Genomic DNA, 56151 nt, shown 5'->3' on the forward strand with positions numbered 1-56151 from the left:
GGGCGGCCGATGCCCTCGATGCGGGAGCCGCAGTCGCAGGTGACGTCCGGGTCGCCGGTCGTCCAGCCCTCGAAGAAGCAGGAGTTGTCCGGGTCGGCGACGCAGACGCGCGTGTCGAACTGCATGTAGTGGACGTAGCGCGCGATCGTCGCGGAGGTGCCGCCGGTGCCGGCCGTGGCGACGATCCACGCGGGCTCCGGGAACCGCTCCAACTCCAGCTGACGGAAGATGGATTCGGCGATGTTGTTGTTGCCGCGCCAGTCCGTGGCCCGTTCCGCGTAGGTGAACTGGTCCATGTAGTGGCCGCCGGTCTCGGCCGCGAGGCGGGCCGACTCCTCGTACATCTTGCGGGAGTCGTCCACGAAGTGGCAGCGGCCGCCGTGGAATTCGATCAGACGGCACTTCTCGGCACTCGTCGTGCGGGGCATCACCGCGATGAAGGGGACGCCGATCAGCTTCGCGAAGTACGCCTCGGAGACGGCCGTCGAACCGCTGGACGCCTCGATCACCGGACGGTCCGGACGGATCCAGCCGTTGCACAGGCCGTAGAGGAACAGCGAGCGGGCGAGGCGGTGCTTGAGGCTGCCGGTGGGGTGGGTCGACTCGTCCTTGAGGTAGAGGTCGATGCCCCAGTGCTCCGGCAGCGGGAAGCGCAGGAGGTGCGTGTCGGCCGAGCGGTTGGCGTCGGCCTGGACCTTGCGCACGGCGTCCTTGAGCCAGACGCGATAGGCGGAGTCGGTGCGGTCGACGTCGAGGGTGGCGCCGGTCCGGGTCTGCTGGGGGATGGTCACGGCGGGGCTCCTTAGGGGCTGCACGCCGACGGCGGTTCACGCGGCCGACACACCGATCATAAGCAGCTTGCGCACGCTTCTCACCTGCATAAACGCATCTTTGGGGCGCTCAAAGGGGGGTGATGGGGGCGGGGTGGGGTACCGGTGCGCCGCGGACCCCGCGGCCGGGCACCTCACCGCGGGGCGGCGCGCTCCTCGGGGGCGCATTCACGTGAGTGCACCGGGTGGCCTATGCCTCGGTGACGTGCGCACTGGTGCGCGACTGCGGGGCCGTGCAGACTGCACCGGGTGCGACGGACACCCGGAAGAGGACCCGCAGGCGACGAGGGGGCGGGAGGGCATGGCGGAGTCGGAGTTCACGGCCTTGGGCGTGCGCATCGGACAGGGACTGCGCTCACTCACCCGGGCCGGGCAGGTCCGGATCAGCGGCGGCCGGGTCGAGCTGCTCACGAGCTACGGCAGCGAGATCGACAGCGCCCCGGTGCAGGCCGTGCGGGCGTCGCGGCCGTGGTTCGCGGCCGGGGACCGGGCACTGGCCGACCTCAACGGCAAGCGGTACGTGCTGACCCTGGGCGAAGGGGACCCCGCCCCGGGCGAGCCGGGGCCGCCCGCGGCACGCCGGTTCATCGAGGCCGTCCGCAGGGCGGCGGGGCGCGGCACCTGAGCGGGACCCGACACCGCGGGCCGCACAGGGCCGGCCTCGGACCGGTGCCGACGGACACCGCCGTCCGACCCGCACGCGCACGGCCAGGCCCGGACAGCGGGCGTTCGCCGGGGCGTGCGGCCTCCGGTGGGCGGGGCGACCCGCAGCGCACCGGCGCCGACAGGAAGCGCGTACGCGTACGGACAGGCCCGGACAGCGGGCGTTCGCCGGGGCGTGCGGCCTCCGGTGGGCGGGGCGACCCGCAGCGCACCGGCGCCGACAGGAGGCACGTACGCGCAGGGACGGCCAAGGACCAGCGCCGCGAGCCGATGCACGGGCGCGAGCCGAGGTGGCGCGGCCCCGCCGGACGGCGCGACCCGCGGGGAGCCGGACCCGGCAGACGGCACATGCCCGCACGGGCAGGCACGAACCGGCGGCACAAGCCGACGCACGCCGCCATCGCCGAACGGCACCAACCGACCCACACCGCCATCGCCGGACGGCACCAACCGACCCACGCCGCCATCGCCGGACGGCACCAGCCGCGACGGCCCGCCTCCGTCGGACGGCGCGCACCGAAGTGGGGCGGCACGGACCGACACCGCGAGCCGCGGTCGGGCGGTTCCGGTGGACGGCGCCGGCGGCGCCGGCCGATGCGCACCCGCGCCGGCAGGGGGCGGCCAGCGATGTGGCCGAGACGCGACGGCCCCACCCCCCGTACGGAACACCGCGAGTTGCGGCCTCACACCCCTTGCGCCACTCTGGTCTCACGTCACTCTGGGTTTACCGGCGATAACGCTGCGAACCAGCCCGCCGGACACGACAGCAGGCGGCCGTTTTCACGCAGGCGCTGCTGGATCCGAACTCCGTGTTCTTCCGGACCTCACGTCGGGGAGTCGCAGCCGTGATCAGTCACCCAAGCAGGCACTGCACGGTGGAGCTCCAAGCCCTGCCGTCGCGGATCGGCCAGGTCCGCAGAATCGTATCTGCGCAGTTGCGCTACTGGCATCTGGATCCCCTGATAGACCGAGCGGCGCTCGGTGTGACCGAGTTGCTCTCGAACGTCCACCGGCACGCCCAGCCCGACAAGACCTGCACCGTCGAGATCGAGCTCCTGCTCGACCGCCTCACCGTCTCCGTGCACGACCGTGACCCCCGCCTGCCCGTCGTGGCCGACGCGGACCCGCTGGCCACCTGCGGACGCGGACTCGCCATGGTGGCGGCGATGAGCGAGAGCTGGGGCGTGCGGCCGGACGGCGACAACGGGAAGATCGTGTGGTTCACGCTGCCCACGACGACGCCCGCCGTGAAGGCACCCCCGCACCCCGCCCGCCGCACGCTCACGGAACCGGTGCGCCGCTTCGCGGAGGTCGAACCGGTCGGCCGGGCGCCCGAACACACTCCCGCCCGGTCGGCCGTTGCCGGCTGACCGGGCGGTGAGCGCACCACGCGCCGCGCGCTGAGCGGCGGCACCGCGCGGCACCGGCGGGCGTCGGGTCGAGTCCGGCGGGGCGTCAGACCTCCTCGCGCCCGGCGCCGCGGCCGAACTGCTCGTCGAGGACGGACAGTCGGCGCCAGTACTCGTCCTCGTCGATCTCACCGGCGGCGAAGCGCCGGCCGAGGACGGCGAGGGGCGAGTCGCCGGCCGGGCGGGCGACGTGGGCCGGGTGCCAGGGCGCGCGGCGGCCGCGCCATACGGTGCGGCGTGCCAGGGTCACGGCCCCGAGGATCACGGCGGCCCAGATCAGCGGGAAGAACAGGATCCACGGGCCGGGGCCGCCGTATCCGTGGGCGAGTGTCTGCATGGCGGGTCGTCTCCAGTCGTCTCGGTCGGGGGCGTACGTCGATGCCTTCGAGCCTCCCGCCGCGGGCGGCCCGGGTCGTCGTCCCCCCGAGGGCAGTGGGGGTACCTCGCGGGGAGTGGATGAGCATCCGGCGGCTGCTCCAGGACCCGGGGCGGCACCGGCCTGGATCTCTGTAACTACCAGTATGTACAGTGACCTCATGAGCACCTCGGAGCGACTGATCGAGTCCACCCGTGAGCTGTTGTGGGAACGCGGCTACGTGGGCACCAGCCCCAAGGCGATCCTGGAGCGCGCGGGCGCCGGCCAGGGCAGCATGTACCACCACTTCCAGGGCAAGCCCGACCTCGCCCTGGCCGCGATCCGGCGGACCGCGGACGAGATGTGGGCCACCGCCGAGGCGGTGCTCGGCGGGCCGGGCACGCCCTACGAGCGCATCGCGGCGTATCTGCGGCGCGAGCGCGACGTGCTGCGCGGCTGCCCGGTCGGCCGGCTGACGATGGACCCGGACGTGATCGCCAGCGACGCGCTGCGCGCACCTGTCGACGAGACGCTGGGCAGGCTCCGCACACGGCTGGCCGAACTGGTCGAGGAGGGCCGGGAACAGGGCCAGTTCCCCCCGCATCTGGACGGTGCGGAGATCGCCGCGACGATCGTCTCGACCGTGCAGGGCGGGTACGTCCTGGCGCGCGCGTCCGGTTCCCCGGCCGCCTTCGACGCGGGGGTGCGGGGCCTGCTCGCCCTGCTCGCCCCGGCGGGCCGGGAGGACTGAACCGGTGCACGCCATGCAGTACGAGGCCACCCTGCCCGCCGACTACGACATGGACATCGTCCGCGCGCGTGTGGCACGTCTCGGCCATCTGCTGGACGACTGGGAGGGCCTGGGACTCAAGGCGTATCTGCTCCGCGAGCGCGGGGTGCACGGATCTCCCGTGAACCAGTACGCGCCGTTCTACCTCTGGCGCACCATGGAGGGCATGAACTCCTTCCTGTGGGGAGGCGGATTCCAGCGCCTCAGCGACGACTTCGGGCGGCCCGCCGTGCGGCAGTGGACGGGGCTGGCGTACGAGGAGGGCGTGGATGCCGACGCACCCGCGCGCGTGGCGGTGCGCAGCAGCGTGCCCGTGCCGCAGGGCGCGGTGCTGTCGGAGGCGGTCGGGGACGCGGTGCGCGAGGCGGGGCGGCTGGCCGCCGGGGACGGGGCGGTGTGCGCGGCGGCTGCCGTCGACACCGCGCGCTGGGAGCTGGTCCACTTCTCGCTCTGGGCGGACGTCCCGGCCGAGGCGGTGGGCGAGGTGTTCGAGGTGCTGCACCTGTCCGCGCCGCAGCGGCGGTCGCTGCCCCGGGGGCGTCAGTGGTGAGCACGGTCCGTACCGTGCTGGGGGACGTCCTTCCCGAGCGGCTGGGCGTGTGCGACGCCCATGATCACCTGTTCCTCTCGACTCCCCTGCTGCCCGGCAACGAGCTGCGGGACGCCGCGGCGGCGCGGGCCGAGCTGGCCGCTTTCCGCGCGCAGGGCGGGGGCTGCGTCATGCAGTGGACGCCGTACGGGCTGGGGCGCCGGGCCGCCGATCTGCCCTCGCTCGCCCGGGACAGCGGGGTGCACGTCGTGGCCGCCACGGGGCTGCACCAGGCCGGTCACTACGGCGAGGGGACGCTGGAGCGGCTGCGCGGGCGGCTCGCGGAGGTCTTCGTCGCCGAACTGACGGCGGGCATCGGCACGTCGGGCGTCCGTGCGGGCTTCGTCAAGGTCGCGGGCGGTTTCCACGCGCTGGACGCGCACGCCCGCTGGACCATGGCCGCCGCGGCCGAGGCCCAGCACGCAACCGGGGCGCCCGTCGCCGTCCACCTGGAGCTGGGCACGGGCGCACTGGACGTACTGGACCTGCTGTGCGGGGAGTTGGGCGTGCCGCCGCACCGGGTGATCCTCGGGCACCTCAACCGCTCCCCCGACCTCGTGGTGCACCGCCAGGTCGCCGAGGCGGGCGCCTACCTCGCCTTCGACGGCCCCTCACGGGCCCACCACGCCACCGACTGGCGCATGCCCGACGCCGTACGGGAGCTCGCGGAGGCCGGATTCGGGGACCGGCTGCTCCTCGGCGGCGACACCACCACGGCGGGGGCGCGCTCGGTGAGCGGCGGCCCGGGGATGCCGTATCTGCTGCGCCGGGTGCGGCCGAGGCTCGCACCGGAGGTGGGCGCGAAGGTGGTGGAGCGGATGCTGACGGAGAACGCGTGGCGCGCCTTCTCCGCGGAGTGGGCCTGAGAGGCGACGCCCCTGCGCCACGGCCGACAGGTCTCAGACCTCCGCGAGCGCTCCCAGGGGATCGTCCAGCACCGGCTGCCAGGCCAGCTCCGCCGCTCCCACCAGGCTGTTGTGGTCCAGGGAGCAGGCGAGGATCGGCACTCCCCCGCTCTGGCCCCACAGGCTGCGGTCGGCGACCACCGCCCGCAGCCGCTCGGGGTCGGCGCCGAGCAGGCTGCGGTGCAGGCCGCCAAGGATGATGCGGTCGGGGTTGAGGATGTTGACCAGACCCGCGAGGCCCAGTCCCAGCCGGTCGATGAGGGCCTCGGTGGCCATGCGGACGGCGGGGTCGGCGTACTCGTGCCGGATGAGGTCGTCGGCCTGCTTCAGCAGGGACACCTCGGGGCCCGGTTCGAGGCCGGCCGTGGTGAGGAAGGCGAGCGGGTCGGCCTCGACGTCGAGGCATCCGCGGCTGCCGCAGTGACAGGGGCGGCCCTCGGGGTTGACCGTGAGGTGCCCGACCTCCAGCGCCAGGCCCGAACTGCCGGTGTGCAGCCGCCCGTCGAGCACCAGCGCGCCGCCCACGCCGCGGTGCCCCGTGGCCACGCACAGCAGGTCGCGCGAGCCCCGTCCGGCGCCGTGCCGGTGCTCGGCGAGCGCGGCGAGGTTGACGTCGTTGGCCGCGAACGCGGGGCCGGTGATCCCGGCCGCGCGCACGCACTCGGCGAAGATCTGCCGCACCGGCGCCCCCGCCGGCCATGCCAGGTGCAGCGGGTTCAGTGCCAGCCCCGCCGGTTCGGCGACCGCCGACGGCACGGCGAGCCCGGCGCCCACGCACCGCCGTCCGGTCTCGCGCAGCAGCTCGGCGCCCGCCTCCACCACTGAACCCAGCACCTTGGCCGGGTCGGCGTCGACCGTCTCGCAGCCGGGCGCGGTGGCGACGATCCGCCCGCCGAGACCGACCAGCGCCGCCCGGAAGCCGTCGGCGTGCACCTGCGCGGCGAGTGCCACGGGGCCGTCCTCGGCGAGTTCCAGCCGGTGCGAGGGGCGGCCCTGGGATCCGGCGGCGGCACCGGGCCGGGCGTCGACGCGGATCAGTCCGAGCGCCTCCAGTTCCGCGGCGACCGCGCCGGCGGTGGCGCGGGTGACGCCGAGTTCGGCGGTGAGGACGGCGCGGGTCGGGGCGCGCCCGGTGTGCACGAGCTCCAGCGCGGGTCCGAGCGCGCCACGCCCCCGGTCCAGCCGCGTCCTCGAGGTCCCTTCCCCCGCTGTCCGGGGGTCCGCCTTGCCGCTCATGAGGGCGAGTCTCCCATGATCCGTTGGTTCGGCGGCGGCCGCCGGACGCTCCGCGGCAGGTGCGGCAGCGCACGGCCGGCCGGCCGCCCTGCCGTCGTGACCGGCCGGGCGGTTCCCCGCCGCCCTCTCGGGGCGCCGTACGTCACTTGGCGGGCTCTGCCGTAAAGCCGCTCACCCGCAGGGTGACGTTCAGCCGGCCGGTCAGCCCGAGCCCGTCGGGGGCGGTGCCGGGACGCACCCGGGGGACGCCGTGGTAGGCGAGCCGGGACGGTCCGCCGAACACGAACAGGTCGCCGCTGCGCAGCTCGACGTCGGTGTACGGGCGTGAGCGGCTCTCGGTGTTGCCGAACCGGAAGACGCAGGTGTCGCCGAGGCTCAGGGACACCACCGGCGCGTCGGACGTCTCGTCGCCGTCGCGGTGCATGCCCATGCGGGCTTCGGCGTCGTAGAAGTTGATCAGCGCGATGTCGTAGGCGGCTCCGGTCGCCGCCCGCGCGCCGAGCGTCTCGGACACCGCACGCCGGCCCAGGTCTCCGAGCCAGGCCGGGAAGGGCTTCACCGGGGCGCCGTCGCCGTCGACGACCGTGCGGGCGTAGGCGTACGGGTACCAGTGCCAGCCCAGGCAGACCTGCCGGGCGGTCATGACGCCGCCGCCCGGGGTGCGGACCGTGCGCAACCCGGCGGGCTCTCGCGCCCAGTCCCGGCAGGCACGCAGCAGCGCGCGCTGGGCCTCCCCGTCCAGCCAGTCCGGCACGTGCACCGCGCCGGGCGCGACCTCGGCGCGCTGCCTGGGGAAGAGTTCGGCGTCCATGTCCTCCATCCTCGCGCACCGGCCGTGAGCTGCGGCGGCTAGCCTGGACGGCACGATGAACGACCGTATGACGACGCCCTGGGGCGAGCTCGCGCTGGCCCGCTTCCCCGAGGACCCGCGCGACCGCCTGCGCGCCTGGGACGCCTCCGACGAGTATCTGCTCAGGCATCTCGCGGCCGAGGAGGTCCCGCTGTCGGGGACGGTCGTGGTCGTGGGGGACCGCTGGGGCGCGCTGGTGACGGCGCTCGCGCGGCACGCGCCGCTGCAGATCACCGACTCGTACCTCACCCAGGAGGCGACCCGGGCCAACCTCGCGCGGTCCGGGGTGGCACCGGGCACGGTGTCGCTGCGCACCACGCAGGACCCGCCGCCCGAGCGGATCGACGTGCTCCTCGTCCGTGTCCCGAAGAGCCTGGCGCTGCTGGAGGACCAGTTGCTGCGGCTGGCGCCCGCCGTGCACGAGGGCACGGTCGTCGTCGGCACCGGCATGGTGAAGGAGATCCACACCTCGACGCTGGACCTGTTCGAGCGGATCCTCGGCCCCACCCGCACCTCGCTCGCGGAGAAGAAGGCGCGGCTGATCCTCTGCTCTCCGGATCCGTCGCGGCGGCGCCCCGTGAACCCCTGGCCGTACCGCTACACGCTGCCCGCGGACGTCGGAGCGGTCTCCGGGCGCACGGTCGTCAATCACGCGGGGGTCTTCTGCGCGGACCGGCTCGACATCGGCACGCGCTTCTTCCTCGCCCATCTGCCGCGGACCGGTGGCGCCGGCCGGGTGGTGGACCTGGGGTGCGGGAACGGCGTGGTCGGTACGGCCGTGGCGGTGGCCGACCCGGCCGCCGAGCTGCTGTTCGTGGACGAGTCCTTCCAGGCCGTGGCGTCGGCGGAGGCAACGTACGAGGCGAACGGGGCGCCCGGGCACGCCGAGTTCCGGGTCGGCGACGGGCTGGCCGGGGTGGCGTCCGGCAGCGTCGACCTGGTGCTGAACAACCCGCCGTTCCACTCGCACCAGGCGACCACCGACGCGACGGCCTGGCGGATGTTCACGGGCGCGCGGCGGGCGTTGCGGCCGGGTGGTGAGCTGTGGGTGATCGGCAACCGGCATCTCGGGTACCACCTGAAGCTGCGGCGGCTGTTCGGCAACAGCGCTCTGGTGGCGAGCGACCCGAAGTTCGTGGTGCTGAGGGCCGTGAAGCGGTAGGCCCCTTCGCGGGGCCCCGGGTTCGCGCGTCAGGCCGGGCCGCGGTCGCGGGGCGCCGTACGTCAGGGCCGGGGCGCGGCCGCCGGGGCGCCGAGCCGTCAAGGACCGGAGCGCCGCCGCCGGGGCGCCAAGCGTCAGAGCCGAGGCGCGGCCGCCGGGGCGCCGAGCCGTCAAGGACCGGAGCGCCGCCGCCGGGGCGCCGCACGTCAGAGCCGAGGTGCAGCCGCCGGGGCGCCGAGCGTCAGAGCCGAGGTGCAGCCGCCGGGGCGCCAAGCGTCAGAGCCGAGGCGCGGCCGCCGGGGCGCCGAGCCGTCAAGGACCGGAGCGCGGCCGCCGGGGCGCCGTGTGTCAGGGCCGGGGCGCGCCGAGCGTCCGCAGGAGCGCCGCGACCGTCCGCACCATCGCCTCCCGCCCCACGCTGAGGTACTTGCGCGAGTCGACGGCCTCCGGATGCGCGGCGAGGAACTCCCTGATGGCGCCGGTCATGGCGAGGTTGAGGGCGGTGCCGACGTTGACCTTGGTGACACCGCCCGCGACGGCCGCCGTCAGTTCGCCGTCCGGCACTCCGGACGAGCCGTGCAGGACGAGAGGGACGTCCAATGTGCCGGAGAGCCGCTTGAGGAGGGTGTGGTCGAGGGTCGCGGTGCGGGTGGTCATGGCGTGGCTGCTGCCGATGGCGACGGCCAGCGCGTCCACGCCCGTGTCGGCGACGAAGGCGCGGGCCTGGGCGGGGTCGGTGCGGGCGCCGGGCGCGTGGGCGTCCAGCGGCGGCCGGCCGTCCTTGCCGCCGACCTGGCCCAGTTCGGCCTCGATCCACAGTCCCTGGGCGTGCGCCCAGTCGGAGGCGGCGCGGGTCGCGGCGAGGTTCTCGGCGTAGGGCAGGCGCGCGGCGTCGTACATGACGGAACTGAAGCCCGCGTCCGGTGCCTGGCGCAGCAGGCTGTCGCTCTGGATGTGGTCGAGGTGCAAGGCGACGGGGACCGCGGCGCGTTCGGCGGCGGTGACGGCGGCGCGGGCCAGCGGGAGCAGCCGGCCGTAGCGGAAGGTGACGGCGTTCTCGCTGACCTGGAGCACGACCGGGTCGCCGGTGCTCTCGGCGCCGGCGACGACGGCCTCGATGTGTTCCAGCGTGATGATGTTGAAGGCGGCGACGGCGGAGCGGGCCTCGGCGGCGCGCGTCACGAGCTCGCCGGTGGTCACCAGGGGCACGGCTTCTCCTTGCTGGTAATGCGCGGAGGATCACGCGGGCAGGGGCGCGTCGGCCCGTCCTCGCGGGCGGGTGTCAGAGGATCACCGAGCGGGTGAGGTGGCGGGGCCGGTCGGGGTCGAGGCCGCGGGCCGTCGCCACGGCCACGGCGAGGCGCTGGGCGAGGACGAGTTCGGCGAGCGGGTCGAGGCCGCCCGCCACCCACTGCCCGCCGGTGGCCCTCACCTGCTCGGCGAGCCCTTCGGGGGCGGGTCCGAGCATCCAGGTCGCGGTGCCCTCGGTGGTGATGCTGAGGGGGCCGTGCCGGTACTCCATCGCCGGGTACGACTCGGTCCACGCCTGGGCCGCCTCGCGCATCTTCAGGGCGGCCTCGTGGGCGAGTCCCACGGTCCAGCCGGTGCCGAGGAAGGTGAACTGGCCGCGCTCCACGAGCCCTTCGGGCAGCTCGGCGTCGAGTGCGGTGCGGGCGTCGGTGACGGCGGCGTCGGTGTGCCGGCCGAGGTGGGCGCGGAGCAGGGTGAGGGCGGTGGTGGCGAAGCGGGTCTGCACGACCGAGCGCTCGTCGGCGAAGTCGAGGACGACGACGTCGTCGGCGGCGGCCATGACGGGCGTGTGCGGGTCGGCGGTGATCGCGGAGGTGCGGGTGCGTCCGTGCACCGTGCGGAGCAGGTCGAGCACCTCGGTGGTGGTGCCCGAGCGACTCAGGGCGAGGATCCGGTCGTAGCCGCGGCCACGGGGGAACTCCGAGGCGGCGAAGGCGTCCGTCTCGCCCTGGCCCGCCTCCTCGCGCAGCGCCGCGACGGACTGCGCCATGAAGTACGAGGTGCCGCATCCGACGATCGCGACCCGCTCCCCCGGGGCGGGCAGCGCCTCGCGGTGCTCCGGCGCGAGCGCGGCGGCCCGGGTCCAGCACTCGGGCTGGCTGCGCAGCTCGTCCTCGACATGCGTCATGCCGTACCCCTCCCTGCGTTTGATTGTTCCTGCAAGATACAGCGCCGTTTCGAGCAGAATCAAGCATTCTGCCGATCAAGGGCTGCGCTAGGGTCACCGGTACCGAGGAACGTGCAGGGAGGTGCGGATGTCGCGGGACGCCCGCTGGAAGGCGCTGCTGGAACTGCTCGTCGAGCGCGGCCGGCTGGACGTGGAGGAGGCGGCGGCGGAACTGGAGGTGTCGACCGCGACGATCCGCCGGGACTTCGACGGGCTCGCCGAGCAGCAGATGCTGGTCCGCACCCGGGGTGGCGCGGTCGTGCACGGAGTCTCGTACGAACTGCCGCTGCGCTACAAGACCGCCCGCCGCGCCTCCGAGAAGCAGCGCATCGCCCAGGCGGTCGCCGATCTGGTCGCGCCCGGCGAGGCGGTGGGGCTGACCGGCGGCACGACCACCACCGAGGTGGCGCGGGCCCTGGCCGTGCGCGGCGACCTCGCCAGCGGGGCGCCCGCGCTGACCGTCGTCACCAACGCGCTGAACATCGCCAACGAGCTGGCGGTGCGTCCGCAGTTCAAGATCGTGGTCACGGGCGGGGTCGCGCGGGCGCAGTCCTACGAGCTGATCGGGCCGCTGGCGGACGGGGTGCTGAGCCAGATCACGCTGGACGTGGCGGTGCTCGGGGTCGTCGGACTGCACGTCACGGACGGGGCGGCGGCGCACGACGAGGCGGAGGCCGCGATCAACCGGCTGCTGTGCGAGCGCGCCGAGCGGGTGGTCGTCGCGGCCGACTCCAGCAAGCTGGGGCGGCGCGCCTTCGCCCGGATCTGCGGCACCGAACTGGTGGACACGCTTGTCACGGACTCGGCGGCGGACGAGGAGACGGTGCGGCGCTTCGAGGAGGCGGGCGTGACGGTGGTGGCGGTCTGACCCCCGGCGGGCCCTTGTCGTCCCGCCGCCTCGACCGATCGCGCCTAAGCTTAAGAGACGCAGTGCGGGCCGGTTGCGGGAGGCTGCGATGGACGGGACACCGCGCGGGACGGCGCCCGGGCGCTCCGGGTATCTGCCGATCTCCGAGCACGGGCTGATCGGCGATCTGCGCAGCGTCGCCCTGGTCGGCTCCAACGGCACGATCGACTGGTACTGCTGTTCCGCGTTCGACGCGCCGAGCGTCTTCGCGTCGATCCTGGACGCGGAGCGGGGCGGCTGCTTCGAGCTGGCGGCCTCCGTGCCCGCGCGTACCAAGCAGTTCTACTTCCCCGACACCAACGTCCTGATCACCCGCTTCTTCACCGAGGACGGCGTCGGCGAGGTGCAGGACTTCATGCCGATCACCGGGGCCGCCGAGGCGGAGCGGCACCGGCTGATCCGGCGGGTGCTGTGCGTGCGCGGCGCGATCCCGTTCCGCGCCCGGGTGGCACCGCGCTTCGACTACGGCACCCAGCCGCACACCCTGCGCATGGTGAACGACGTGGCGGTCTTCGAGTCCGCCGACCTGTCCCTCGGCCTCACCTCCACGGTGCCCCTGGACGCCGCCGGTCTCGACGCCCGCGCCGACTTCAAGCTCTCCGAGGGCGAGTCGGCGGTGTTCGCGCTGGACCAGGTCGGCGAGGACGTGGCTCCGCGCTGCTGCCCGAGCCGGGAGGCGGAGGCGCAGTTCTCGGCGACGGTGGCGTACTGGCGGCGCTGGCTGTCGGCCTCCAAGTACCGCGGCCGGTGGCGGGAGATGGTGCACCGCTCGGCGCTCACCCTGAAGCTGCTCACCTACGCGCCCACCGGTGCGATCGTGGCCGCGCCGACCACCAGCCTGCCCGAGCAGCTGGGCGGCGAACGCAACTGGGACTACCGGTACGTGTGGGTACGCGACGCCGCCTTCTGCGTGTACGCGCTGCTGCGGCTGGGCTTCACCGGCGAGGCCGACGCGTTCATGAAGTTCGTGACCCGGCACATCACCCCGGGCGACGGCAAGCCGTCGGGCCCGCTGCAGATCATGTACGGCATCGACGGCCGCACCGACCTGCCCGAGCGGGAACTCGGCCATCTGGAGGGGCATGAGGGCGCGACCCCGGTACGGATCGGCAACGCCGCCGCCGACCAGCTCCAGCTCGACATCTACGGTGCGCTGATCGACTCCATCTATCTGTACGACAAGTGGGCGCAGCCGATCTCCAGCGCCCAGTGGGACGACGTGTGCGCCCTGGTCGACTGGGTGTGCGAGAACTGGGACCAGCCCGACGAGGGGGTCTGGGAGACCCGCGGCGGCCGCAAGAACTTCCTCTACTCGCGCCTGATGTGCTGGGTGGCCATCGAGCGGGCCATCCGGATGGCCACCCGGCGCGGGCTGCCCGCGGACATCGTGCGGTGGCGGGGCGTACGGGACACCATCTACCGGCGGATCATGAGCCATGGCTGGTCCGAGCGGCGTCAGGCGTTCGTCCAGCACGAGGACGACGAGGTGCTGGACGCGGCGGTCCTGATGATGCCGCTGTCGAAGTTCATCGCGCCCACCGACCCCAAGTGGCTGTCCACGCTGGACGTCCTCACCGAGGACCTGGTGTCCGACTCGCTGGTCTACCGCTACGACCCGCGGGCCAGCCCCGACGGGCTGCGCGGCGACGAGGGCACGTTCTCGATCTGCTCGTTCTGGTACGTCGAGGCGATGGTGCACGCCGGGCGGGTGGAGGAGGCACGGCTGGCGTTCGAGAAGATGCTCACCTACGCCAACCATCTCGGCCTGTACGCCGAGGAGATCAGCCACACCGGCCAGCAGCAGGGCAACTTCCCGCAGGCGTTCACCCATCTCGCGCTGATCAGCGCGGCGTTCAACCTGGACAAGGCCCTCGGCTGACCGGCCGGGCGCACGGGCGCCGGCCGGTCAGCGGGAGGGACGGCGGGGTCAGTCGCGCAGGATCAGGGCGTCGCCGACGAGCCGCTCGGTGGTGCCGCTCGGCCGGTTCACCAGTTCGCCCCGGACGGACATGGCGGTGGAGCCGCCGCCGTCGAGGTTGACCGCGTCGTGCATGCCGAGCGCCTGGGCGACGGCGGCGGTCTCGTCCATGGTGGTACCGACGCTGCTGGTCATCCGGCCGTCGATGGTCGCGAGGACGATCCGGCCGTCCTTCGTGGTGCCGCCGACGGTGCGGGGGTTGCGGTCGAAGAAGCTGCCCGTGCCGTCCGGGACGACGATCTCGCCCTCGGCGGTCAGCCGGTAGCGGCCGTTGACGCCGGTGAGGCCGCTGTGCAGCGCGACCCGCCGGCCCTGCTCGTCGACCAGGTCGGAACGGGTCCGCAGGCAGTCCTCGCCCGCCACCTGTAGCAGCGAGGCCGTCTCACGGCCGGTCGCCTGGAGCGACGTCTGACCGGTGGTCAGCTGCGTGCCCCGGGTGGTGGAGCTACGGACGACACAGCCGCGCCGGTCGAGGACGACCTCGGCGCCGGCGCCGGACGGGGTGGCCGCGGCGAACTCGGGCGTGAAGCGGACGACGTCACCGGGCTGGGTGCACTGGGTCTGGTCCGGGAGCGTGGTGCACCCGGCGGGGACGACCGGCGGGTGGTTGAGGAACTCCAGCGGCAGGCTCGCCCCGGTGGCCCGGTTGTGCACGCTGCCCGACCAGCTCAGCTTGCCCATGACGACCCGGTCGGTGCGGGAGTCCACGACGAAGTTGACCTCGGCGGGGTCGCTGGACGGCTCGCTGAGCAGCTTGCCGCCGTACAGACCGAGCCCGACCGGGTCACCCGGGTACTGCGGGTTGGCGGTGAAGGTGAAGAAGGAGGCGTTGACGCCCACGAGCGCCCCGGAGGCGCGGACGAGGTCGGTGGTCTTCTCGGTGCGGGCGAGGTCGGGGCCGTAGGTGGCCTCCAGGTGGCCGCGCGCCTTGCGGGGGTCGATGGTCAGGACGTTGACGACCCAGGGACCGCGGGTCGTGGTGTTGATCTCGTCGGCCGGTGCGGGCTCGGTGCCCCGGACGATACGGGTGAGGGTGACACCGCGGGCCAGGGTCTGGCTGGTGCGGGTCTCCACCAGGTCGGCGTCGCCGAGAGGCAGGGTCCGGGCCACGGGGGCGGCCTGAGCGGCGGTTGCGGCCTGAGCAGGAGGGGCGGCCTCGGCGGAGGGGGCGGCCAGGAGGGCGAAGGCCGCGGCGGTGGCCGCGGCGACACGGGACAGTCCGGCTCTGGTCGTTGTCATGCTCGCGAGGGTCCGAGCCACAGGCAACAGCCACCGCTTCGCCAGTTGGCCCCATACCACCGCGTGGGTTAACAACCACTCCCACAGCGGGGCAAGTTGGCCGGGAGGTGACGGCCACGGGTAACGACGCGTTGCCTGCCGGTGAAGAGCCTCGGCCCGGTCGGGCATCGGGCGACGGGCCGTCAACTCCGTGCCGCCAGGCGCTCTGTGTTCGTCATGAGGGACAGGGTAGGGATGTGCCGAGGCGCGTCCAGTACCTGATCGGCCAAGCCGATGTCGACCAGTTCGCCCGCTTCCAGGACGGCGACGCGCCGTGCGAGACGGGCGGTGGCCAGGTCGTGGGTGATCAGGACGAGGGAGAGGTCGTGGCCGTGGCGTCCGCCTTCTCGTCCGCGGTGGCCGCCGCCGTCACCGCGGTCGTCGCCGTCGCCGGATCCGTCGTGGAGGAGTCCCGCGAGGACGTCGAGGATGCCGCGGCGGGTGACCGGGTCCAGCCCGGAGGTGATCTCGTCGCAGATCAGGACCCGGGGGCGGGCGAGGAGGGCACGGGCCAGGGCGGCACGCTGGAGTTCCCCACCGGAGAGCTGCCCGGGCCGGCGGCCGGCCAGTCGCTCCGGGAGGCCGAGGCGCGCGAGCGTGGCGAGCGCCTCCGTCCGGGCGGTCGGCTCGTCGGCGCCGCGCAGGCGCACGGCCGTACGAGCGACCTGGGAGACGACGGGCCGGAACTCGTCGAAGGCGGCCCGCGCGTCCTGGAAGACGTATTGCACCGCCGCCAGTTGGGCGCGATCACGCTCGCGCAGACTGCGGGGCAGCGCGCGGCCGTCCAGCAGGATCTCCCCGACGTGGTCACGGTGCAGCCCGGCCAGGCAGCGCGCCAGGGTGGTCTTGCCGCTGCCGGAGCGACCGACGACGGCCAGGCACTCGCTCGCGCCGAGGGTGAGAGCGGGGACCCGCACCGCCGTGTGCGTACCCCGGCGACCGTCTCGGTGACGCGCGGTGAGGTCCCGCACGGTCAGTACCCCGGCAGCGCCGGGCGGCGCGGTCCCGTCCCCGGCGGCCGGCGTCCCCGCCCGCAGGAGCCGCCGGGTCCATGCGTGGCGCGGCGCGCTCCACAGCCGCGCGGGCGGACCCGACTCCACGACCCGGCCGGCGCGCATGACCAGGACGTCGTCGGCGAGGGCCCGTACGACGTCGAGGTCGTGGCTGAGCAGCAGCACTGCGATGCCCTGCGCGGCCACCGCCGCCAGGTGGTCGACGATCCGGCTCTTGGTGAGGGCGTCCTGTCCGGTGGTGGGTTCGTCCGCGACGACGATCCGGGCGCCGGACAGCAGCGCCTGGGCGAGGACCACGCGCTGTTGCTGACCACCGGAGAGCTGGTGCGGGTAGCGGTCCAGCAGGGCTTCGCCCTCGGTGAGCTGTGCGTCGGCGAGCGCGCGCAGGACCCGTTCGCGGGCCGCCGCCCGCCGCGCGCGACGGGGCAGGTCCCGGACCCGGACGTGGGCGATGTCGTCGAGGAGCGCCGACACGCGCCGGGCGGGGTTGAGCACGGCGGACGGATGCTGGGGGACATGGCCGACAGCCGCCGCAGCGCGGACGTCGCCGGTGACACGGGCGCCCGGCGGGTATTCCCCGAGCAGCGCGAGACCGGTCGTGGTCTTGCCGCTGCCGGAGGCACCGACGAGCGCGGTCACCCTGCCGGGCAGGAGCCGCAGGTCGACGCCGTCGACGACGGCCCTGCCGTCGATCTCGACGCGCAGTCCGGTGATCTCCGCGACGGGATCCGGCTGATCCGGTACGTCGTTCACGGCTGTCGTCCCCTTTCTGTGCCGCGCTTGTCGAGCGCGGCGTCGAACAGCAGGTTGCTGCCCGTCGTCAGGGCGACGATCAGCAGGGCGGGCACCACGACGGCCCAGGCCTGCACGGCGAGGCCGGTGCGGTTGCGGTCCACCATGACCGCCCAGTCGGCGGCGTCCGGCGCGACCCCGACGCCGAGGAACGCGGCGGTCGCCACCAGATGGAGCACGCCGGTGAGGCGGACGCCCGCGTCGGCGGCGAGGGTGCCCAGCGTGGAACGGGCCACGTGCCCGACGGCCATGCGCCACCAGGACTCGCCCTGCATGCGCAGCGCCTCGACGGCGGGCCGTGCGGCGGCCTGCGCCGCCGCGGCGCGGACGATCCTGGCCGCGTCCGGGATGTTGACCACCGCCACGAGCAGGGCCAGTCCGCCCGCGCCCGGCTCGAACACCGCGGCCACCAGCAGGATCAGCAGCAGCGACGGCACCGCGAGCAGCACGTCCAGGGGCCGCATCAGCAGTTCCTCCAGGGTGCGCCGGTGGGTCAGCGCGGCCAGCAGGCCGAGGGGCAGGGCGACGGCGTAGGCCAGCGCGGTCGCCGCGAGCGCGGTCACCACCACCGGCCGGCCGCCGTGGAGCACCTGGTGCCAGACGTCCCGGCCGACGAAGTCGGTGCCGAGCAGGTGGCCGTCCCCCGGTGCGAAGGACATGCCGCGCGGGCCCGGTTCGCCCGCGAACAGCGGTCCCAGCAGGGCCAGTGCGAGCGGTACGGCGACGACGACCGCGCCGAGCAGGAACCGGGGCCTCACGCGGCCACCCCCGCCCGTGGCGCGAACCGGTGGGCGACCAGGTCGGCACCGAGGTTCAGTACGACGGCAAGGACGCCGAAGACGACGGCCAGGCCCTGCACGACCGGCACGTCGCGTTCGGCGACGGCGTCGAGCAGGACGGTGCCCAGTCCGGGGACGACGTAGAGGGCCTCCACGACGACGACGCCGCACAGCAGCCAGTCGATCGTGCGCGCGAGTTGCTGGGCGGCCGGTCCGAGGGCGTTGGGCAGGGCGTGCGCGTAGCGGACCCGGGCGCCGGCGACGCCGTAGCGGCGGGCGTGCACCGCGTACGGCGCCGCCAGGGCGTCGACCATGCCGGCCCGCACCAGGCGGGCCAGCGAGCAGACGGGCCGCGCGACCAGGACGAGCACCGGCAGGACCAGCGCGGCCGGATGCGCGAGCAGATCGGTGCCGTAGCCGAGGGCGGTCGGCGGCAGCCAGCCCAGCTGGAGCGCCAGGACGCCGACGAGCAGCACGCCCAGCGCGAACTCCGGGACGGCGTACACGGCGAGCGTCACCGAGCTGACCAGGCGGTCGACCGGCCGCCCCGCGTGCCGTGCGGCCAGCACGCCGAGGCCGAAGCCGAGCGGCACGAGCAGGGCGACGGTGAGCGCGGCCAGCAGCAGGGTGGGGCCGAGACCGCCGCTGATGTACTGGGCGACCGGGCGGCCGGAGGCGAGCGAGGTCCCGAAGTCGCCGTGCGTGAGGCCCGCGGCCCAGTCGGCCAGCCGTTCGTGGGCGGGCCGGTCGAGCTGCATGGCCTCCCTGATCGCGGCGACGCGTGCCGGGTCGGGCTGGTCCCCGGCAAGCGCGACCGCCGCGTCGCCCGGCAGCGCCTCGGTGAGCGCGAAGACCAGCAGCACCACGGCCGCGGTCTGCACGACACCGAGGAGCAGCCGCCGGGCGACGAAGGAGCGCAGTCCGCTCACCCCAGCCACACCTTGTCGAACCGTGCCCAGTCGAGGGTGTTGGCGGGCGCGTCCTTCGCGACGCCTCGGACGTTGCGCGCCGTGCCGAGGATCCAGTCGGCGAAGCCCCACACGAGGAAGCCGCCCTCGGTGTACAGGCGGCGCTGCATCCGCCCGTACACGGCGGCCCGTTCGGTCCTGTCCCTGGTGGACTGGGCCTGCCGGTAGAGCGCGTCGAAGTCCTTGTGCCGCCATTTGGTGGCGTTGGTGGCGGAGTCGGTGAGCAGTCGCTGGGAGATGTGCGCCTCGATGGGCATGGCGCCGGAGCGGTAGCAGGACAGGGTGCCGCTGTCGAGGATGTCGCTCCAGTAGGAGTCCTTGCTGCCCATCCGCACCTCGACGGTGACACCCGCCTTCCTCGCCTGGTCGCGGAAGATGCTCGCGGCCTCGGCGAATCCGGCGGCGACGGCCGAGGTGTCCAGGGTGACCCGGAGGTCCTCGGCGCCGGCCCGCTTGAGCAGGGCCCGTGCCCGGTCGAGGTCCTGCTCCCGCTGCGGGAGACCGTCGGCGTAGTACTCGTAGCCCTTGCCGAACAGGTCGTTGCCCACCTCGCCCGCCCCGGACAGGGCGCCGTCGACGAGTTCCGCCCGGTCGGCGATGAGGAAGAAGGCCTGGCGGACCCGCGCGTCGTGGAAGGGCGGCCGGTCCGTCTTCATCGCGAAGGCCTGCATGGCGCTGTTCCGCAGGCGGACGATCGCGATCCGCCCCTGCTTCTCGTGGGCGCGCGCGGTGGTCGGGTTGAGTTCGTGGGCGTACTCGACCTGCCCGCCGAGCAGGGCGTTGACGCGCGCGGACTCCTCGTTCGCGACGACGAACTCCAGCTCGTCGAGGTACGGGGCGCCGTCCCAGTAGCCGTCGTACCGGCGGACCACGGCCGAGCGGCCGGGGGCGAAGGAGACGAACCGGAAGGGCCCCGAGCCGATCGGCTGCCGCCCTGCCCCGGGCGACGCGTGGCGGGGCACGATGTACGCGCCGAACGCGGCCAGCACGTTGGGGAATTCGGCGGTGGGACGCTTCAGCACGAACTCGATGCCGCGCTCGCCGGTGGCGCGGCTGGCGTCGAGGTCGATCGGCTCCAGGGAGGCCCTGGCGCGGAACGCCTGCTTCGGGTCGGCGATCCGCCGGTAGCTGTGCAGGACGTCGGCGGCGGTGACCGGCCTGCCGTCGTGGAAGGTGGCCTCGCGCAGTGTGACCTGCCAGCGGTCCAGCGTCCTGTTGGGCTCCCAACGGGCGGCGAGGCGGGGGCGTGCGGCGAGGTCGGGGCCGTGGTCGGCGAGCTTGTCGTACAGCGCCTTGGCGCGGGCCACGTCGACGAAGAGGTTGGCCAGGTGCGGGTCGAGGGTCTCGCTCGCGCCGCCCCCGGCGAACGCGGCGCGCAGCCGTCCGCCGCGCCGTGGCTTTCCGTCGCCCGCGCCGGTCCCGGTGTCGCCGGAGGAGTCGCAGCCGGGGAGCGCGAGGGCGCCGAGGGAGGCGGCTCCGGTGGCGGCGAGGAAGCCGCGCCGGCGCAGGCCTGGGAGGCGTTCGTGGTGCATGAGGGTTCCTTGGGGTGGGAGGGACAGGTCAGTGGGGGGTGGTGAGGCGCGCGACCAGGTGCAGCCGGTCGGCGTCCGTCGTGGTGCCCGGGGCCATGCCCTCGCTCCACCGCGGCTCGGTGCGCGGCCCCGGTCCGTCGTGCAGGTCGAGGACCTCGAAGCCGTGCGCGGCCAGCACGAACCGCAGCTCCTGCGGGAGAAGCAGCCGCCAGGCGGAACGCTGGGTGACGGGAGCCGATCCGTCGTCGGCGCTCCAGGTCCTGACGCGGCGCAGGAGCCCGGCGGTGCGGTCCACGGTGAGGGTCGTGGTGGACCGGTACTCCGTGCCCCGCCAGGTGAAGGAGTCGGCCTTCGGCGTGTCGAGCAGGTCGGTACGGCCGAGGAAGTAGGCGCCGTTGCGCATCTCGGCGACCAGCAGGCCACCCCGCGTGAGGGTCAGTCGGCAGGACCTCAGGAAGCCGTCGAGCTGTTCGTTGGTGTGGCAGTACAGCAGCGCGCTGTCCAGGCACACCACCGCGTCGAATGCGCCCCGGCCGAGGTCGAAGCCGTGCAGATCGGCGCGGACGTAGTCGGGTCCGCGATGGTGGGCACGGGCGTGCGCCAGCATCGTCTCGGAGACGTCGGCGCCGGTCACCCGGCGCCCGGCGCCGTGCAGATGGGCGGCGTCGCGCCCGGTGCCGCACCCCATGTCGAGGACGCGGGGGCCGGCGCCGTACCGCCGCAGGCGGTCCTCGGCCCAGCGGCCGGCGAGACGGCCGGGATCGGGGAAGCGGGCCTCGTACAGCTCCGGGTGGTCGCAGAGGAGGTTGTGCGCGGGTGTCGTCGGGGACATGGCTCTCCTCAGACCGTGGCCGGTACGGGCGTCGGTCGCGGGGACGGCAGCGCGTCACGCCGGTGCAGCAGGGCGACGCCGAGGGCGGAGCCGACCCCGAACAGGGCGCAGCACGCCCAGGGCAGCCATGGCGCGCGGTGCTCCCCGGTGTCCATGGCCCAGCCGACGGCGGTGTTGCCGAGGGCGGCGGCGACGCCGGAGACGACGTAGAAGATCCCGTAGTAGGTGCCGGTCAGTCCGGGGCGGCCGAAGCCGGGGATCAGCTCCATGACGAACGGGGAGGCCGTCATGATGCCGACGTAAAGCAGGAGGGTGCCGAGCAGGAGCGCCACGGCCGCAGGCGCCCCGGCGGAGCCGGTGCCCGCCACGGTGGCGGGCGGCACGAAGGCCAGGCCCATCAGCAGCAGTCCGGCGGCTATCCAGCGGGCCCGGTGACCGCGCCGCTTCAGGGCCCGGGTGAGGCGCAGTTGCAGGGTGAGGTTGACCAGGGTGCCGACGAGGAAGACCAGGCCTGCGGCGCCGTCCCAGCCGGTGGCCTCGCGGGCGCCGGACGGCAGCAGCAGGTAGAGCTGGTTCTCCAGGGTGAACATGCCGACCATGGCGAGCGCGAACGCCAGGAACGCACGGTTGCCGACGACTTCGCGCCAGTCGGCGAGGACCCCGCCCTCGCTGGGCTCGGCTCGGCGCGCGGGCAGGACCAGGGCCTGCGCGAGCGTCAGGAGCCCGAAGATCGCGGCGGCGGTGAGGGCAGAGGTACGGAATCCGACGAGCAGGAGCATGCTGCCGAGCAGCGGGCCGATCAGCGCCCCGGCCGTGGCGAACACGTTGAACAGCGCGAAGGCCTCGGCCCTGCGCTCCCCCGACTCCTGCGCCAGATAGGCCCGTACGGCGGGGTTGAACAGGGCCCCGGCGAGGCCGCTCAGCGCGGACGCGGCCAGCAGCACGGCCGGACCGTCGCCGAGCGCGAACAGCGCGAACCCGACGGTCCGCAGCGCGCACCCGGCGATGATCACGCCGCGCGCCCCGAGACGGTCGGCGGCGGATCCGCCTATGACGAACAGTCCCTGCTGGCTGAGGTTGCGTATCCCGAGGACGACGCCGACGAGCGCCGCCGACATGCCGAGGTTCTCGGTGAGATGGGTGGCCAGGTAGGGGATGAGCAGGTAGAAGCCGACGTTGACGCCGAACTGGTTGACCAGCAGCAGGCGTACGGCGAGGGGGAACCGTCGTATCTCGTGCCACGTCCTCATGCCGCCACCTCCTCGACGCCGAGCCCCGGACGGTCGGGCGCGCGGACGAAGCCGTCGGCGCCGCCGATCCCTGTCCACGGGTCGTGCGCGAGCAGCAGATGTCCGTCGAGGTCGGCCCAGCGGGCGCGGTCGGCGAGGTGCACGGCGGGCGCGAGGCCGAGGGTGCTGGCGGTGAGACAGCCGAGCATCAGCGCGGTCCCGCTGCCCTCGACGGCCTCGGCGATGCGCAGCGCCGCGTGGACGCCGCCGCACTTGGCGAGTTTGACGTTGACACCGTGCACCCGGCCGGCGAGGCGGCGGACGTCGTCGAGGCCCACGGCGTCCTCGTCGGCGACGACCGGCAGCGGGGAGCGTTCGGCGAGGGCCGCCAATGCCTCCGGGTCGCCCGGGGCGAGGGGCTGTTCGACGGCTTCGACGCCAAGGTCCGCGAACCGGGCGAGCAGTTCGGGTGCCCGCGCCGGTGTCCAGGCCCCGTTGGGGTCGAGGAGCAGCCGGGTGCCGGGCGCGGCGTCGCGGATGACGCGGACGCGCTCGATGTCCTCCTCCGGGTCGGGGGTGCCCGCCTTGACCTTCAGGACCTCGAATCCGGCGGCGGCCAGGCGCCGTGCCTGGGCGGCCGCGTGCAGCGGTGCGCAGATGCCGAGGGTGCGGGCGGTGGCGGCGACGGGCGGGGCGGCGGCACCGAGGAGCCGGTGGACGGGGCTGCCCGCGCGCTTGCCGACGAGGTCGAGGAGCGCGGCCTCGACGGCGGCGGTGACGGCGGGCGGCGCGTCCCCGGCGAGCCGCCCGGCCCGCAGTGCCTCCAGCGCGCTCTCGGGGTCGGCGTACCGGGCCAGAGGGACGTCGGCGAGGAGCCGCTCCAAGGTCTCGGTGCCGAGGCCGTAGTACACGCTGGTGACGGCTTCGCCGTGGCCGTGCAGCCCGTCGTGTTCGACGGTCAGCCACACGGCGTCGCGGGCGGACATGGTGGAGCGGGAGATGCGCAGCGGCTCGGCGAGTTCGAGGCGCACGGTGCGCCGGGTGGCCTTCACAGGGGGTCTTCCGGGGAGTCGAGGGGGTCGGTGACACGGGTGCAGCGCACCCATCCGGTCGCCTCGGTGGCGCGCGGGTGCGGGATTTCGACGGGGCGCCGGGCCGCGGTGGCGGGGTCGATGCCGTGCGCGGTGGTGAAGTCGTCGTCGAAGACGGTGCCGAGGTAGCGGTGCGGCCCGTCCGGGAAGACGGTGGCGACGACCGCCCCCGGATGGACGCGGGCCGCCCAGGCGGAGACGAGCGCGACCGCGCCGGTGCTCCAGCCGCCGGTGACGAAACTGCCGCGGGCCAGGCGGCGGCAGCTGTCCACCGCCTCGGCGGGACCGACCCAGTGCACCTCGTCGAAGGCGTCGTGGGCGACGTTGCGGGGGTGGATGCTGCTGCCGAGGCCGCGCATCACCCGGGGCCGGGCCGGCTGGCCGAAGATCGTCGACCCGGTCGCGTCGACCCCGATGAGCCGCAGGGCCGGCCAGTGCCGGCGCAGCGGGGCGACGATGCCGGCGCTGTGGCCACCGGTGCCGACGCTGCACACCAGGCCGTCCAGGTGGTCGAGCTGGACGGCCAGTTCGGCGGCGAGCGAGGCGTATCCGGCCGTGTTGTCGGGGTTGTTGTACTGGTCGGGCCAGTAGGCGCCGGGCAGGCCGGCGAGCAGTTCCCGCAGGCGTGCGAGCCGCGCCGCCTGCCAGCCGCCGCGCGGGGCGGGCCGGTCGACGATCTCCAGCCGTACGCCGTGGGCGCGCAGCAACTGCCGCATGGACGGTTCCAGTTCGCGGTCACCGACCAGCACCACGGGATGGCCGAGGGCCGCTCCCGCGAAGGCCAGCCCGAGGCCGAGCGTCCCGGACGTCGACTCCAGGACGGGTGCGCCGGGCAGCAGCTCGCCGCGCTCGCGGGCGCCGAGCAGCATCGACACGGCGGCGCGCGCCTTCATCCCGCCGGCCGCGAGACCTTCGAGCTTGGCCCAGAACCCCGGGTGCGGACCCGGCAGTTCGGTGCCGATCCGGACGAGCGGGGTGCGGCCGAGGAGGTCGAGCAGTTCGGGGCGCGCCGGTGCGCGGAGGGCGGTGGTGGTGGTCATCGTTCCTCCTCGCGGTAGCGGTGGATCACGCCGGGTCCGCCGTCCAGCCAGAAGAAGGGGTACGGCTCGGCGCACACCGCGCTCACGCCCTGCCCGAGGAAACGGGGCAGGACGGCACCGCCGGTCTGGGCGAACATCACCAGCCGCTTGCCGTGCCGCTGGGCGTGCGAGCGCAGCGGGTCGAAGGTGCCGTTGCCGAGCGTCATCCCGGACACGAGCAGCGCGTCGCAGCGGGCGGCGGCGGCAAGCGCGTCGGTGCCGACCGGCTCGCCCCACTCGGTGACCCCGCCCTTCAGGTCGCAGGGAACGCAGTGGACCCCGCGCGTCCGCAGCTCCTCCAGCAGCGAGTTGACGACCCCGACGACCAGCACGGTCGATCCGGCCGGCGGATCGAGCAGCTCGACGACGGCCCGTGCGCGGGCCCGTGACTTCTCCAGCGAGGAGCCGGCGGGCAGCCGTACCGGCTCGGCGCCGCGCTCCGGCGTGTGCGGGAGGTGGTGCGTCAGTGCCGCGTCGAGCGCCGCCACGCGCACCGGCAGCAGCGGGTGGGCGAGCAGCCGGGCCACGTCCGCGCCGACGCAGTCGTCGAGGGCGCTCTCGGGCAGGGCCCCGGGTTCGACGGCGCACGAGCCGACGGCCTCGGCGAGACGCAGACTGAGGACCTCGTTGCGGTAGCCGGTGCCGCGCCCGGCGTGCCGTACGGCCTGGCGGGTGGTGAAGGCGACGGCGATCCGCACAGCGGCGGGGTCGAAGCCGAGCTCTCCGGCCCGGACGCGGTCCACGAGGCCGGCGAGTGTCCCGTCCGTGGCGGTGCCGAAGGTCATCGGATCACCATCCCGGCGCGTACTTCGGTCAGCAGGGTCTCGACGCGCTCGCGCGCGCCGGGGCCTTCGGGGTCGCCGGCCATGACGTGGCCGAGGTACTCGTTGTTGCTCCCGGCCGCTTCGACCGGGCGGCCGGGCTCGGCGAACCGCGCCTCCAGCACGCCGGGTGCGGCCCCCGGTCCGGTGCCGTCGAGGGCTTCGAGGGTGCCGCTGGTGTGCGGCACGAGGAAGCCGATGGCCGCGCTGCGCAGACCGGTGTCCGTGCGGCGCAGGTCCGGGGTGCGGCCGAGGGCGACGTCGACGAAGGCCGCGGCGAGGTCGACGCCGGTGACGTGGCGGACCAGCTCGGTGATGCGGTTGCCCGCGGGGCGTGGGTTGACCTCGACGACGCGTGGGCCGGCGGAGGTGAGTTTGATCTCGGTGTGCGCGACCACCCCGTCGGTCAGCCCGAGCGCCTCCAAGGCGTCGCGCGCGGTCCGTTCGGCGGCCTCGGTGCTCTCGGGGCCGAGGGCGGCGGGGAACATGTGGCCGGTCTCGATGAACGCGGGTGCTCCGCCGACGCTCTTGTCGGTCACGCCCACGACGTGCACGGTGCCCGCGTGGGAGACGGTCTCGACACTCACCTCGGGCCCGTCCAGCAGTTCCTCCAGGAGGACGAGCGGTGCCCGGCGCTGCCCGCGCGCGTTCACGGGGAAACCGGCCAGCGCCCGGAAGGCCGCCGCCAGTGCGGCCTCGTCGTCCACGCGCCGCACGTACATGCCCGCGCACAGGTCCACGGGTTTGACGACCAGCGGGTAGCCGATCTCGCGGGCGGCGCGCGCGAGATCCGCCCACTCCTCGTGGACGGCGAACCGCGGCTGGGGCAGCCCTGCCGCGGCGAGGACGCGACGGGTGGCGTCCTTGCGGCAGGCGTTCCGGACGGCCTGGGGACCCGGTCCGGGAAGGCCGAGACGGCCGGCGACCCGGGCCGCCGTCGGCAGGTAGTAGTCGCAGGACGTCAGGACGCCGTCGAAGCCGAGCACCGAGTGCAGCCGCTCGACCTCGGACAACAGGGCATCGGTGTCGTTGGTGTCGGCGGTGACGATGGTGCGGGCCCCGAGCAGGGGATGCGCGGTGCCCTCCGGTGCCGACCGCAGGTAGTGGTGCAGGTCACGGGTGAGGAACGTGAACTCGTGTCCTCCTTCCCGGATCGCACGCGGCAGCAGTCTGCTCATCGAGCCGACCCAGCTTTCGATCACCAGCAGATGACCCACAACTCCCCTTTTCAGGCGCTTGGTTCAGACGTCAGGGCAGCCCGGCGGGGCCCTCGCTGGAGAGCGGGGCGCCAGGTTGTGCGCAGCACACGTTAGCGATAATGATTCCCATTGTCATCTGACCGTCCAACAAGCGTTCGGAGCGCCGCGTGCCGCTTTCCCCCCGCCCTTCCCTCCGCCCTTCCCTCCGCCTTTCCCCCCGCCCTTCCTCCCGCCGCACCGCCCTGCTGTGCGCACTCGCGGCCGGTGCCGCGGCCCTCGCCCCCTCACCCCCGGCGGCCGGGAAGGCCCACACCGCCGCCCCGGCCCTCCGCTTCGGGGCCTGCCCCGCCTCCGTGCCGGCGCCGCCCGCCCCGGACCGCGTCGAGTGCGGCAGCGTCACGGTGCCGCTCGACCGGGACCGCCCCCGTGGGCCGCGGATCGAGATAGCCGTCTCCCGTGTCCGCGCCTCGGGAACGCCCGCGCAGCGGCGCGGCATCCTGCTGGTCAACCCGGGCGGCCCGGGCGGCTCCGGACTGCCGTACGCGGTGACGAAGCGGGCCAAACTCCCCGAGAGCGTGCGGCGTTCGTACGACGTCGTCGGGTTCGATCCGCGCGGCGTCGGCCTCAGCGCGCCGGCCGACTGCGGTCCGATGGGCGGGCTCTTCGACAGCCCCGGCGCCGACCCGGTGCCGGTGGGCCGGGCGGCGGAACGCGCGTACCTGGCCTCGCTGCGCAGGACGGCCGACGACTGCGCGGCGGGCTCGGCCGGCGTGACGGCGCACCTCTCCACCGAGCAGACCGCCCACGACATGGACGCGATCCGCGCCGCGCTCGGCGAGCGGTCGGCGAGCTTCCTGGGTGTCTCGTACGGCAGCCGTCTCGGCGCGGCCTACGCGGCCCTGTTCCCCCGGCGGGTGGACCGGATGGTGCTCGACAGCGTGGTCGGGCCGTCGAGTTGGTACGACTTCGACGTCCTGCAGAGCCGGGCGCTGCTGCGGCAGCGCGACACCTTCTTCGCGTGGACGGCCGCGCACGCGGACCGCTTCGGGCTGGGCGACCATGCGGCGGCGGTCCGCGAGGCCTACCTGCGGGTGCGGCGGGAGCTGGCTCTGCGGCCCGTGGAGGGGATCGGGGCGGCCGGGTTCGACCGGGCGGTGTACCGCGCCCTGGGCCGCACCGAACGCTGGTCGGGGCTCGCCGACGCACTGCGCGCCCACCTGCGGGACGGCACGGTGACGGGCCTGCGCCCGGCGTCACCCTTCGACGGCGCCGCCTCACGCAACTACGAGGCGGCGAACCGGATCGTCAAATGCGCCGACGGGCCGGCGCCGACGCCCGCCCGCGTCCTGACGGACATCCGTCGCACCCGCCGTGTCGACCCTCAGCCGGTACTGACCGGCATGGAGGCGTCCACCTGCGCCTACTGGCAGCATCGCCCGTCCCGCCGCACGCCCCTCGGTGGCGCGGGCGTGCCGCCCGTGCTCCTGGTGGCCTCCGCGCACGACCCGGTCACGCCCGTCGCGGGCGCGCGGGAGCTACGGCGGCTGCTGCCCGGCTCACGTCTGGTGACGCTGGAGAACGACCACTCGCACGGGGTGTTCGCCAGCCGGGGCGACGCGTGCGTGGACGGCACGGTGGCGGCGTACCTGGTCGACGGGCAGGTCCCGGCGGCGGATGTGCGGTGCGCGGGACCTGGGTTGCCGGAGCCGTCGCCCCGGTGAGTACGCCGCCGCCCGGACCGTGGCGAATCTCGGTCCGGGCGGCGTGCAGCGTGCAGCGTGCGGCGGGTCAGGCGACCGGTGCCGGGTAGGTCGGATACTCGACGCCGGAGACGTACTGGACGACCCGGACGACCTGGCAGGAGTAGCCGAACTCGTTGTCGTACCAGAGGTAGAGGATCGCGTTGTCGCCCTCGACCTTGGTGGCGCCGGCGTCGACGATCGAGGCGTGGCGCGAGCCGATGAAGTCGCTGGAGACCGCGTCGGGAGCGCTGGTGAAGTCGATCTGGCGCTTGAGCGGCGAGGTCAGGGACACCTCGCGGAGGTGGTCGAGGACCTCCTCGCGGGTGGTCTCGCGGGCGAGCTGCAGGTTGAGGATCGCGATCGAGACGTCCGGCACGGGGACGCGGATCGAGCTGCCGGTGATCTTCGCCTTCAGCTCGGGCAAGGCCTTGGCGACGGCGGAGGCGGCGCCGGTCTCGGTGATCACCATGTTCAGCGGCGCGGAACGGCCGCGGCGGTCGGCCTTGTGGTGGTTGTCCAGCAGGTTCTGGTCGTTGGTGAACGAGTGGACGGTCTCCACGTGGCCGCGCAGCACGCCGAACTCGTCCTCCATCGCCTTCAGCGGCGGGACGATCGCGTTGGTGGTGCAGGACGCGCAGGACAGGATGTTCTCGTCCGGCTTGAGCATGTCGTGGTTGACGCCGTGCACGATGTTGGGCACGTCGCCCTTGCCGGGGGCGGTCAGCACGACCTTGTCGATGCCCGGCCGCAGGTGCTTGGACAGGCCCTCGCGGTCGCGCCACTTGCCGGTGTTGTCGATGAGGATGGCGTTCTTGATGCCGTACGCCGTGTAGTCCACCGACGTCGGGTCGTCGGAGTAGATCACCTTGATCTCGTTGCCGTTGGCGACGATCGTGCTGCTCGCCTCGTCGACGGTGATCGTGCCCTGGAACTGGCCGTGGATGGAGTCGCGGCGCAGCAGCGAGGCCCGCTTGACGAGGTCCTCGTCGGCCCGGCCACCGCCGCCCCGGACGACGACCGCGCGCAGCCGCAGTCCGTTGCCCGAGCCGGCCTTCTCGATCAGCAGCCGGGCGACGAGGCGGCCGATGCGGCCGAAGCCGTAGAGGACGACGTCGCGCGGCTCACGCCGCTCGGCCCGGTCGTCACCGGTGGCGCCGGCGACGGCCTCCGCGGTGAACTCCTCGACGCCGAGGCCCCGGTCGTCGGCCATGTACGTGGCCGCGAGCATGCCGATGTCGATCTGGGACGGGCCGAGGTCGAGGGTGGTCAGCGCCTGGAGGAAGGGCATGGTCTCGGTGACCGAGAGCTCGGCGCCGGCGATCTGGCGGGCGAACCGGTGGACTTTGAGGATGCTGATGACCGACTTGTTCACCAAGGAGCGGCTGTGCAGCAGGACGGTGACGTCCCGCTCGCGGTGCAGCTTCCCGATGATCGGAATCATCGACTCCGCGATCTCCTCGCGGTTCTTCCAGTTGGTGAACGAGTCGTCGTTGATCGTCACGGGCCTATCTTTCGAGCTAGGTGGCGCTCATATGCTAACCACACCACCGTTTCGTTCATTCACCGGGTGGTCGCGCGGTGTTCTCCGGCCGGCCCGGTTCGAAAATGCGTGGCGGCCGGATCGGGGCGGCGCTACGCTCGCCCGCGATGACGACTCACTCCCTTGGCAGATTGGGGGTCCCGTCCGCGCAAGGTGAGTGCTGATGAGCACTCCCACCGCCGCGAACGGCGATTCCCGCCTTTCCCTCTGGCTGCGCGTGCGCGAGTTCGCCGTGCCGCCCTCCATGATCGAGACCGCGACCGCCCGCCGCCGTGCCGGGGACTGGGCCGGGGCATGCGCCGCCGCGGGCATCGACGTCGACCTCAACCTGCGCGCCGTGGCGCGCGCTTACGGCCGCGAGCCGGCCCGTCTGCTCCGCGCCGACCTTCGCCATCTGGCCCCGGACCTGCTGCGCTGGCACATGCCGAGGGCCGCACCCGACGGTCTGCTGCGCCCCGGCCTGACCGTCGCCCTGGCCCGGTACGACACCGGGGACGAGGGCGCCGACCCGGTCCACCTGGTGGCCCGCACGGCCCCGGCCTGGGCGGACGCGGGACAACGGATCAGTCTCGCGGTGTGGGGCGGGGCGGGGGCGGGCTCGGGGAGGGGGCCGGGTACGGATTCAGGTCTCCGTACGGATCCGGGTGCCCGCGTGGGTGCGGGGCACCTCCCGGCGGCCGATGCGGGTGCCGGTGCCCGTCCGATGCCGGGTGGCGGTGACCGCACGGACGCCGGTGCCCGCCCGGGGGCCGATGCACGTGACCGCACGGATGCCGGTGCCTCCTCGACGCCCGGTGGCGGGGACCGCACGGACACGCGCGCCGGGGGCCGGGATGCGGACGCGGCTCGCGGGCATCTCGTCGACGCGAGTGCCCGCAGTCACCCGCACCCGCACCCCAGCCGTCGCTTCCGGCTCGACCTGCACCGGCACCTGTGGGACGCACGCCGGACGGACGAACTGCGGACCCGGTCCGGGGCCGATCTGCCGCCCGGCGCGCGTTCCGACGACGGGGAGCGCGGCTGGGCCGTCGACCGGTGGGCCGACGAGGCGGCGATCCTGCTCCGGGCGGAGGGACGCTCCACCGGCCCCGTAGCCGTGCGGATCGGCGCACGGCGGCGCCTGGTCCTGGACTGCGGACCGGAGCTGCCGGCGCCGCGGACCTGGACCGCGTCGACGGCCCGTGACCCCTCCGCGCTGCCGGTCCTGCCCGACGCCGCGACCTGGGTGCTCCCCGACCTGGAACTGCTCCGCGCCGGCCTGATCGAGGCCGACCGGCTGCACCCGCTGGTCGCCTCGGCACTGCTGCCGGACCACTCCCCAGCGCCCCAGCCGGTACGGGCTCCTGGCCCGGCGGAGCAAGCGCACCTCGTCGACTGCCGAGGAGCGCGGCACCGTATCGGCCTGGTCGACGGAGTACTGACCCCGCTGGACCACGACCCGGCCGAGATCCGCCGGGAGGAACTGCTCGCCGAGCTGACCGGCACTCCCCTGCCCTGCCTCCGGGCCGTCGACACGGCGCGCCAGGAACTGGAGGCCGCCGCCCGGCAGCGGATCGTCTACGGCATGTACAGGTCCGGCCTGCACGGGGCAGGTCCGTACGGTTCCGGCCTGTACGGGTCAGGTCCGTACGGTTCCGGCCCGTACAGGTCAGGTCCATACGGTTCCGGCCCGTACGGGTCAGGTCCGTACGAGGCAGGCCTGTACGGATCCGAGCCCGTCCCCCCGCCCTCGCACCGCCGACGCCCCCGCGACCAGCGCACGCACCCGCGCCACGCGACCCGCCCGTGAGTCGTCACTGACGCCGGGCCCTCGGCCGACCGACGACTCCCCGTGACCCGACCCCTTCCGACCTGCCCCCAAGGTGATCACACATGTCCACACGCATGCCCTCCTCCCCGACCACCGACTCCCGACTTGCGGTCGCCGACGCCCTGTTGGCCCTCCTCCGCGACACCACCACCGAAGCCCGTCCCGACACCCAGCTGGAGGCCCTGACCCTGGCCGTGTCGGCCGACCTGCCCGTACTGCTGTGGGGCGAGCCGGGGATCGGAAAGACCGCGGCCCTGACCCAGCTGGCCGACTCCCTGGACCTGCCGCTGACCACGGTCATCGCCAGCGTGCACGAGCCGTCCGACTTCTCCGGACTGCCCGTCGTCGGTGACGATCCCGCCACGCAGGGCGTCCCGATGGCACCGCCGGACTGGGCGGTGCGCCTCGTACGCGCCGGCCGGGGACTGCTGTTCCTCGACGAGTTGTCCACCGCCGCGCCCGCCGTGCAGGCGGCCCTGCTCCGCCTGGTCCTCGAACGACGGGTCGGCGCCCTCGGGTTGCCGCCCGAGGTGCGCATCGTGGCCGCGGCCAATCCCCGCTCCTCCGCCGCCGACGGCTGGGAGCTGAGCGCCCCGCTGGCCAACCGGTTCGTGCATCTGTGGTGGACCCACGACCAGGACGTCGTCATACGCGGTCTCGGCGGGACATGGCCGAGGGCGACACTGCCCCGGCTCGCCCCGGAGAAGCTGCCGCACGCCGTGGACTTCGCGCGCCGGGCGGTGTGCGGGCTCCTCGCCGCCCGCCCGGGGCTCGTGCACCGGCTGCCCGGCAACGAGGCGCGCCGGGGCGGGCCCTGGCCGTCGCCCCGCAGCTGGGAGGCGACCCTGCGTCTGATCGCCTTCGCGACCGCCGCCGGATCCTCCCGGGACGTACTGTCCCTGCTGGTCAGGGGCGCCGTGGGGGACGGTCCGGGGCTGGAGTTGCTCGCGAGCCTGGACCGGATGGACCTCCCGGATCCCGAGGTGCTGCTCGCCGACCCGGCGGGTGCCGTGCTGCCCGAGCGGGGCGATCTGCGCCAGGCCGTGCTGGACGGGGTGGTGGCGGCCGTCCGCAAGCGCCCGGACCGGGCCCGCTGGGACGCCGCCTGGTCGCTGCTCGTCCGGGCGGTGGAGACCGGGGCACCGGACCTGGTCGTGGTCCCCGCGACGACGCTCGCCTCGCTGCGCCAGGAGGACTGGGACGTCCCGGCGTCGATCGAGCGGCTCGCCGGAGTGGTGACGCTGTCGCGGCGCGCGGACCGGGCCGCCGCCCGGGCGGCCGAGCTCACCGCGAAGGCGGGCCGGTGAGCGCGCCCTCACCGCCCGGGCTCGACCTCGACAAGCTGCTCGCCGCCCGTCTGCAGGCCGCCCGGGCGCGGCCGTATCTGGCGACCGCCCTGTTCGCCCTGCACCCCGTGGAGTCCCGGCAGGTGCCGACCATGGCGGTCGACACGCACTGGCGCTGCTACGTGTCACCGGCGTTCGTGGACCGGACCCCGGTCGAGGAACTGGCCGGCGTATGGGTGCACGAGGTGTCGCATCTGCTGCGTGACCACCACGGGCGCAGTGACCGGGTCGCGCACCGGCACGGGCTGACCGGGGCCGGCGAGCGGCTGCGCATGAACATCGCCGCGGACCTGGAGATCAACGACGACGTGTTCGGCGACGGGCTGGTACGGCCCGAGGGCGCCGTGGAACCCGCGACCCTGCTGCTGCCCACGGGGCAGCTGATGGAGGACTATCTGCGCCAGTTCCGGCTCGGGCCGCGCACCCAGAGCCTCGCCTGGCTGGACTGCGGCAGCGGCGCCGACGGCCGGGAACGGGCCTGGGACCTGGGCCCGGACGGCGCCCACGGCCTCAGCGCGCAGGAGCGGGACGCGGTGCGGTTCCGGGTGGCCCAGGGCATCACCGGGCGCCCCGGCGACACCCCGCAGGGCTGGCGGAGATGGGCCGAAGAGGCTTTCCAACCGCCGCAGCCCTGGCGGGAGTTGCTCGGCGCGGCGGTCCGCTCGGCGACCTCGGGACCCGGCGTCGGCGAGGACTACACGTACGGCCGCCCCTCGCGGCGTTCGACCGCGGTGCCCGGCGCCGTCCTGCCGAGCCTGCGCCGCCGGCCGCCCCGCGTGTGCGTGGTCGTCGACACCTCCGGCTCGGTCAGTGACGCCGAGTTGGGCAGCGCGCTGCGTGAGGTCGCCGCGATCACGCGTGCGGTGGGCGGGCGGCGGGACCTGGTCACCGTGCTGTCGTGCGACGCCGCCGCCCAGGTCGTGCACCCGCTGTGCCGCGCCGAGGGCATCCAGCTGGTGGGCGGTGGCGGCACGGATCTGCGCACGGGCTTCGCGGGGGCGCTGCGCACCCGGCCCCGACCGGACGTCGTCGTGGTCCTGACCGACGGCCAGACGCCCTGGCCGAGTTCGCGGCCACCGTGCCGGACGGTGGTGGGCCTGTTCCCCCGGCCGGACTCGCGCCGACGGCCGAGGGACGGTGAGGACGACCCCGACTACGTCCCGGACGCGCCACCGGAGTGGGCCCGCGTGGTGGTCCTCGGCTAGGGCACCGACGGTCATCGGCCAGGCACCCGCCCGGCCACGCCGAGCACCGGGCCCCTCCACCCGCCGTCCGCGCCACCACCCCTCCCCTGCTCTTGCCTCCCCGCCCCTCCCTGCTCATGCCTCCCCGCCCTTCCCCTGTCCTTGGCTCCCCGTCCCTCCTCCGCCCTTGCCTCCCTCCCCGTCGTCGACCTAACCTCATTTTGTGCCGCTGATAAACAAAACCCGTTCGCACAGCGCCGTGCCGGGCAAGGGCAACGACCTCACCCGCCTGCGCATCGTCCTGACCACCTTCTTCGCCCTCGACGGCTTCATCTTCGCGGGCTGGGTCGTCCGTATCCCCGCGATCAAGGAGCAGACGAACGCCACCGCGAGCACCCTCGGGCTGGCTCTGCTGGGCGTCTCCGCCGGGGCGGTGATCACGATGACGCTCACGGGGCGCCTGTGCCGCCGCTTCGGCAGCCACCCGGTGACCGTCGTCTGCGCGGTCCTGCTCTCCCTCAGCGTCGCCCTGCCGCCGCTCACCCACTCCGCACCGGCTCTCGGCGCCGTCCTGCTGTTCTTCGGCGCGGCCTACGGCGGGATCAACGTCGCCTTCAACAGCGCCGCCGTCGACCTCGTCGCCGCCCTGCGACGCCCGGTGATGCCGAGCTTCCACGCCGCGTTCAGCCTCGGCGGCATGGTCGGCGCCGGCCTCGGCGCGCTGGTCGCGGGGTCCCTCAGCCCCACCCGGCACCTGCTCGGACTCACGTGCATCGGTCTGCTGGTCACGGCCCTGGCGGGACCCACGCTGCTGCGCATCGCACCGCCCGTGCCGCCGGAGCGGATCGCGCACGACGCCGGCGCCCGCCCCCGGATGGCCCCGAGGACCAGGGGACTCGTGCTCGTCTTCGGCCTCATCGCCCTGTGCACGGCCTACGGCGAGGGTGCGCTGGCGGACTGGGGTGCCCTGCACCTGGAGCAGGACCTGCACGCCTCGGCCGGGGTGGCGGCGGTGGGCTACTCCTGCTTCGCGCTGGCCATGACGGTGGGCCGGCTCAGCGGCACCGCGCTGCTCGAACGCCTCGGCCGCACCCGTACCGTCGTCGCCGGCGGCGCGACCGCCGCCGCCGGGATGCTGGTCGGCGCGCTGTCGGACACCCTGTGGGCGGCGCTCCTCGGTTTCGCGATCGCCGGACTCGGACTCGCCAACCTCTTCCCCGTGGCCGTGGAACGCGCGGGCGCGCTCGCCGGCCCGAGCGGCGTCGCCACCGCCTCGACGCTCGGGTACGGCGGCATGCTGCTCGGCCCGCCCGCGATCGGGTTCATGGCCGACTGGTTCTCCCTCCCGACCGCGCTGACCAGCGTGGCGGTGCTGGCCGGGATCGCCGCGCTGATCGGCGTGGCCACCCGCAAGGTGGGCGGAGGGTGAGGGTGCGGAGCGCCCCGCACCGCGCCGGGAGGTGCCACCGCGGCCCCGGCGATGTGCCGTCCGGCAGGCCCCAACTCCCCCACGCGCTTGCTCCGTACGGCAGACTCACCCGCATGGAGACCGCGGACTTCATCCACACCCTCGACCGCGAGGGCCGGCTGCTCGCCACGGCCGCCGCCGAGGCCGGGACCGGCGCCAAGGTGCCGACCTGCCCGGACTGGCAGGTCAGGGACCTGCTGCGGCACACGGGCATGGTGCATCGCTGGGCGAGCGACTTCGTCGCCGAGGCGCGGACCTCGTACCGGCCCGGCGGTGAACTGCCCGCCCTGGACGGCGAGGACCTGCTGCACTGGTACGAGGAGGGGCACCGCCGGCTCGTCGACACGCTCGCCGCCGCCCCCGCCGACGTGGAGTGCTGGCAGGTGCTGCCGGCCCCGTCCCCGCTGGCGTGCTGGGCCCGGCGGCAGGCGCACGAGACGACCGTGCACCGCGTCGACGCGGAAGCGGCACGGGGCGGCACGGGCGCGGAGATCGCCCCCGAGTTCGCGGTGGACGGCATCGACGAGTTGCTGCGCGGCTTCCACGGGCGCCGCAGGAGCGCCGTGCGCACCGACGAGTCACGGGTCCTGCGGGTGCGGGCGACCGACAGCGACGAGGCGGTATGGACCGTACGTCTCTCCGCCGAACCGCCCGTGACGGAGCGGGGCGACGCCGGTGCCGCCGACTGCGAGATCAGCGGGCCGGCCGCGCGGCTCTATCTGTCGCTGTGGAACCGGCTGCCGTTCCCCGCGGTCGTCGGGGACAGCGCGGCGGCCGAGCTGTGGCGGGAGAGGTCCGCGATCGTCTGGAGCTGACGCCGCCCCTCACCCGGGAACAGCCGAAGCTCCAGCACCCGGGCACCTGGAGTCCCGAACGCCCGGACCCCGGACACCTGTCCAGACCGACTCAGTCCGTCAGCATCCGGCTCAGCACCGCCCGCTGCACCGGCAGCACCTCACCGTGCAGGTCGCGTCCCTTCGTGGTGAGCGCGACGCGGACGCCGCGCCGGTCCTCGGGGCACATCGCGCGCTCCAGGAGCCCGTCCTTCTCCAGCCGGGCGACCAGCCGGGACAACGCGCTCTGGCTGAGGTGGACCCGCTCGGAGATCTCCTGGACCCGCAGCGCGCACGAGCCGGTGTCGGCCGTGGAGCCGACGGCGAGCACGTCGAGCACCTCGAAGTCGCTGGCGCACAGGCCGTGTTGATGAAGGGCGCGGTCTATCTCGCACTGCGTGCGCGCGTGCAGCCCCAGGATGTCCCGCCACTGGTCCACGAGCGCCTGCTCGGCCTTCTCCGCCGCCATGACCGCACCGTAGCAGAGAGATGAATTTATTGCATCGGCATTAAATGCATTTGCATTGAATGCATGCGCATGTAGTGTCTCCGGCATGACCTCTCCGCTCACCCCTTCGGCGTCCGAGGGACGCTGGACCCCGCGCCTGTGGGGCACCCTCCTGGTGCTCTGCGCCGCGATGTTCCTCGACGCGCTGGACGTTTCCATGGTCGGCGTCGCCCTGCCGTCCATAGGTGCCGACCTCGGCCTGTCCACCTCGTCCCTGCAGTGGGTCGTCAGCGGCTACATCCTGGGCTACGGCGGTCTGCTGCTCCTCGGCGGCCGCGCCGCCGACCTGCTCGGCCGGCGCCAGGTCTTCCTGGTGGCCCTCGGTGTCTTCGCCCTCGCCTCCCTGCTCGGCGGCCTCGTCGACTCCGGCCCGCTGCTGATCGCCAGCCGCTTCATCAAGGGCCTCAGCGCGGCCTTCACGGCCCCGGCCGGCCTGTCGATCATCACCACGACGTTCCCCCAGGGCCCGCTGCGCAACCGCGCCCTGTCCATCTACACCACCTGCGCCGCCACCGGCTTCTCGATGGGCCTGGTGCTCTCCGGCCTGCTCACCGAGGCCAGTTGGCGCCTGACCATGCTGCTGCCCGCGCCCATCGCCCTCGTCGCCCTGATCGCCGGCCTGAAGCTGCTGCCGCGCAGCGCCCGCGAACGCGACCACAACGGCTACGACATCCCCGGCGCCGTCCTCGGCACCGCCTCGATGCTGCTGCTGGTCTTCACCGTGGTCCAGGCACCCGAGGCCGGCTGGACCTCCGCCCGGACGCTGCTGTCCTTCCTCGCGATCGCCGTCCTGCTGACCGTGTTCGTCATGGTCGAGCGGCGCTCGCCCGGCCCGCTGATCCGGCTCGGCGTGCTCCGCTCGGGCACCCAGATCCGCGCCCAGCTCGGCGCCATGACGTTCTTCGGCTCCTACGTCGGCTTCCAGTTCCTCGTCACGCTGTACATGCAGTCCCTGCTCGGCTGGTCCGCGCTGCACACGGCGCTCGCGTTCCTGCCGGCGGGCGCGCTGGTGGCGCTGTCCTCGACGAGCGTCGGCTCGATCGTGGACCGGTTCGGCACCCAACGGCTGCTCGCGGCGGGCTTCGCGCTCATGGTCGTCGGCTACGCCCTCTTCCTCGGCATCGACCTCGACCCGGCCTACGCCGCCGCCATCCTGCCGAGCATGCTGCTGATCGGCGCGGCCTGCGCGCTGGTCTTCCCCTCGCTCAACATCCAGGCCACCGACGGCGTCGACGACCGTGAACAGGGCATGGTCTCCGGTCTGCTCAACACGTCCGTGCAGGTCGGCGGCGCGATCTTCCTCGCCGTGGTGACGGCGGTGGTGACCGCGGGAGCACCGGCCGACCCCACCCCGCAGGCCGTCCTCGACAGCTACCGGCCCGGCCTGATCGTGGTGACGGGCATCGCCGTCGCCGGACTGCTGATCGCCCTGTCCGGCCTGCGCCGCACGACGGGCGCGCAGCAGACGGTGGTGGTCGCCCGGTCCGACACCCGGTCCGTGGTGAAGGAGACGGCGACCGGGACGGAGGCGGAGACGGAGCGGGTACCCGTCCGCGACTAGCGGAGGGCGGTACCGGTCCGCGACCCGGGGGACGCCTCCGGTGTGCGCCCGGCGGGGCCTGCTTGCTCCGCCGGGCGCACGCATGTTTGATGCGTTCATGGAGAGCTACGGGGGACGGCGGACACAGGCCGAGCGCGACGCGATCACCGTGGAGATCGGATACGCGTTGTGCAGCGCGGCGTTCGCGGCGGCGGTCGTCTTCGGCGCGGTCGCCGGTCCGGCGTGGCTCTTCGAACTGCCCCGCGTGGTGGAGACGTCACTGGTGCGGACGGGACTTGCCCTGGGGCCGGTGCTGTTCGTCGTACGGGTGGTCGCGGTGCTCGTCCGTTTCCGGCGCGCGGGTCAGCCGAGCCAGCCCGGCCGCACCAGCCCCGACTCGTAGGCGAGCACCACCAGTTGGGCCCGGTCCCGCGCGCCCAGCTTCACCATCGTGCGGCTGACGTGCGTCTTGGCGGTGAGCGGGCTGACGACCAGACGGCGGGCGATCTCCTCGTTGGACAGGCCGATGCCGACCAGCGCCATCACCTCCCGTTCCCGCTCGGTGAGCCCGGCGAGGGCGCCGGCGGCCGCGGGCTCCTTGGACCGCGCCGCGAACTCCGCGATCAGCCGCCGTGTGACGCCCGGTGACAGCAGCGCGTCGCCCGCGACCACCGCCCGTACCGCGCGCAGGAGTTCCTCCGGCTCGGTGTCCTTGACCAGAAAGCCGGATGCGCCGGAGCGGATCGCCTCGAAGACGTACTCGTCCAGCTCGAACGTGGTCAGCATGACCACCTTCACGTCCGCGAGGGCCGCGTCCTCGGTGATACGCCGGGTCGCGGCGAGCCCGTCCAGGACGGGCATGCGGATGTCCATCAGCACGACGTGGGGCCGCAGTTCGCGCACCACGCGCAGCGCCTGCGCACCGTCCGAGGCCTCGCCCGCGACCTCGATGTCCGGCTGCGCGTCGAGCAACGCCTTGAAGCCGGCCCGTACCAGTGCCTGGTCGTCGGCGAGCGTCACACGGATCACCGGACGTCCTCCCTCCTCGTGAGCGGCAACGTGGCGAGGACGCGGAAGCCGCCGTCTACGCGCGGTCCCGCCTCGATCGTGCCACCGAGCGCGGCGGCCCGTTCCCGCATCCCGGCCAGTCCGTTCCCGCTGCCGCCCGCGTCGGCCTCGGTCGCGGGCCCGTCGTCGTCGACCCGCAGCCGCAGCGCGCCACCCCCGTGGTCGAGGTGCACGCGCGCCTGCCGGGACCCGGAGTGCCGTACGACGTTCGTGAGGGCCTCCTGGACGATCCGGAACGCGGCGAGGTCCGTGCCGGGCGGCAGGCGCGGCGCCCGGCCCTCGACCGTGACCGTCAGTCCGGCGCTCGCCGCCTGTTCGACCAGCTCGGGGAGGCGGTCCAGGCCGGGGGCGGGGGCGCGCGGCGCGTCCCCCGGGGTGCGCAGCGTGTCGAGCACCTGACGGACCTCGCCGAGCGCCTCCTTGCTGGCGTCCTTGATGGTGGTGAGCGCGGTACGCGCCTGCTCCGGGTCGCTGTCGAGGAGGGCGAGGCCCACGCCCGCCTGCACATTGATAACCGAGATGCTGTGCGCGAGGACGTCGTGCAGTTCGCGGGCGATCCGCAACCGCTCCTCGTCGGCCCGCCGCCGCGCCGCCTGCGCCCGCTCCGCCCGTTCCCGCGCCCACTGCTCGCGCCGCGTCCTGACCAGCTCCGACAACGCCACCACCGCCACCACCCAGGTGGCGATCACGACCTCCTGCGTCCAGGCGGCGGGCGCGTCCCCGGAGGGCGGTAGCCAGCGGTAGAGCCAGTGCGCGACCAGCACGTGCGCCGCCCACAGCATGCCCAGCGCCGCCCAGGCGGCCTTGCGGTGTCCGGTGACGATCGCGCTGAAACAGGCGACGGCCACGGTGAAGAGCACGGGCCCGTACGGATATCCGGCGCCCAGGTACACCGCGACCGTCACGGCGTTCGCGAACACCACGGCCACCGGGAACCGCTGCCGCCACAGCAGCACCCCCGCCGCCAGCACCAGCAGCACCCGCGCGAACGGATCGAGCACCGCCCGTTGCCCCTCCTGGGCGTGGGCGGCGAAGTTCGACCCGACGAGCACGAAGACGCCGAGCACCACGGTGGAACCCCACGGCCACGTCCCGCCCCGGCGGCCGTGCGGCTCCTCATGACTCCAGCGACCCCGCCGGGACGGCCCGCGCCGCCACCACCTGCCGCGAGGCTCCCACCGCTCGTCCATGCCGCCACGCTAGACCGCACCCACGAACCACGGCGTCAACCGTGCGGCGTGATCCCCCGTACTCCCACGGAAGTACGCCCCGCGCCGGGTTCGCCTGGTCCGCTTCCTTCGGTTCCTTCGGTTCCTTCGGTTCCTTTCGGCACCCGCCGGTCCGGCCCAACCGCAGGTCAGGGTTCGAGGTGAGACAGTTCCTGGCGAAGTACCGTGCGGGCGGCTCGGGTCGCGTCTCCGTGCGCCTGTCGGGCGGCCTGGTATTCCTCGGACGTGACCTTGCACCCGGAGGCGAGGGTCTCGCGGACACGGCGCAGGGTGTGGTACGACGCGTCCACGGCGTCGGCCACATCCGCGGCCGCGGTCAGGATGAGCCGTTCCCGCGCCTCGTCGCAGCCCGAGGCCTGGAAGGCCTGCCGGATTCTGGCCGCCCTCGTCTGCGGGTCCCCATGCTCCTCGTCGGCGGCAAGCCGCATCGCCTCATGCGCGCGGCGAAGCGCGACCAGGCAGTCCACGTACAGGGTGCGGCGGTCCTGCAGCCTGTTGTCCCTGACGGTCCGCCGCCACCGCAGATGCTCGCCGGCCAGTGTGGCCCCCACCCCGAGCACCGCTCCGAGCCCCGTCCCGACGATCGTCGCCCACTCCACGCCGAGGATCGTGCCACAGGGACGGCCCGACGTCGCTCCCCGGTGGTGCGCCTTCCGTGCCCCGGCGGGCTCGGGCCGTCCTGCCCTACCGAGGGTGCACGAGGCCGACGGTGTGGGCGAGTTGGCGGGCGGCCTGGCGGAAGAACGGTTCGCGGTCCTCCACGACCCTCGTGAACTGCCCGAACACCTCGAAGCCCACCAGTCCGTACAACTGGGCCCACGCCGCCACCAGCGTCACCACCACCTCGGGCGGCAGGTCGGGCGCGAGATCGGCGGCCATCCGCACGGCTTCCGGTCGCAGTTCCTCCGCCAGCCGCGGCTTCGCCACCCCCAGCCCCGCGTGGGCGTCCCGCGCGATGCCGATGAGCAGGTGTCCGACCCTCGCGGCGGGCGGGATGGTGGCCTGGGGCGCGGTGTAGCCGGGGACCGGGGAACCGTAGATCAGCGCGTACTCGTGCGGCTTGCTCAGGGCCCAGCCCCGTACGGCCTCGCACACCCGCACCCAACGCTCCACCGGTCCGGCCTCCGCGACCTCGGCGTGCGCGGCCTCGGCGGCTGCCCCCAGGGAGTCGTAGGCGTCGATGATGAGCGCGGTCAGGAGGTCGTCGCGGCTGGGGAAGTACCGGTAGACGGCGGAGGAGACCATGCCGAGTTCGCGGGCCACGGCACGCAGGGAGAGCTTCGCGGCGCCCTCGGCCGCGAGCTGTCTGCGGGCCTCGTCCTTGATGGCCGCGGTGACTTCGATCCGGGCTCGGGCTCGGGCGCCGAGGGGGGTGCTGCTGTTGGTCATGGGGTGAGTTTTCCATGTTCTGGAGCAGTGCACACGGAAGTGAGCGATGCTCCGGTGGTGGATCGGTGCGCTGGGACTGGAGCAATGCTCTCCGGGAGCCACTCGCCCGCCAACCCCATGGGCGACACCCGCTCACAATTCAGAGCACTGCTCTTGCTTTAGAGCACCACTCTCCACCAGACTGGTCCACAAGCGAGAGCACCGCTCTCCCTTTCCGCCCAGGAGCCCGCATGTCCACGCATGTCCAGAAGCCCGGCTGGTTCACCGTCAACGTCTTCAACCGCGCGGTCGCCTGGTCGACCCGCCGCGGCATCAGCATCTGGGGCTCCCGCGTCCTCGCCGTCCGCGGCCGCAAGAGCGGCGCATGGCGCACCACCCCCGTCAACCTGCTGACCGTCGACGGCCGGCAGTACCTCGTCGCGCCGCGCGGCCACGTCCAGTGGACGCAGAACATGCGTGCCGCCGGCGGCGGGGAGCTGCGGATCGGCAAGCACGTGGACTCCTTCGCCGCGACCGAGGTCGGCGACGACGACAAGCCCGCGATCCTGCGCGCCTACCTCAAGCGCTGGAAGGCCGAAGTGGGCGTGTTCTTCAACGGCGTCGGCCCCGACTCCTCCGACGAGGAGCTGCGCCGCATCGCCCCCGACCACCCGGTCTTCGCGATCACCTACACGACCGCGACGAGCCCCACGGGCCTCGGAGGCTGACTCCACCCACCGCTTCGGACCTCACCCCGACGCCCGCCGGCCGCCGGCCGCAATTCAGGACCCGGCCTCGTCGGTCTCGGCCCCCCGCCCCGCAGCCCCGTCACCGTCAGTCCCGCCACCCGCGGGGCCACCACCCGCAACCGCACCGGCGCCCGACGCCTCGGCCTCCCCCGTCGTCCCACCCCCGCTCCGGCGGTCCAGCGCGGTCAGAGCGCGCTGGGCCATCGGATGGGTGCGGACGAGTTCGCCGAGTGACGTGGCGCCCCGCGTGATGTCGCGGAACGCCCGCCACGCCGGCCGGAAGCCGGTGAGCACCGCGTGGAAGAGCCCGGGCCGCCGTTCGAACGCGGTCAGCATCCGCTTGCCGACCGCCATCTCCACGCCCAGCCCGGCCTTGATGGCGAACGCGTAGTTCAGGGCCTGCCGGCGGGTGTCCACCGCGTCGTGCGCCTCCGCGATGCGTACCGCCCACTCCCCCGCGAGCCGTCCCGACCGCAGGGCGAACGAAATGCCCTCCCGCGTCCACGGCTCCAGCAGCCCGGCCGCGTCCCCGCACACCAGCACGCGCCCCCGCGACAGCGGGGAGTCGTCGGCGCGGCAGCGGGTCAGGTGCCCGGAGGAGATGCTCGGCTCGAAGCCGGCGAGTCCGAGCCGCCCGACGAAGTCCTCCAAGTACCGCTTGGTCGCCGCGCCTTCACCGCGTGCGGAGATCACGCCCACCGTGAGCGTGTCGCCCTTGGGGAAGACCCAGCCGTAACTGCCCGGGATCGGCCCCCAGTCGATGAGGACCCGCCCCTTCCAGTCCTCCGCGACGGTCTCCGGCACCGGGATCTCCAGCTCCAGGCCGAGATCCACCTGGCCGAGCTTGACGCCGACGTGCGCGCCTATCCTGCTGGCGCTGCCGTCCGCCCCGACCACGGCCCGGGCCAGCAGCGTCTCGCCGCCCTGGAGCACGACGGCGACGCTGCGCCGGTCCGGCACCGCCGACCCGTGCTGCTCGACCCGCGACACCGTGACGCCCGTACGCAGCTCGGCGCCCGCCTTCTGGGCGTGCTCGACGAGCTGCTGGTCGAACTCGGGCCGGTTGATCAGGCCGAAGAGCATCTGCTTGGAGCGCCGCGTACGGCTGAAGCGGCCGTTGTGGGAGAACGTGACCGCGTGCACCCGGTCCTTGAAGGGCAGTTCGAACCCGGGTGGCAGGGCGTCGCGTGACGGGCCGATGATCCCGCCGCCGCACGTCTTGTAACGGGGCAGTTCGGCCTTCTCCAACAGCAGTACACGTCGTCCCGCGACCGCCGCCGCGTAGGCCGCCGAGGCCCCCGCGGGTCCCGCGCCCACCACGACGACGTCCCACACCTGCTGCCCGTCGTCCGCCGAAGAGTTCTCGCTGCTCACGATGGTCTACTGCTCCCGATCCGCCGCCTGCCGATCTGTCCCCCGCATCCTACGGCGGTGATCGCCGCGGGCCGCTGTGGGAGGATCGGCACCCGTATGCGCCCCGCACTCAGGACGCGCCTACACTCACGCGGTCGGGGCGGCACGAACGGCAGCCGCCGACCACTCGGAACGTACGGATCCGGCACAGACCACTCCGTACAGCACCCGTACAGAACCCGTACACAGAAGCACAACGTCGCACCTACGAGGAGCGTGCCCATGTCGTCGAATCCGGTTGCCGAGACCGTCGCCTCGCTGATGCCCAGGGCGAAGGAGGAGCTCGCCGAACTGGTGGCCTTCAAGTCGGTGGCGGACTTCGACCAGTTCCCGCGCAGCGAGAGCGAGGGCGCGGCGCGCTGGGTCGCGGACGCGCTGCGGGCCGAGGGCTTCGAGGACGTGGCCCTGCTCGACACCCCGGACGGCACGCAGTCCGTGTACGGCTACCTGCCCGGGCCCGAGGGCGCGAAGACCGTGCTGCTGTACGCCCACTACGACGTGCAGCCGCCGCTGGACGAGGCCGCCTGGACGAGCCCGCCCTTCGAGCTGACCGAGCGCGAAGGCCGCTGGTACGGGCGCGGGGCCGCCGACTGCAAGGGCGGCGTGATCATGCACCTGCTGGCGCTGCGCGCCCTCAAGGCCGACGGCGGGGTGCCGGTGCACGTCAAGGTGATAGCCGAGGGCTCGGAGGAGATGGGCACGGGCGGCCTGGAACGCTACGCCGAGGAGCACCCGGAGCTGCTGGAGGCGGACACCATCGTGATCGGCGACGCGGGCAACTTCCGCGTCGGGCTGCCGACGGTGACCACGACCCTGCGCGGCATGACCCTCGTGCGGGTCCGTGTCGACGCGCTGGAGGGCAATCTGCACTCGGGCCAGTTCGGCGGTGCCGCGCCCGACGCGCTGGCCGCGCTGATCCGCGTCCTGGACTCGCTGCGCGCGCAGGACGGGTCGACGACCGTCGACGGGCTGGCCTCGGACGAGCGCTGGGAGGGCCTGCAGTACGAGGAGGAGCAGTTCCGCAAGGACGCCAAGGTGCTGGACGGCGTCGGGCTGATCGGTGACGGCACGGTCGCCGACCGGATCTGGGCGCGTCCGGCCGTGACCGTGCTCGGCATCGACTGCCCGCCGGTCGTCGGCGCCACCCCGTCCGTGCAGGCGAGCGCCCGTGCGCTGGTCAGCCTGCGGGTGCCGCCGGGTGTGGACGCGGCCGAGGCGACCAAGCTGCTCCAGGCGCACATCGAGGCGCACACCCCGTGGGGCGCCCGGGTGAGCACCGAGCAGATCGGACAGGGGCAGGCGTTCCGTGCGGACACGTCCAGCCCGGCGTACCAGGCGATGGCCGACGCGATGGCGGTGGCGTACCCGGGTGAGGAGATGCAGTACGCGGGCCAGGGCGGCTCGATTCCGCTGTGCAACACCCTCGCCGCCCTCTACCCGCGCGCGGAGATCCTGCTCATCGGCCTGAGCGAGCCGGAGGCGCAGATCCACGCGGTGAACGAGAGCGTCTCGCCCGAGGAGCTGGAGCGGCTGTCGGTCGCGGAGGCGCAGTTCCTTCGCAACTACGCGGCGAGCTGAGCCCCGGCCCCTGGCCTCACGCGCCCGTCCACCCGGCCCCGCGTGAGGTCACGGGCCCGCCCGCAGCCGGCCCACGTGAGGTCACGGGCCCGCCCGCAGCCGCAGTGCCCGCACCCGGGTCCCGACCGAACTGCCTGCCCCTCCGGCAGCCGACCCAGCCGCCGGCCCCCACCGACGAGCCGCGTCCATGAGCCCGCGTCCCGCGCGGACGCCTACCCCCCGACGGGGGCTCCCGCCTCCAGGTACAGGGCTTTCCCCCGTTCCCGCGCCCGCAGGGCCCACCGCAGCCGCTCGTAGCGGACCGGCGGCAGCAGACCGGCGGCCTCCGCCTCGGTCACGAAACGCCACCCGCGCAGTTCGGGGCCCGGCAGCAGCAGCTCGCGTGCCGCCGTGGAGTCGAGGCTTCCGCCGTCGAAGAGGAGGCGCAGTCCGCCGTATCCCGGAGGGGCGGGCGGCTCCCAGTCGACGACGAGCAGGCGCGGTACGTCGTCCAGGTGGAGCCCGGTCTCCTCGGCGACCTCGCGGATGCCGGCGCGGGCGGGCGCCTCGCCGGGTTCGACGACGCCGCCGGGGAACTCCCAGCCGGCCTTGTAGGTCGGGTCGACGAGCAGTACGCGGTCCTGCTCGTCGAAGAGCAGGACGCCCGCGGCGAGGGTCTCGGCGGTGGGTTCGGGCGTCTGCACGATGTCGCACACGGGCGCGGCGCCCGAGCTGACGGCCTCGGCGATCCGGACGGCGGTCTCGTACGGCGTGAGGGCCCCGTTGTCGACGGGGTGGGCGTCACCGGTGAGCCAGGAGGCGAGGGCGGCCTGGTAGGGCTCGATGTGGTCGTAGGACCACTGCCGGACGCGTATCTCGCCGTCGGTGGGGTCCTGCGGTGTCTCACGGGCGGCTATACGGGCGCGCAGGATCGTTTCGGCCGGGGTGAGCAGGACGTGCCGGACCGTGATCCGGCGGGCGGCCAGGCCGCCGAAGATCTCGTCGCGGTACTCCTGGCGCAGCAAGGTCATGGGCACGACGAGGGTGCCGCCGAGTTCGGCGAGCATCGCGGCCGCCGTGTCGATGAGGAGGCGACGCCAGATCGGCAGGTCCTGGAAGTCGCCGACCTCGGCGAGGCGCTTGGCCGGCAGCAGATGCGTGAGTGTGCCGCCGATGACCTCGGGGTCGAAGAGCGTGCTGTTCGGGATCAGGTCGATCAGTTCCCGTGCGGTGGTGGTCTTCCCCGCACCGAACGCGCCGTTGATCCAGACGATCACGGTTCCCCCTCTTCTGTTGGCCCCCTGTGCCTTGCCCGCTCCACCCTGCCACGGAAACCAGACCCAGTTGAGGGTGCACAAACGGAGGCGCCGGCACCCGTTTCCCGGGTGCCGGCGCCAAGCCGTGCGACGGTCCGCCGCCTCAGTGGCCCTTGTTGCCCTGCTTGCCGCCGCCCTTGCCGCTCGGCTTGCCCTTCTGGTTCTGCTTGCCGCCCGTCGCCTTGCCGCTCGGCTTGCCCTTCTGGCCCTGCTTGCCGTCGGCCTTCTCGCCCTGGTCGCCCACGAGGGCGTTCTTGTCCAGCTGGAGGCTCTCGCTGGCGATGGTGTTGTCGATCGTCTGGAGGGTGTCCCCGACGTTGATGTTGCTCAGCCCGTCACCCACCGCGTGGGAGGGGGTGACCGCCGCGACGACGAAGCCGGTGGCGAGGGAGGCGATGGCGAGCATGCTGCGCTTCTTCATGCCCGACCAACTGACGGACCCCGTCCGGGGTCACGCACTCACACCCGTTCCATGTACCCCGGCCACCGGGTGAACGTTCCTGCCTGGGCCTCACACACCGGCCGCGGTGGTCTCCGCCCGCCGGCTCAGCACCGCCGCGGCGGCGCCCACCAGCCCCGCGTCGGTACCCATCTGCGCGGGCACGACGGTCAGGCGCTGGACGAAGGAGAGGGTCGCGTAGTCGGCGAGGCTCCGGCGCAGCGGCACGAACAGCACGTCACCCGCGTTGCCCACACCTCCGCCGATCACGGCGATGTCGATCTCGACCAGGGTCGCGGTGGCCGCGATGCCGGCGGCCAGGGCCTGGGCGGCGCGTTCGAAGGAGGCGACGGCGACCGGGTGGCCCGCGCGCGCGGCGGCGGCCACGGCCGCGGCGGAGGTGTCGCCGTCCGGGCCCGGCAGCCAGCCGCCGTCCAGGGCGCGGCGGGCGATGTTGGGCCCGCTGGCGATCCGCTCCACGCAGCCGCGCGCTCCGCACGGGCAGAGGTCGCCGTCGAGGTCGACGCTGATGTGGCCGATGTGACCCGCGTTGCCCGTGGGGCCGGGGTGGAGCCGTCCGTCGAGGACCAGGCCACCGCCGACTCCGGTGGAGACGACCATGCACAGCGCGTTGTCGTGGCCGCGTGCCGCGCCCTGCCAGTGCTCGGCGGCGGTGATGGCCACGCCGTCGCCGATCAGCTCGACGGGGAGCCCTCCGGTGGCCGCCCGCACCCGGGAGACCAGCGGGTAGTCGCGCCAGCCGGGCACGTTCACCGGGCTGACCGTGCCCGCGGAGGCGTCGACCGGGCCCGCGCTGCCGATGCCGACCGCGGCGACGCCGCTCCACAGCGGAGAGAGGGTGAGCTCGCCGATCACCTCCTCGACGGCGCGCATCACGGTGTCGCCGTCCTTCTGGGCGGGCGTCGGGCGCTGGGCGCGCACCACGATCCGGCCGCCGCCGTCCACCAGCGCGCCTGCGATCTTGGTGCCGCCGATGTCGAGCGCGGCCACGAGGTCGGTGTGCATCAGTGTGGGATCCCCCGTCAACCTTGGGAAAAGGACTGGTCGGCCCTGCGGTGGGGCGAGGGCCGGGAAGTGCGGGGGACAGTGTCTCCCGCTGCTGACAACGTTGTCCAGGCTCTATGCTCGACGCCACATCCTCATACAAACCACGGACCCACGCATCCCCACGGACCACAGGACAGGACAGCTCACCGTGCCCGAGACCCACCGCCTCGCCGGAAACCGCTACGGAAACCGGCCGACCATGAAGGACGTAGCGGCCCGCGCCGGCGTCGGACTGAAGACGGTGTCCCGGGTCGTGAACGGCGAACCGGGGGTCACCCCGGAGACCGAACGCCGCGTCCAGGAGGCCATCGATGCGCTCGGCTTCCGCCGCAACGACAGCGCGCGCGTGCTGCGCAAGGGCCGTACGGCGAGCATCGGGCTGGTCCTGGAGGACCTCGCCGACCCCTTCTACGGCCCGCTGAGCCGCGCCGTGGAGGAGGTGGCCCGCGCGCACGGGGCCCTGCTGATCAACGGGTCCAGCGCCGAGGATCCGGACCGTGAGCAGGAACTGGTGCTGGCGTTGTGCGCGCGCCGGGTGGACGGGCTGGTGGTCATCCCGGCCGGTGACGACCACCGCTATCTGGAGCCCGAGCTGAAGGCGGGCGTCGCCACGGTGTTCGTGGACCGTCCGGCCGGGAAGATCGAGGCCGACGTGGTGCTCTCGGACAGCTACGGCGGTGCCCGGGACGGCGTCGCCCATCTGATCGCGCACGGGCACCGGCGGATCGGGTTCATCGGTGACATGCCCCGCATCCACACGGCGGCCGAGCGTCTGCGCGGTTACCGGGCGGCCATGGAGGACGCCGGCATACCGGTCGAGGACCCGTGGATGTCCCTCGGGGCGACGGACCCGCTGCGGGTGCGGCAGGCGGCCGAGGAGATGCTGTCCGGCCCCTCCCCCGTCACCGCGATCTTCTCCGGCAACAACCGGGTCACGGTCACGGTGATCCGGGTCCTGGCCGAGCACCCGCTTCCGGTCGCGCTGGTCGGCTTCGACGACATCGAACTGGCCGACCTGCTCCAGCCGGGCGTCACGGTCGTCGCCCAGGACGCGGCGGCACTGGGCCGCACGGCGGCCGAGCGGCTCTTCCGCCAGCTGGACGGTTCCCTGATCGTCCCGGAGAAGATCGAACTCCCGACCCGCCTGATCACCCGCGGCTCGGGAGAGCTGCCGCCCGCGGTCTGAGCGGGCGCCCGGCCTCCTGGCACACGGGAGTGCGTGACCCTCGCCCGGCACCGCCGCCGCGCCGGGCACACGGACGCCGAGGCGTCCGCGCCCGGCCCCTCGACTACGTCGCGGACACCGTCAGGTCACCGCGGCGCGGCGCCGCGAAGCCCCCAAGTCGGCCCGCGTCAGCCCGGTCACCCGCGCCACCTCGCCGGCGCGCGACCTCCGAGCGGTGCCGAAGCGCCTCGTCCGGGACGCGGGCGCAGGTGGCGCGCGTCGCCCTCGGCCGTCATACCGGCACCGCCCCGCGCCGGGCACACGGACGTCTACGGAGCCGCGCCGACCCCCTCGGCTGCTGCGCGGACACCGTCAGGTCACCACGGGTCAGTCCGGTCAGCCGTGCCACCTAGTCGGCGCGCGACCTCCGAGCGGTGCCGAAGCGCCTCGTCCGGGATGCAGGCGCAGGTGGCGCGCGTCGCCCTCGGCCGTCATACCGGCACCGCCCCGCGCCGGGCACACGGACGCCTACGGAGCCGCGCCGACCCCCTCGACTACGTCGCGGGCGCCCTCAGGTCACCCCGGCGGGGCGCCGCGAAGCCCACCAAGCAGGCCGCGTCAGCCCGAGCACCCGCGCCACCTCACCGGCCCATGACGCCGCCGCGCCGGGCACACGGACGTCGCGGGAGCCGCGCCGCGCCCCTCGGCTACTTCGCGGATGCGGTCAGGTCGCCACGGCGGGGCGCCGCGAAGCCCTCCAGGTCGGCGCGGGTCAGTCCGGTCAGGCGTGCCACCTCGCCGATGTCGAGGGCGCCGCAGTCGAGGCCGCGCAGGAGGTAGCCGCTGAGGGCCTTGGCGGTGGCGGGCTCGTCCATGACGTCGCCGCCGGCCCGGTTGGCGTAGCGGGCGAGGCGGGCGGCGGCCTGCTCGAAGCCCTCGCGGTAGAAGGCGAAGACGGCCGCGTACCGGGTCGGGACGTGGCCGGGGTGCATGTCCCAGCCCTGGTAGTAGGCGCGGGCCAGGGCGCGGCGGGTGAGGCCGTAGTGCAGGCGCCAGGCGTCGTGGACCTTCGCGGTGGGGCCGACCGGCAGGACGTTGGTGGAGCCGTCCGAGACGCGGACGCCGGTGCCCGCGGCGGCGACCTGCATGACCGCCTTGGCGTGGTCGGCCGCGGGGTGGTCGCCGGCCTGGTAGGCGGCGGAGACGCCGAGGCAGGCGCTGTAGTCGAAGGTGCCGTAGTGCAGGCCGGTGGCGCGGCCCTCGGCGGCCTGGATCATCCGGGCCACGGCGGCGGTGCCGTCGGCGGCGAGGATGGACTGGCTGGTCTCGATCTGGATCTCGAAGCCGAGCCGGCCGGGCTCCAGCCCGCGCGCCTTCTCGAACTCCTCCAGCAGTCGCACCATCGCGGTGACCTGCTCGGGATACGTCACCTTGGGCAGCGTGAGCACCAGGCCGTCGGGCAGGCCGCCGGCCTCCGTCAGACCGGTGAGGAAGATGTCGAGGGTGCGGATGCCGCGGTCGCGTACAGGCGCCTCCAGGCACTTCATGCGGACGCCCATGTACGGGGCCGCCGTGCCGTTCTCGTAGGCCTCCGCGATCAGGCGGGCGGCGCGGGCGGCGTCCTGGTCCTCGTCGGCGCCCTGGTAGCCGTCCTCGAAGTCGACGCGCAGGTCCTCGATGGGCTCGCGCTCCAGCTTGGCGCGCACGCGCGCGTACACGGGCTCGGCGAGTTCGCCGGACAGGCCGAGGACCGCCGCGAAGGACGCGGCGTCCGGGGCGTGTTCGTCGAGGAGGGCGAGGGCCTGGTCGCCCCAGGAGCGGATCGTGTCGGCGGTGAAGGCGTCACCGGGTACGTAGACGGTGTGGACGGGCTGACGGGTACCGGGGTCTCCGGGGTAGCGGCGCTCCAGTTCGGCGTCGACCGGGGCGAGGGAGGCGCTGATCTCCTCGCTCACCGTGCCCGCGAGGCTCGTCGCGACCTGCTCCTGCTGGCCCTGACCCATCCCACACCCTCCTATTTTCCGCTCTGCGGAATCAACAATCCGTAGAATGAAGTTATCGGGGGACCTTCCGCCTGGTCAACACCACTTCCCTCTCGGGCCACCCGGACCTATCGGCATGTTCACGCTCAACTCATGAGGCGGTAGAACACTTCGGTACGCCCACACCCCCGGCCGCACCGACCCAAGGAGCCCCTGTGCCGCACCGGAGCCGTGTCACCCGCCGCCTGGGCCTGAAGAGCGCGCTGGCCGCAGCGGTCGCCCTGCCCCTCTCCAGTACAGCACTGTCGTCCTCCGCTGCCTCGGCGGAGGAGCCCGCGGAACGCCAGGAGCCCGACGGCGAACCGCCGGTGGACCGCGCCGACCGCCGGCTGAGGACCATGTCCTTCAACCTCCGCTTCGCGAGCACCACCGAACCCCACAGCTGGGCCGTGCGCAGACCCGTGATGCGCGAACTGCTGCGCCGCGAGCGCCCGCACCTCATCGGCACCCAGGAGGGCCTCTACCAGCAGGTGCGGGACATCGCGTCCGACCTCGGCCCGCACCACGACTGGATCGGCACCGGCCGCGCGGGCGGCAGCCGCGACGAGTTCATGGCGGTCTTCTACGACACCCGCCGCCTCGCCCCGCTGGAGTACGACCACTTCTGGCTCTCCGACACCCCCGACGTGATCGGTTCGAACACTTGGGGCGGCGGCTCCATCCGGATGGTCACCTGGGTCCGCTTCAGCGATCTGCGGGACGGCGGCCGGGAGTTCTACTTCCTCGACACCCACCTCGACAACCGCAGCCAGGACGCACGCGCGCGTGCCGCCGCCCTGATCGCCCAGCGCATCGCCGGCCTGGACCGGGCGCTGCCGCAGCTGGTGACCGGCGACTTCAACGTCGCCGCGCACGGGAACCCGGTCTACGACACGATGCTGGGCGCGGGCCTCACCGACACCTGGGACACGGCGGCCGAACGCGGCGACCTGTACGCGACCTTCCACGGCTACCGGCCGCTGACGCCGAACGGCGACCGGATCGACTGGATCCTCGCCACGCCCGGCGTCACCGTGCACCGGGCCGACATCAACACGTTCTCGACGGACGGCCAGTTCCCGAGCGACCATCTGCCCGTACAGGCCACGCTGACCTTGGGATGAGCCGAGGCCCCCGTGACCGGCGACGGTCACGGGGGCCTCGTACGGCGTGCGGACGACGATCAGCCCTTGCGGGTCTTGATCTCCTCCGTGAGCTGCGGGACGACGTCGAACAGGTCGCCGACGACGCCGTAGTCGACCAGCTCGAAGATCGGGGCCTCGGCGTCCTTGTTGACGGCGACGATCGTCTTCGAGGTCTGCATACCGGCGCGGTGCTGGATCGCACCCGAGATGCCGGAGGCGATGTAGAGCTGCGGCGAGACCGACTTGCCGGTCTGGCCCACCTGGTTGGTGTGCGGGTACCAGCCCGCGTCCACCGCGGCACGCGAGGCGCCCACCGCCGCGCCGAGCGAGTCCGCCAGCGCCTCGATCAGCGCGAAGTTGTCCGAACCGCCGACACCACGGCCGCCGGAGACCACGATCGCGGCCTCGGTCAGCTCCGGACGGCCCGTCGACTCACGCGGCGTCCGCCCGGTGACCTTGGTACCGGTGGCCTGCGCGGAGAAGGACACCGACAGCGCCTCGACCGCACCGGCGGCCGGCGCGGCCTCCACGGCGGCCGAGTTCGGCTTGACCGTGATGACCGGGGTGCCCTTGCTGACACGGGACTTGGTCGAGTAGGACGCGGCGAACACCGACTGGGTGGCCACCGGACCCTCGTCACCGGCCTCCAGGTCGACGGCGTCGGTGATGATGCCCGAGCCGATGCGCAGCGCCAGACGGGCGGCGATCTCCTTGCCCTCCGCGGAGGACGGGACCAGCACGGCGGCCGGGGAGACGGCCTCGACCGCGGCCTGGAGCGCGTCGACCTTCGGGACGACCAGGTAGTCGGCGTACTCCGACGCGTCGTGGGTGAGGACCTTCACCGCGCCGTGCTCGGCGAGCGTCGCGGCGGTGTCGGCGGCGCCGTTGCCGAGCGCGACGGCGACGGGCTCGCCGATGCGGCGGGCCAGCGTCAGCAGCTCCAGGGTGGGCTTGCGGACGGCGCCGTCCACGTGGTCGACGTAGACGAGAACTTCAGCCATGGGACTTCTCTCCTGCTTGCGAAGTGTGAGGGGCGGTCAGCGAAGTCGAGCTCAGCGCTCAGATGAACTTCTGGCTCGCGAGGAACTCGGCGAGCTGCTTGCCGCCCTCGCCCTCGTCCTTGACGATCGTGCCGGCCGTGCGGGCCGGACGCTCGGTCGCCGTGTCCACGGCGGTCCAGGCACCCTCCAGGCCGACCTCCTCGGCCTCCAGGTCCAGGTCCGAGAGGTCCCAAGACTCCACCGGCTTCTTCTTCGCGGCCATGATCCCCTTGAAGGAGGGGTACCGCGCCTCGCCCGACTGGTCGGTCACGGACACGACCGCCGGAAGCTGGGCCTCCAGCTGCTCCGACGCGGCGTCGCCGTCGCGACGGCCCTTGACCGTGCCGTCCGCGACGGACACCTCGGACAGCAGGGTGACCTGCGGGACACCGAGGCGCTCGGCGAGCAGCGCGGGCACGACGCCCATGGTGCCGTCGGTGGAGGCCATGCCGGAGATGACCAGGTCGTAGCCCGCCTTCTCGACCGCCTTGGCCAGCACGAGCGAGGTGCCGATGGCGTCCGTGCCGTGCAGGTCGTCGTCCTCGACGTGGATCGCCTTGTCGGCACCCATCGAAAGCGCCTTGCGCAGCGCGTCCTTGGCGTCCTCCGGACCCACCGTCAGCACCGTCACCTCGGCGTCGTCGGCGGCCTCCGCGATCTGCAGCGCCTGCTCGACCGCGTACTCGTCCAGTTCGGAGAGCAGACCGTCCACGTCGTCACGGTCGACGGTCAGGTCATCGGCGAAGTGCCGGTCGCCAGTGGCGTCGGGCACGTACTTCACAGTGACAACGATCCTCAAGCTCACGCCGGCTCTCCTACTGCAATCGGTCAATTTCTGGCTGCCTTCTTGCAGGCAGCATAGGCGCCCCTGGCGGCGGATCCCGGTCGGGGCGACTCGCGCTCCGAACGAAATATTACTCGCCAGTACATCCAGTTCCTGCCCGCTAAGCAAGCGCTTTGAACTGTGACCTTCGCAACGCAGCGTAACCGGAACCGGACGGTGCCGCGGACCCGCTCAGTCGCGCAGCGCGGTGAAGCGTCCCTGGTGGTAGAGGAGTGGCCGGCCCTCACCGTTGAGGTCGCCGCCGACGACCTCGGCGACCACGAGACAGTGATCGCCCGCGGGCACGCGCGCGTGCACCCGGCACACCGTCCAGGCCAGCACGCCCTCCAGCACGGGAACCCCCTCCGGACCCTCGCGCCAGGCGGTGGGGGCGGCGAAGCGGTCGGCGCCGCTTCGGGCGAAGGTGGCCGCCAGCTCCCGCTGGTGCTCACCGAGTATGTGCACCCCGACGTGGCGGGCGGCGGATATCGCCGCCCAGCTGGACGATCCGGTGCCTGCCCCGAAGGAGAGCAGGGGCGGTTTCGCGGAGACGGAGGTGAGCGAGGTGGCGGTGAAGCCGACCGGACCCGTGTCGCCCCGCGCTGTGATCACCGCCACGCCGGCCGCGTGCCGCCGGAAGACGGCACGGAACAGGTCGAAAGCGGCGGTGTCCGGGGAGGCGGATGCGGTGAGGCCGGGGGTGGCCGTCATGGAGGTGACCTTCCGCGAGCGGTGACGACGAGCGGATCCGGGGCTGTTCAGCATCCCGGACAGCGCGCGCTCGCGGTGCGCACGAGGTCGACGTGGACCCGGCCGAAGAGGAGGACTTCCGAAGGCATGGGGTCAAGCTGACGTTGGATGGTGCGCACAGTCAAGTTCCGCTCCTGGTCCGCGCCGTCCTCAGGACTCGCCGTCGTCGGCACGGACGGCGCGGCCGATCGCGGCGATCACATCGGCCTTGCGTGGCTGCCCCGCGGCCCGGCGCACGACCCGTCCGTCCGCGTCCAGCACCAGCACGGTCGGGGTCCGGACGATGCCGAGCGCGCGGACGAGTTGCAGCCGGGCCTCGGCGTCGATCTCGACATGGCGCACGCCGGGAACCAGGCCGGCCACGTCGCCGAGGACGCGCCGGGTCGCCCGGCAGGGCGCGCAGAAGGCGCTGGAGAACTGCACCAGCGTGGCGCGCTCACCGAGTTCGGCGCCCAACTCGGCAGCGCCGAGCCGCCCGCGACCGCCCTCGTCGTACTCCTCACGCACGCGTGCACACCCTCCAGCCCGTCAGCACTCCCATCATG

Annotated in this window: 52 protein-coding genes (1 of these 52 only partly in view); 20 read left to right on the plus strand and 32 right to left on the minus strand. The window is 73.7% G+C overall.

Going from position 1 to position 56151, the window contains the following annotated elements:
• On the minus strand, positions 1–791 hold the 5' portion of the coding sequence (locus ACIP2X_RS13310; protein ID WP_401671466.1) for a PLP-dependent cysteine synthase family protein. It extends 334 nt beyond the left edge of the window; 791 of the gene's 1125 nt are visible here — the first part of the coding sequence; its start codon is at positions 789–791; its stop codon lies off the left edge, out of view.
• Between the two features lie 340 nt (positions 792–1131).
• On the opposite strand from ACIP2X_RS13310, the gene ACIP2X_RS13315 reads away from it, so the two are divergent.
• Together ACIP2X_RS13315 and ACIP2X_RS13320 are read left to right on the plus strand one after the other, a co-directional pair.
• Positions 1132–1455 (plus strand): hypothetical protein, encoded by a 324-nt coding sequence (locus tag ACIP2X_RS13315; RefSeq protein WP_401671468.1) that lies wholly within the window; start codon positions 1132–1134, stop codon positions 1453–1455.
• Between the two features lie 883 nt (positions 1456–2338).
• Complete coding sequence (locus ACIP2X_RS13320) at positions 2339–2863, plus strand: ATP-binding protein (RefSeq protein ID WP_401671471.1); 525 nt, start codon at positions 2339–2341, stop codon at positions 2861–2863.
• 85 nt (positions 2864–2948) lie between these two features.
• On the opposite strand, the gene ACIP2X_RS13325 is transcribed toward ACIP2X_RS13320, so the two are convergent.
• A complete protein-coding gene (locus ACIP2X_RS13325) occupies positions 2949–3239 on the minus strand; it encodes an SHOCT domain-containing protein (protein WP_401671474.1) in 291 nt (96 codons plus the stop codon).
• 184 nt (positions 3240–3423) lie between these two features.
• Here ACIP2X_RS13325 and ACIP2X_RS13330 point away from each other — a divergent pair, with 184 nt between their 5' ends.
• The 3 genes from ACIP2X_RS13330 to ACIP2X_RS13340 are packed head-to-tail and all read left to right on the plus strand — an operon-like array spanning position 3424 to position 5502.
• Positions 3424–4008 (plus strand): TetR/AcrR family transcriptional regulator, encoded by a 585-nt coding sequence (locus tag ACIP2X_RS13330; protein ID WP_401671477.1) that lies wholly within the window; start codon positions 3424–3426, stop codon positions 4006–4008.
• Between the two features lie 4 nt (positions 4009–4012).
• Positions 4013–4597: a DUF4865 family protein gene (locus ACIP2X_RS13335; RefSeq protein ID WP_401671479.1), complete on the plus strand. Its 585-nt coding sequence runs from the start codon at positions 4013–4015 to the stop codon at positions 4595–4597.
• Positions 4594–5502, plus strand: coding sequence for a phosphotriesterase (locus ACIP2X_RS13340; RefSeq protein WP_401671481.1), 909 nt, complete (start codon positions 4594–4596; stop codon positions 5500–5502). The genes ACIP2X_RS13335 and ACIP2X_RS13340 overlap by 4 nt, the downstream gene beginning before the upstream one ends.
• A 33-nt stretch (positions 5503–5535) precedes the next feature.
• Here the strand turns inward: ACIP2X_RS13340 and ACIP2X_RS13345 are convergent, their stop codons facing one another.
• Positions 5536–6777 (minus strand): ROK family protein, encoded by a 1242-nt coding sequence (locus ACIP2X_RS13345; RefSeq protein WP_401671483.1) that lies wholly within the window; start codon positions 6775–6777, stop codon positions 5536–5538.
• 142 nt (positions 6778–6919) lie between these two features.
• Positions 6920–7588: an alpha-ketoglutarate-dependent dioxygenase AlkB family protein gene (locus ACIP2X_RS13350; protein WP_401671485.1), complete on the minus strand. Its 669-nt coding sequence runs from the start codon at positions 7586–7588 to the stop codon at positions 6920–6922.
• A gap of 67 nt (positions 7589–7655) precedes the next feature.
• On the opposite strand from ACIP2X_RS13350, the gene ACIP2X_RS13355 reads away from it, so the two are divergent.
• Complete coding sequence (locus tag ACIP2X_RS13355) at positions 7656–8789, plus strand: methyltransferase (RefSeq protein ID WP_401672356.1); 1134 nt, start codon at positions 7656–7658, stop codon at positions 8787–8789.
• Positions 8790–9137: 348 nt separating this feature from the next.
• On the opposite strand, the gene ACIP2X_RS13360 is transcribed toward ACIP2X_RS13355, so the two are convergent.
• Both ACIP2X_RS13360 and ACIP2X_RS13365 read right to left on the minus strand, forming a co-directional pair.
• Positions 9138–9998 (minus strand): ketose-bisphosphate aldolase, encoded by an 861-nt coding sequence (locus tag ACIP2X_RS13360; protein WP_401671488.1) that lies wholly within the window; start codon positions 9996–9998, stop codon positions 9138–9140.
• A 73-nt stretch (positions 9999–10071) separates the two neighbouring features.
• Positions 10072–10947, minus strand: a complete 876-nt coding sequence (locus tag ACIP2X_RS13365; protein ID WP_401671491.1) for an SIS domain-containing protein — start codon at positions 10945–10947, stop codon at positions 10072–10074.
• A 127-nt stretch (positions 10948–11074) separates the two neighbouring features.
• On the opposite strand from ACIP2X_RS13365, the gene ACIP2X_RS13370 reads away from it, so the two are divergent.
• Positions 11075–11854 (plus strand): DeoR/GlpR family DNA-binding transcription regulator, encoded by a 780-nt coding sequence (locus ACIP2X_RS13370; protein WP_401671494.1) that lies wholly within the window; start codon positions 11075–11077, stop codon positions 11852–11854.
• Between the two features lie 88 nt (positions 11855–11942).
• Positions 11943–13772, plus strand: coding sequence for a glycoside hydrolase family 15 protein (locus ACIP2X_RS13375; protein ID WP_401671496.1), 1830 nt, complete (start codon positions 11943–11945; stop codon positions 13770–13772).
• 48 nt (positions 13773–13820) lie between these two features.
• On the opposite strand, the gene ACIP2X_RS13380 is transcribed toward ACIP2X_RS13375, so the two are convergent.
• The 11 genes from ACIP2X_RS13380 to ACIP2X_RS13430 all read right to left on the minus strand — a co-directional run bounded on the left by ACIP2X_RS13380 (position 13821) and on the right by ACIP2X_RS13430 (position 26502).
• The gene (locus ACIP2X_RS13380; protein WP_401671499.1) at positions 13821–15110 is read right to left on the minus strand and encodes a phosphodiester glycosidase family protein; all 1290 of its coding nucleotides are present in this window, start codon (positions 15108–15110) and stop codon (positions 13821–13823) included.
• Positions 15111–15292: 182 nt separating this feature from the next.
• Positions 15293–16915: an ABC transporter ATP-binding protein gene (locus ACIP2X_RS13385; RefSeq protein WP_401671501.1), complete on the minus strand. Its 1623-nt coding sequence runs from the start codon at positions 16913–16915 to the stop codon at positions 15293–15295.
• Positions 16912–17712 carry an ABC transporter permease subunit gene (locus tag ACIP2X_RS13390; protein ID WP_401671503.1) on the minus strand — a complete coding sequence of 267 codons (801 nt, stop codon included), beginning with the start codon at positions 17710–17712 and terminating at the stop codon, positions 16912–16914. The genes ACIP2X_RS13385 and ACIP2X_RS13390 overlap by 4 nt, the downstream gene beginning before the upstream one ends.
• The gene (locus ACIP2X_RS13395) at positions 17709–18662 is read right to left on the minus strand and encodes an ABC transporter permease (protein ID WP_401671505.1); all 954 of its coding nucleotides are present in this window, start codon (positions 18660–18662) and stop codon (positions 17709–17711) included. The genes ACIP2X_RS13390 and ACIP2X_RS13395 overlap by 4 nt, the downstream gene beginning before the upstream one ends.
• Entirely contained in the window at positions 18659–20233 is a 1575-nt protein-coding gene (locus ACIP2X_RS13400) for an ABC transporter substrate-binding protein (RefSeq protein ID WP_401671507.1), read from the minus strand. The genes ACIP2X_RS13395 and ACIP2X_RS13400 overlap by 4 nt, the downstream gene beginning before the upstream one ends.
• 28 nt (positions 20234–20261) lie before the next feature.
• Entirely contained in the window at positions 20262–21065 is an 804-nt protein-coding gene (locus ACIP2X_RS13405; RefSeq protein WP_401671510.1) for a class I SAM-dependent methyltransferase, read from the minus strand.
• Positions 21066–21073: 8 nt separating this feature from the next.
• Complete coding sequence (locus ACIP2X_RS13410) at positions 21074–22315, minus strand: MFS transporter (RefSeq protein ID WP_401671512.1); 1242 nt, start codon at positions 22313–22315, stop codon at positions 21074–21076.
• On the minus strand, positions 22312–23346 hold the full coding sequence (locus tag ACIP2X_RS13415) for a mandelate racemase/muconate lactonizing enzyme family protein (RefSeq protein ID WP_401671514.1): 1035 nt from the start codon (positions 23344–23346) through the stop codon (positions 22312–22314). The genes ACIP2X_RS13410 and ACIP2X_RS13415 overlap by 4 nt, the downstream gene beginning before the upstream one ends.
• Positions 23343–24425, minus strand: a complete 1083-nt coding sequence (locus ACIP2X_RS13420) for a PLP-dependent cysteine synthase family protein (protein ID WP_401671516.1) — start codon at positions 24423–24425, stop codon at positions 23343–23345. The genes ACIP2X_RS13415 and ACIP2X_RS13420 overlap by 4 nt, the downstream gene beginning before the upstream one ends.
• Positions 24422–25249, minus strand: a complete 828-nt coding sequence (locus ACIP2X_RS13425) for a Rossmann-like domain-containing protein (RefSeq protein WP_401671518.1) — start codon at positions 25247–25249, stop codon at positions 24422–24424. The genes ACIP2X_RS13420 and ACIP2X_RS13425 overlap by 4 nt, the downstream gene beginning before the upstream one ends.
• On the minus strand, positions 25246–26502 hold the full coding sequence (locus tag ACIP2X_RS13430; protein WP_401671520.1) for an ATP-grasp domain-containing protein: 1257 nt from the start codon (positions 26500–26502) through the stop codon (positions 25246–25248). The genes ACIP2X_RS13425 and ACIP2X_RS13430 overlap by 4 nt, the downstream gene beginning before the upstream one ends.
• A gap of 149 nt (positions 26503–26651) precedes the next feature.
• Here ACIP2X_RS13430 and ACIP2X_RS13435 point away from each other — a divergent pair, with 149 nt between their 5' ends.
• Positions 26652–28205 (plus strand): alpha/beta hydrolase, encoded by a 1554-nt coding sequence (locus ACIP2X_RS13435; RefSeq protein WP_401671522.1) that lies wholly within the window; start codon positions 26652–26654, stop codon positions 28203–28205.
• Between the two features lie 67 nt (positions 28206–28272).
• On the opposite strand, the gene ACIP2X_RS13440 is transcribed toward ACIP2X_RS13435, so the two are convergent.
• Entirely contained in the window at positions 28273–29727 is a 1455-nt protein-coding gene (locus ACIP2X_RS13440; RefSeq protein ID WP_401671524.1) for a glyceraldehyde-3-phosphate dehydrogenase, read from the minus strand.
• A 202-nt stretch (positions 29728–29929) separates the two neighbouring features.
• Here ACIP2X_RS13440 and ACIP2X_RS13445 point away from each other — a divergent pair, with 202 nt between their 5' ends.
• From ACIP2X_RS13445 to ACIP2X_RS13465, 5 genes are all read left to right on the plus strand, one after another.
• The gene (locus tag ACIP2X_RS13445) at positions 29930–31555 is read left to right on the plus strand and encodes a hypothetical protein (RefSeq protein ID WP_401671527.1); all 1626 of its coding nucleotides are present in this window, start codon (positions 29930–29932) and stop codon (positions 31553–31555) included.
• A gap of 83 nt (positions 31556–31638) precedes the next feature.
• Positions 31639–32883: an AAA family ATPase gene (locus ACIP2X_RS13450; RefSeq protein ID WP_401671529.1), complete on the plus strand. Its 1245-nt coding sequence runs from the start codon at positions 31639–31641 to the stop codon at positions 32881–32883.
• On the plus strand, positions 32880–34127 hold the full coding sequence (locus ACIP2X_RS13455; RefSeq protein ID WP_401671532.1) for a VWA-like domain-containing protein: 1248 nt from the start codon (positions 32880–32882) through the stop codon (positions 34125–34127). The genes ACIP2X_RS13450 and ACIP2X_RS13455 overlap by 4 nt, the downstream gene beginning before the upstream one ends.
• Before the next feature lie 202 nt (positions 34128–34329).
• A complete protein-coding gene (locus ACIP2X_RS13460) occupies positions 34330–35535 on the plus strand; it encodes an MFS transporter (RefSeq protein ID WP_401671534.1) in 1206 nt (401 codons plus the stop codon).
• A gap of 113 nt (positions 35536–35648) precedes the next feature.
• Entirely contained in the window at positions 35649–36389 is a 741-nt protein-coding gene (locus ACIP2X_RS13465) for a maleylpyruvate isomerase family mycothiol-dependent enzyme (protein WP_401671537.1), read from the plus strand.
• A 91-nt stretch (positions 36390–36480) separates the two neighbouring features.
• Here ACIP2X_RS13465 and ACIP2X_RS13470 read toward each other — a convergent pair whose 3' ends face one another.
• Positions 36481–36876, minus strand: coding sequence for a MarR family winged helix-turn-helix transcriptional regulator (locus ACIP2X_RS13470; protein ID WP_401671540.1), 396 nt, complete (start codon positions 36874–36876; stop codon positions 36481–36483).
• 85 nt (positions 36877–36961) lie between these two features.
• On the opposite strand from ACIP2X_RS13470, the gene ACIP2X_RS13475 reads away from it, so the two are divergent.
• Complete coding sequence (locus ACIP2X_RS13475; protein ID WP_401671542.1) at positions 36962–38476, plus strand: MFS transporter; 1515 nt, start codon at positions 36962–36964, stop codon at positions 38474–38476.
• A gap of 97 nt (positions 38477–38573) precedes the next feature.
• Complete coding sequence (locus ACIP2X_RS13480) at positions 38574–38858, plus strand: DUF6332 family protein (RefSeq protein ID WP_401671545.1); 285 nt, start codon at positions 38574–38576, stop codon at positions 38856–38858.
• Here ACIP2X_RS13480 and ACIP2X_RS13485 read toward each other — a convergent pair.
• From ACIP2X_RS13485 to ACIP2X_RS13500, 4 genes are all read right to left on the minus strand, one after another.
• Entirely contained in the window at positions 38819–39484 is a 666-nt protein-coding gene (locus tag ACIP2X_RS13485) for a response regulator (protein ID WP_401671547.1), read from the minus strand. The two genes, ACIP2X_RS13480 and ACIP2X_RS13485, sit on opposite strands and share 40 nt — an antisense overlap.
• A complete protein-coding gene (locus ACIP2X_RS13490; protein ID WP_401671550.1) occupies positions 39481–40713 on the minus strand; it encodes a sensor histidine kinase in 1233 nt (410 codons plus the stop codon). Before ACIP2X_RS13490 ends, ACIP2X_RS13485 begins: the two co-directional genes overlap by 4 nt.
• A gap of 167 nt (positions 40714–40880) precedes the next feature.
• A complete protein-coding gene (locus ACIP2X_RS13495; RefSeq protein WP_401671552.1) occupies positions 40881–41351 on the minus strand; it encodes a hypothetical protein in 471 nt (156 codons plus the stop codon).
• Between the two features lie 85 nt (positions 41352–41436).
• Positions 41437–42141 (minus strand): TetR/AcrR family transcriptional regulator, encoded by a 705-nt coding sequence (locus ACIP2X_RS13500; protein ID WP_401671555.1) that lies wholly within the window; start codon positions 42139–42141, stop codon positions 41437–41439.
• 230 nt (positions 42142–42371) lie between these two features.
• Here ACIP2X_RS13500 and ACIP2X_RS13505 point away from each other — a divergent pair, with 230 nt between their 5' ends.
• Positions 42372–42848, plus strand: a complete 477-nt coding sequence (locus ACIP2X_RS13505; RefSeq protein ID WP_401671558.1) for a nitroreductase family deazaflavin-dependent oxidoreductase — start codon at positions 42372–42374, stop codon at positions 42846–42848.
• A 54-nt stretch (positions 42849–42902) separates the two neighbouring features.
• Here the strand turns inward: ACIP2X_RS13505 and ACIP2X_RS13510 are convergent, their stop codons facing one another.
• On the minus strand, positions 42903–44243 hold the full coding sequence (locus tag ACIP2X_RS13510) for a geranylgeranyl reductase family protein (protein WP_401671560.1): 1341 nt from the start codon (positions 44241–44243) through the stop codon (positions 42903–42905).
• A 261-nt stretch (positions 44244–44504) separates the two neighbouring features.
• Here ACIP2X_RS13510 and ACIP2X_RS13515 point away from each other — a divergent pair, with 261 nt between their 5' ends.
• Positions 44505–45860: a dipeptidase gene (locus ACIP2X_RS13515; protein WP_401671562.1), complete on the plus strand. Its 1356-nt coding sequence runs from the start codon at positions 44505–44507 to the stop codon at positions 45858–45860.
• Between the two features lie 212 nt (positions 45861–46072).
• Here the strand turns inward: ACIP2X_RS13515 and ACIP2X_RS13520 are convergent, their stop codons facing one another.
• The 3 genes from ACIP2X_RS13520 to ACIP2X_RS13530 all read right to left on the minus strand — a co-directional run bounded on the left by ACIP2X_RS13520 (position 46073) and on the right by ACIP2X_RS13530 (position 48620).
• Positions 46073–47116 carry an NUDIX domain-containing protein gene (locus ACIP2X_RS13520; RefSeq protein ID WP_401671564.1) on the minus strand — a complete coding sequence of 348 codons (1044 nt, stop codon included), beginning with the start codon at positions 47114–47116 and terminating at the stop codon, positions 46073–46075.
• Between the two features lie 142 nt (positions 47117–47258).
• Positions 47259–47576 carry a hypothetical protein gene (locus ACIP2X_RS13525; protein ID WP_401672390.1) on the minus strand — a complete coding sequence of 106 codons (318 nt, stop codon included), beginning with the start codon at positions 47574–47576 and terminating at the stop codon, positions 47259–47261.
• Positions 47577–47666: 90 nt separating this feature from the next.
• Positions 47667–48620 carry an ROK family protein gene (locus tag ACIP2X_RS13530; RefSeq protein WP_401671566.1) on the minus strand — a complete coding sequence of 318 codons (954 nt, stop codon included), beginning with the start codon at positions 48618–48620 and terminating at the stop codon, positions 47667–47669.
• A gap of 190 nt (positions 48621–48810) precedes the next feature.
• Here ACIP2X_RS13530 and ACIP2X_RS13535 point away from each other — a divergent pair, with 190 nt between their 5' ends.
• Positions 48811–49848, plus strand: coding sequence for a LacI family DNA-binding transcriptional regulator (locus ACIP2X_RS13535; protein WP_401671569.1), 1038 nt, complete (start codon positions 48811–48813; stop codon positions 49846–49848).
• A gap of 686 nt (positions 49849–50534) precedes the next feature.
• Here the strand turns inward: ACIP2X_RS13535 and ACIP2X_RS13540 are convergent.
• Complete coding sequence (locus tag ACIP2X_RS13540) at positions 50535–51830, minus strand: DUF6986 family protein (RefSeq protein ID WP_401671571.1); 1296 nt, start codon at positions 51828–51830, stop codon at positions 50535–50537.
• A gap of 194 nt (positions 51831–52024) precedes the next feature.
• Between ACIP2X_RS13540 and ACIP2X_RS13545 the strand changes: the two genes are divergently transcribed.
• Entirely contained in the window at positions 52025–52972 is a 948-nt protein-coding gene (locus ACIP2X_RS13545) for an endonuclease/exonuclease/phosphatase family protein (protein WP_401671573.1), read from the plus strand.
• Between the two features lie 59 nt (positions 52973–53031).
• On the opposite strand, the gene ACIP2X_RS13550 is transcribed toward ACIP2X_RS13545, so the two are convergent.
• The 4 genes from ACIP2X_RS13550 to ACIP2X_RS13565 all read right to left on the minus strand — a co-directional run bounded on the left by ACIP2X_RS13550 (position 53032) and on the right by ACIP2X_RS13565 (position 56113).
• Positions 53032–53994, minus strand: a complete 963-nt coding sequence (locus tag ACIP2X_RS13550; protein ID WP_401671575.1) for an electron transfer flavoprotein subunit alpha/FixB family protein — start codon at positions 53992–53994, stop codon at positions 53032–53034.
• Positions 53995–54052: 58 nt separating this feature from the next.
• Positions 54053–54838, minus strand: coding sequence for an electron transfer flavoprotein subunit beta/FixA family protein (locus ACIP2X_RS13555; protein ID WP_401671578.1), 786 nt, complete (start codon positions 54836–54838; stop codon positions 54053–54055).
• Positions 54839–55048: 210 nt separating this feature from the next.
• Positions 55049–55567, minus strand: coding sequence for a flavin reductase family protein (locus ACIP2X_RS13560; RefSeq protein ID WP_401671580.1), 519 nt, complete (start codon positions 55565–55567; stop codon positions 55049–55051).
• A gap of 189 nt (positions 55568–55756) precedes the next feature.
• On the minus strand, positions 55757–56113 hold the full coding sequence (locus ACIP2X_RS13565) for a TlpA family protein disulfide reductase (RefSeq protein WP_401671582.1): 357 nt from the start codon (positions 56111–56113) through the stop codon (positions 55757–55759).
• Positions 56114–56151 lie beyond the last annotated feature (38 nt).

Source organism: Streptomyces sp. NPDC089424 (genome assembly GCF_044749345.1).
Taxonomy (GTDB): Bacteria; Actinomycetota; Actinomycetes; order Streptomycetales; family Streptomycetaceae; genus Streptomyces.

Bases quoted from the DNA above. Each gene is read 5' to 3' on its own strand.
- ACIP2X_RS13315 (WP_401671468.1), top strand. From the start codon at position 1,132: ATGGCGGAGTCGGAGTTCACGGCCTTGGGCGTGCGCATCGGACAGGGA.
- ACIP2X_RS13325 (WP_401671474.1), bottom strand. From the start codon at position 3,239: ATGCAGACACTCGCCCACGGATACGGCGGCCCCGGCCCGTGGATCCTG.
- ACIP2X_RS13330 (WP_401671477.1), top strand. From the start codon at position 3,424: ATGTACAGTGACCTCATGAGCACCTCGGAGCGACTGATCGAGTCCACC.
- ACIP2X_RS13345 (WP_401671483.1), bottom strand. From the start codon at position 6,777: ATGAGCGGCAAGGCGGACCCCCGGACAGCGGGGGAAGGGACCTCGAGG.
- ACIP2X_RS13350 (WP_401671485.1), bottom strand. From the start codon at position 7,588: ATGGACGCCGAACTCTTCCCCAGGCAGCGCGCCGAGGTCGCGCCCGGC.
- ACIP2X_RS13355 (WP_401672356.1), top strand. From the start codon at position 7,656: ATGACGACGCCCTGGGGCGAGCTCGCGCTGGCCCGCTTCCCCGAGGAC.
- ACIP2X_RS13365 (WP_401671491.1), bottom strand. From the start codon at position 10,947: ATGACGCATGTCGAGGACGAGCTGCGCAGCCAGCCCGAGTGCTGGACC.
- ACIP2X_RS13370 (WP_401671494.1), top strand. From the start codon at position 11,075: ATGTCGCGGGACGCCCGCTGGAAGGCGCTGCTGGAACTGCTCGTCGAG.
- ACIP2X_RS13375 (WP_401671496.1), top strand. From the start codon at position 11,943: ATGGACGGGACACCGCGCGGGACGGCGCCCGGGCGCTCCGGGTATCTG.
- ACIP2X_RS13380 (WP_401671499.1), bottom strand. From the start codon at position 15,110: ATGACAACGACCAGAGCCGGACTGTCCCGTGTCGCCGCGGCCACCGCC.
- ACIP2X_RS13400 (WP_401671507.1), bottom strand. From the start codon at position 20,233: ATGCACCACGAACGCCTCCCAGGCCTGCGCCGGCGCGGCTTCCTCGCC.
- ACIP2X_RS13405 (WP_401671510.1), bottom strand. From the start codon at position 21,065: ATGTCCCCGACGACACCCGCGCACAACCTCCTCTGCGACCACCCGGAG.
- ACIP2X_RS13410 (WP_401671512.1), bottom strand. From the start codon at position 22,315: ATGAGGACGTGGCACGAGATACGACGGTTCCCCCTCGCCGTACGCCTG.
- ACIP2X_RS13420 (WP_401671516.1), bottom strand. From the start codon at position 24,425: ATGACCACCACCACCGCCCTCCGCGCACCGGCGCGCCCCGAACTGCTC.
- ACIP2X_RS13425 (WP_401671518.1), bottom strand. From the start codon at position 25,249: ATGACCTTCGGCACCGCCACGGACGGGACACTCGCCGGCCTCGTGGAC.
- ACIP2X_RS13445 (WP_401671527.1), top strand. From the start codon at position 29,930: ATGAGCACTCCCACCGCCGCGAACGGCGATTCCCGCCTTTCCCTCTGG.
- ACIP2X_RS13450 (WP_401671529.1), top strand. From the start codon at position 31,639: ATGTCCACACGCATGCCCTCCTCCCCGACCACCGACTCCCGACTTGCG.
- ACIP2X_RS13465 (WP_401671537.1), top strand. From the start codon at position 35,649: ATGGAGACCGCGGACTTCATCCACACCCTCGACCGCGAGGGCCGGCTG.
- ACIP2X_RS13470 (WP_401671540.1), bottom strand. From the start codon at position 36,876: ATGGCGGCGGAGAAGGCCGAGCAGGCGCTCGTGGACCAGTGGCGGGAC.
- ACIP2X_RS13475 (WP_401671542.1), top strand. From the start codon at position 36,962: ATGACCTCTCCGCTCACCCCTTCGGCGTCCGAGGGACGCTGGACCCCG.
- ACIP2X_RS13480 (WP_401671545.1), top strand. From the start codon at position 38,574: ATGGAGAGCTACGGGGGACGGCGGACACAGGCCGAGCGCGACGCGATC.
- ACIP2X_RS13490 (WP_401671550.1), bottom strand. From the start codon at position 40,713: ATGGACGAGCGGTGGGAGCCTCGCGGCAGGTGGTGGCGGCGCGGGCCG.
- ACIP2X_RS13500 (WP_401671555.1), bottom strand. From the start codon at position 42,141: ATGACCAACAGCAGCACCCCCCTCGGCGCCCGAGCCCGAGCCCGGATC.
- ACIP2X_RS13505 (WP_401671558.1), top strand. From the start codon at position 42,372: ATGTCCACGCATGTCCAGAAGCCCGGCTGGTTCACCGTCAACGTCTTC.
- ACIP2X_RS13515 (WP_401671562.1), top strand. From the start codon at position 44,505: ATGTCGTCGAATCCGGTTGCCGAGACCGTCGCCTCGCTGATGCCCAGG.
- ACIP2X_RS13525 (WP_401672390.1), bottom strand. From the start codon at position 47,576: ATGAAGAAGCGCAGCATGCTCGCCATCGCCTCCCTCGCCACCGGCTTC.
- ACIP2X_RS13530 (WP_401671566.1), bottom strand. From the start codon at position 48,620: ATGCACACCGACCTCGTGGCCGCGCTCGACATCGGCGGCACCAAGATC.
- ACIP2X_RS13540 (WP_401671571.1), bottom strand. From the start codon at position 51,830: ATGGGTCAGGGCCAGCAGGAGCAGGTCGCGACGAGCCTCGCGGGCACG.
- ACIP2X_RS13550 (WP_401671575.1), bottom strand. From the start codon at position 53,994: ATGGCTGAAGTTCTCGTCTACGTCGACCACGTGGACGGCGCCGTCCGC.
- ACIP2X_RS13560 (WP_401671580.1), bottom strand. From the start codon at position 55,567: ATGACGGCCACCCCCGGCCTCACCGCATCCGCCTCCCCGGACACCGCC.